Genomic DNA, 43052 nt, shown 5'->3' on the forward strand with positions numbered 1-43052 from the left:
GTGAGTCTCCGCCCAGCTGTCGGTGAGGTTCTTGTGATGTTCGCCTTCTTACACCGCTGAAAGGACTTGTTCATTGAAGATGGCCGCTTCGAATTTTATTTGCATGGGGCGTCTCTGATCAGTATGCCAACAATGTTTTAAAAATAGATGTTGATAGCCGGCGAGTTGATGGAGCGTATCTCTGCCGACCCCTATCACATTACCGGGAGCTTTTTGGTATTGCTTTGACCGTTCCTGCAATACCCGTATGTATTATAATCTGGATAATCTCATTAGATACGGCGCGGATCAAGATGGTATTTCAAAGCAAAAATGTTTGATGCGGCATTAAGACATATTATTGATCCACCCCTTAATGTCGTTGGAACAAAAATTGCCGCTTGCGGCATTTCCGCAAACAGCGTGACACTTGCAGGATTCGCCATAGGGCTCTGTGCTATCCCGTTGATTGCAGTGGAGAGTTATTGGCTGGCTTTGTTGCTAATTCTTCTGAACCGATTGTTCGATGGTCTGGACGGGGCCGTTGCTCGTCATTCTCTTTTGACGGATTTCGGGGGATATCTGGATATTGTCTGTGATTTTATCTTTTATGCGGCCGTCATTTTTGCCTTTGCTCTGGCAAGGCCGGAGAATGCGCTTGCCGCCGCATTTTTGATTTTCAGCTTTATCGGAACAGCGTCAACCTTCCTGACATATGCAATCATGGCTGAAAAGCACAAAGTCACCACCAGCATCCGGGGCCAAAAATCACTTTATTATCTTGGGGGATTGGCAGAAGGCGGAGAGACCTTGTTGACCATGGTGTTGATATGCGTCTTTCCCGGATATTTTTCCGTGATCGCCATCGTATTCGGCCTGATGTGCTGGATTACGACGGGAACGCGGGTCTATGCAGCCTGGATCGCGTTTCGTGAATTATCATAGGCGAACCGGTAGGTGTCAGGTTAACCTTTTCTGGCATTTTCCTGCCAGCTAACCAGATCGGAAAGTAAAGTTCTCTGTGCATCCGGACTGAGTTCCTGAAGCCAGTCAGAAAATCCCCTTTTTAAGTCCGCGGCTGTCAGGTCTTCATCATAGGCGTTGAAGAGCATCTCTTTATACTCCTCAATCGATGCGCACTCAAATTCATTGTCGTCGGGATTAAAGGTGTTGATTTTATTCTGGACTTCCTCCTTGGCCATGGCCGCAGCAAATGGGATCTCTTCTTCCAGATCATATCCCCCCCAGCCCAGCCACCAGGCGTCACTTCTGTCCTTGCCAAGTTCCCAGGCATACATCACTTCTGCGCTGATATCCCGCGCGGCCTTCTTCGCCGCTGCTTCAAGATTTTTGGCGCTGCCGGTTTCAGTCAGCCAGATGCGTCCTATTTTAAAATAGCCAACACCGCCATCATCCCAAGCCGTGATAAATTTTTCGATATTTTTGAGCAGCGACACTATTATGATCCTTTGCCGGTACGCGCTTGAGATTACATCTCTTCTTCGGGTTTTGAGCGAAGTTTGTCAAGCGCCCTTCGATCGGCTTTTGTCGGGCGGCCGCTTCCCGGGTCCCGTTGTGCAACTGGCCCTTTGCCCGGCTCAACAACTGGTTTTGATTTTTCGGGGGGCGCGAGATCTTCATAAAGCTTTTGCGCCTCTGGCGCCGGACCACGGCGTACCCCGATGTCCCGGATTTTGATGACACGAATGACCCGGTCTTGGGCAAATGTGAGGATGTCATCGGCTTTTACTGCTGTGCTGGCCTTGGGTTGAATGATACTGTTCAGGCGAAGTTTGCGTGACTGAACCATCTTCGCGGCGAGGCTCCGACTTTTAAAAAAGCGGGCATACCAGAGCCATTTATCGACACGAATGTTGGCGGAAGCCGGAAGGGCATCTTCGTTCATATGTTATTTTTTGCCCAGGGTCTTCAGAATTGCAAAGGGTGAATCGGGATCAATCTCTTTTACTTTGGGTGGCGCTTTGCGAGGTTGTTTCAGCGCATTAACGGGCTTAACACTTTCCTTGTCACGTTTCGGCTTGACGTCCTTATTATGCCGTGGATTTTTACTGCGGTTTTGTTTCTTGAAAGACTTCCGTTGGTAGGTAATCTCATCGCCTTCTCCCAATGCCTCATATCCTAGTTTGCTCAAAATAAGAGAAAACTGTTCTCGGGTCGTGCCGACTAACGACAACATTTCATGGGTCGGCTTGAAGGGAAGATTGCGCGGTAATTCCTTTTTCTTGGGGGGTACGGCAACAGCAGTTTCGGCGGGCTCCTGTTTTTCAACGGCATCCGGAACTGGTGCCTCCATTTCTCCGGCCTTTTCGGGCTCTGAAATGGCGCCTTCGGCGGGTTCCGAGACGGCACTTTCGATGACTGTATCTATGTTCTCGACGGTCGTGGGTTGATCAGTCGAGACCGAAATGGCGACCGGAACTTCACCTGTTTCAGCAACAGCCGGTTCTGCGGCTTTTGTCTCAGCTTCTTCCGGAGCGGACTTTGGTGGTTCCGCCGTCTCTATCAGGCCGCGCGATGCTCTGCGTAACAGGCCGGCAAGTCGGTCCAGCATATCAAGGCGAATGGCCAGTTTATCGAATACGGCATATCCCGCCGTCAGATAATAGGTCCAGGGCAAGTTTCCGGTGACTTCAAAGGACACACGTCCCGCTGGCGGTGGAGGGGGGATTTCCTCACGTTCATCATGGATTGCCCATAGAAGGCAGCGCAAGGCCGTTGGATCGGGTTTAAGCAGTATGGGCATGAAGACATGCTCGTATCCTACCCGCACACCACCAAATTTGAGGCGACCGTAATCTTTCTTATCGAGATTTCTGATCTGCTCATTCAATTCGAACCGCCGCATGGCCCCGAGTTTTTCGCTGACCTGAAAGGCGATACCGCGCGCAGGCCCTGTCAGGGGAAGCTCTTCCAGCTTTACCAGGGGTTTCAGCCGCTGCTCGATATGGGCAGAGACCCAGTCGTTCAAGCGCTTGACGACAATTTCATGCGCCGTTCCGTTTAATTGCTCGCTCGCCAGCAGTTGCAGCCGCGGTTTCAGCACGGTTTCGCCCTTGACGAGTGTTGCAACGACGGTGTCCTGCCAGATGATCTGGCCGTTACCATCAAGGGAAAAGGAATCGTCCGGCGCCGATGCAAGCCGTTGCGCGCGCAGGGCGATCTCGGAGGAGACCGCCTTGTTTCCGATATTGCGGAGGGTTCGCGCTTCCGTGCTGCTGACGTTGGTATCGGCGTTGAATTTCAGACCTTTCAAGGTCCCAAGAAAATGTCCCTCTACGTGAACATCTCCGGTATCGCTAATCAGTGCTTCCAATTGACTACGGTCTTTCAGTTTTCGCACCAGCATCGCTGTGCGTCGGTCTACAAATCTTTGCGTCAGGCACTCATGTAGAGCGTCTGACAGTTTATCTTCTATGTTACGCGCCGTTTCCTGCCAATATTTATAATCATCCATCCAGTCGGAAACATGGGAAATATACGTCCAAGTGCGCGTATGAGCAATACGTGTTGCAAGAGTGTCAATATCCCCGTCCGTTTTTTCCAGACTTTTCAGATGTTTGGCGATCCAGTCAGTCGGAATTTTCCCGTTCTTCTCCTGAAGAAAGAGAAAAATTTCCCGAAGCAGGCGAACGTGGACATCATGCATTGTTTTACGGAAATCCGGAACCTGACATACCTGCCATAATTGACGAACCTTTGCCGGGGTTTGTGAAGCCTTTCGGACTTCCTCATCCCGAATGAGGGCTTTATAGGCGTTATAGTCATCTGGGTCGCGCGGTGAAAGCATCCCGTCGATTGCGGGAAGTGTCTCCAATGATCTTAAAAGGTCTCGATTTGTCGTGAAAACCAGATCCTGGTTTCGCCACCTGATATTCCGCACGGCTTCAAAATTATGGCCTTCAATATTTGCGACCAGTTCATCGTCCAGCGGCTCGACATTTGCCGTGGTGCCGAAACTGCCGTTGTTCATATGCCGGCCCGCGCGTCCTGCAATCTGGGCAAATTCAGCAGGTTTCAGCCGTCTTGACAGGGCACCGTCATATTTCACTGTACCGGCAAAGGCGATATGATCGATATCCATGTTCAGGCCCATGCCGATCGCATCCGTGGCGATAAGGTAATCGACATCCCCCGACTGATAGAGTTCAACCTGGGCATTCCGGGTTCTGGGGGACAGGTTTCCCATAATAACGGCCGCGCCGCCCCGTTGTCGACGGACGAGTTCGGCGATGGCATATACATCGCTTGCCGAAAAGGCAACAATTGCCGTCCGCGGCCGCAGCCGGGAAATTTTCTTGGCCCCCCGGTAACTCAATGTGGAGAAACGGGGGCGGGATATAAAGGACGCATCGGGAATGAGCCGCTTGATCCAGTGGCGAATAGTTTCGGAGCCTAAAAACAGGGTCTCCTGTCGGCCGCGCGCGTACAGCAGGCGGTCCGTGAATATATGTCCGCGCTCCGGATCCTCTGCCAGTTGAATCTCGTCAACGGCAAGAAACTCGAAACCACGATCAAGGGGCATCGCCTCAACTGTGCAGATAAAATAGCAGGCTTGGGGCGGGATGATTTTTTCCTCGCCGGTCACCAGAGCGACGTTCGCCCCCCCCTTCACACCGACGACGCGGTCGTAAACCTCGCGCGCAAGTAATCGCAAGGGTAAGCCGATGATACCGTCTGAATGCGCCATCATCCTCTCAACGGCAAGATGGGTCTTGCCGGTGTTGGTCGGACCGAGAACAGCCGTCACCTGTCCTGTCTTGCCGTCATACGTGGTGTCAGAAATGAAGTATGGGCGCATTGCAACTCCAACCTACCACAGGAAGCAAGCAATTCCTGCGGGAGAATGCGAACTGTGGTGTCAATTTGTTCTTATTCCGTCAATAGTAACATATGTAGGGGGCAGGGTAAGGATTGTCCCGTTTTCTCATTGATGATTGTCGATGGTCTTGAAGATATACACTAGGCAAACGCTCGTTTGGTAATTTAAAATTGGTATGTTATATAGCGAAGCAATTGGGTTATATAAGAAGGCGCATCCTCGGAGAGTGACCGAATAGTGGGTCCGGAAATATTATTACCTCCGAAATGCCGTTAAAAATGAGGGATACCGATACAATGGTCGATTTTCCAAAACAAACATTGGAAGACTGGGAAAACCTGGCGAATAAGGAGTTGCGGGACCGCAAGACGGCGGATCTGAACTGGGAAACGCCCGAAGGCATTTCGGTTAAGCCGCTCTATACGGCCGCGGATCTGGAAGGCATGGAACTCGAAGGGGCTCTGCCCGGGGTGGCACCGTTCCAGCGCGGTGTCAGGGCGACCATGTATGCCAATCGTCCATGGACCATACGTCAGTATGCAGGTTTTTCCACGGCGGAAGATTCGAATGCCTTCTATCGCCGCAACCTCGCCGCGGGGCAGAAGGGCCTCTCCGTGGCTTTCGACCTGGCGACCCATCGCGGCTATGATTCGGATCACCCGCGCGTTGTCGGCGATGTCGGCAAGGCCGGGGTGGCGATTGACAGTGTTGAGGATATGAAAATCCTGTTCGATGGAATTCCACTGGACAAGATGTCGGTCTCGATGACGATGAATGGCGCGGTTCTGCCCATTCTCGCAAGTTATATTGTTGCGGCGGAGGAACAGGGCGTAAAGCCTGAGCAGCTATCCGGCACCATCCAGAATGATATCCTGAAAGAGTTCATGGTGCGCAACACCTATATCTATCCGCCGGAACCCAGCATGCGGATTATCGGCGATATCATTGAATATACCTCGACGAAAATGCCGCGTTACAATTCGATTTCCATCTCCGGCTATCATATGCAGGAAGCAGGAGCGACGCAGGTCCAGGAACTGGCGTTTACCCTTGCGGACGGATTGGAATATGCCCGGGCCGCATTGGCGAGCGGCCTTAAAATTGATGACTTTGCCCCGCGCCTCAGCTTTTTCTTCGCCATCGGCATGAATTTCTTCATGGAAATTGCGAAGTTACGCGCGGCCCGGATGCTCTGGGCAAAAATAATCAGCGAGTTCGAGCCGCAAAATCAAAGCTCCCTGATGTTGCGCACGCATTGCCAGACCTCGGGCGTTAGCCTCACCGAGCAGGACCCGTATAATAACGTTATTCGCACAGCCTATGAGGCGATGGCGGCGGTTTTGGGGGGCACGCAGAGCTTGCACACGAATGCGCTGGATGAGGCGATTGCGCTGCCGACGGATTTTTCCGCGCGCATCGCTCGCAATACACAGCTTATCCTCGCTGAGGAAACTGGAATCTCTCATGTGATTGACCCGTTGGGCGGCAGCTACTACGTCGAGAGCCTGACACATTCAATTGCGACGGAAGCCTGGAAACTGATTGAGGAAGTCGAGGAGCTGGGCGGCATGACCAAGGCCGTTGAAAGCGGGATGCCGAAACTGCGGATCGAAGAATCAGCCGCCCGTCGCCAGGCCCGTGTTGACCGCGGGCAGGATACGATTGTCGGCGTGAATAAATACCGGTCTGAAAAGGACGACAGCAATATTGAGGTTCTCGATGTTGATAACCCGGAAGTGTTACGGCAACAGATTGTCAAGCTTGAGAAAATACGGAGTACGCGGGACAAGGCCGCCTGTGAGGCCGCGCTTGAGGCCTTGACTAAGGGGGCTGAGGGTAAGGAAAACCTGTTGGAGCTTTGTGTCAATGCCGCCCGGGCGCGGGCCACGGTAGGTGAGATTTCCTATGCCATGGAAAAAGTGTTCACCCGTCATCGCGCGGAGATCCGGTCCATCAGCGGCGTGTATGGCGCCGCCTATGAGGGAGATGAGGGATTCATGCAGATACAGAAGGATATCGAGGAATTCGCCAAGGAAGAAGGCCGTCGTCCTCGCATGCTGGTCGTCAAGCTCGGTCAGGACGGGCATGATCGGGGTGCCAAGGTAATTGCAACGGCCTTTGCCGATATCGGGTTTGATGTTGATGTCGGACCGCTTTTCCAGACGCCGGCGGAAGCCGCACAGGACGCGATCGAAAGTGATGTTCATGTGATTGGCATTTCATCTCAGGCGGCGGGCCATAAGACGCTTGTGCCGCAGATCATTGATGAACTTGCCAAACAAGGCGCCAAAGATATTCTGGTGGTTTGCGGGGGTGTCATCCCAGCGCAGGACTATGACATGCTATATGACGCGGGCGTATCGGCTATTTATGGACCAGGAACAAACATCCCCGAGGCCGCCGCCGAAGTACTGTCGCTCATCCGCAAGAAACGGGCCGCTTGACCTGAACCACATCTGTCGCGGTATGATAAACTTGAGGATTGCCTCGACAGAAAGGTAAGGTATGAAAATCGTCTATAGTCCGGACCATGCACAGCATGACCCCAAAACCTATTTTAAATCGGGCGCGTTCCACGAACCGCAGGAAGTGCCCGGACGGGCGGAAGCACTGGTCAACGGCCTGAGGAGGGCCGGGCATGACATCGTCGGCCCGGATGATTTCGGGCCATCGCCTCGCGCGGCAATCCATACGCCGGGATATCTTCAATTTTTAGAAACTATCTACGGGCGCTGGCACGCGGCAGGGATGCAAAGTGAAGAGGTCCTCCCCAATATCCACCCCGGCCGACATATGTCATCGATGCCAACGGGTATCGTCGGTGAGGTTGGTCATTTCACAACGGATATGTCGGCCCCCGTCGGGCAGCATACATGGGCGGCGGCCGTTGCCTCAAGCAATGTGGCGGTGACGGCAACGGCGTATGTTCTTGACGACTTGGCATCGAACAGCGCTGCTTACGCGCTATGCCGTCCTCCCGGGCATCATGCCTTCAAGGATCAGGCCGGTGGATTCTGTTTTCTCAATAACATTGCGATTGCGGCGGAATACGCCCGGCGGACCGTCAACCGTGTCGCCATTCTGGATGTCGATGTTCACCATGGCAACGGGACGCAGGGTATTTTCTATGAACGCGCCGATGTTTTCACCGTGTCACTTCACTGCGACCCGAGTGATTTCTATCCCTTTTTCTCAGGATATGACCATGAGAGAGGATGTGGGCATGGCGACGGTTTCAATCTCAATTTACCTGTGCCTAAGGGCAGCCGGGATGCGACATATCTCGCGCGGCTCGATCAGGCGCTTGAGGCCCTGCGTGCCTATGCGCCGGATGTTCTATTCGTTGCGCTCGGCCTTGATGCCTTCGAAGGGGACCCGTTTGCCGGGCTCTCGGTTTCCACAATCGGTTTCGGTGAGATCGCGGCCAAAATCGCTAATTTGGGGATGCCCACGGTGCTGATCCAGGAGGGCGGCTATAATCAGAATGAACTTGGCGCTAATATCACAAGTTTCATTTCCGGATTTGAGGGAAAGGGTTAAATGACAGAAACAGATGTCCGTGGGCTCACTCAACTGGGGTCGGCAGTGGAGCAGCCAAAAAGTCCGGAGGAGGCCATTCTTGAGCGGGTTCCGAACGGACAGGCGGACGTCAACTATCTTGTCCGTTTCACCGCGCCGGAATTCACCTCTCTCTGCCCGATGACCGGCCAGCCTGATTTTGCCCATCTGGTGATCGATTATGTGCCGGATCAGTGGCTGGTTGAATCCAAGTCCCTAAAGCTTTTCCTGACGTCATTTCGCAATCATGGCGCCTTTCATGAAGATTGCACGGTCTCGATAGGCAAGCGAATTGTTGACCTGCTGGATCCCCGCTGGCTTCGTGTTGGGGGCTATTGGTACCCGCGCGGCGGAATGCCGATCGATGTGTTCTGGCAGACCGACGCGCCGCTTGCCGATGTCTGGCTTCCGGATCAGGGCGTCCCGTCCTATCGTGGACGCGGGTAGGAGGGTTTTAGAATCTGAAACTGTCCGGGAGCAGTTTTTCCGCCGTTGTCTCGATATCGCCCGTTTCTCCCGGGTAGTGAACAATTGTCGAGGGACTTGAAAATTCCGCGAGCACCTGCCGACAGGCCCCGCAGGGGGAGCAGGCGCCGGCGACGCCGATTTCATTATGGTTGGTCACAAAGACTTCGCGCAATTTCATGCCGGGGCCTTCGGAAACAATTGCCTGGGCAATTGCATTCCTTTCGGCGCAGGTTGTCAGGCCAAAGGAGATATTCTCGACATTGCATCCACTAAAGATATGTCCCGCTTCGGTCAGGACAGCGGCCCCCACCTTGAAACGGGAGTAGGGGGAATAGGCGTTTGCCATCGCCTTTACAGCCTCTGCTTTAAGATTGACTTTATCCATCTTGCCCTCGATTCATTTTTATTAGCGGAGCAGGAATCCGCCCGCGAGCGGATCTCCGTCCTCCCAGGTGAACTCGGCTGAACCCGTATAGTAGGCCTGTCCGCCGACCTCGACTGTTACGGCATTATAAGGCTCAACGCGAAGCTGAGTGATGATCTTTCCGGTGAATATTACCCCGGTCACGCTTTCAAACTGACAGGTCTCACCCGGGGCGGCTTGTTTGCGCGCAGCGGCAATAGCCATACGCGCCGTAACCCCCGAGCCTGTTGGGCTTCGGTCTATCTGCTCATCCGCAAACACGCAAATATTCGCACTCGGCCCGCCTTCATTGCCGAAGCGGCCATCGGTTAGAATTGTGCCGTAGAGAAATCCAAGCTCAGCTTCTTCTGGGTGGGTTACCTTTACCTGTTCCTTGACGGCCGCCGAAATGATGGTTGCGGCCGCGGCTAAGTCGCGGGTGGCGGAGCGCTTGACATCCAGGCCTAGGCTCGCCGCATCAAGGACGGCATAGAAGGCGCCGCCATAGCCGATATCGAGCTCAACCGGGCCATACGCGCGGGTTGTGACATACTGTCCGAGCTTGTAGGCAAAGGCAGGGACGCTCTCGAAGCGGACGGCGCCGGTGATGCCGTCATGGGTCTGCACCACTGCCTTCACCAAACCGCACGGGCATTGTATATTAACAGCCGTTTCCTCGGTTTCCTTGACGACGAGACCATAATCAAGCGCATAGCGACCGAGCGCGATGACCGCGTGCCCGCACATCGTGCTATAGCCTTCGTTATGCATGAAAATCACCGCAAGATCGGCGTCCGGATGATCGGCAGGAACCAGCAGGGCGCCATACATATCCTTGTGCCCGCGCGGTTCAAACATGAGGAAACGGCGGAAATGATCTGCATGGTCACGTAAAAACGCCCGCTTTTCCAGAAGCGTTCGTCCCTGCGGCACGGGCACGCCATCAACAATTATTCTGAGTGGCTCGCCTCCAGTATGCATTTCAACCGTACTGATAGTGCTGATCATACCTGTTTCCTTTCTGCCGTTAAGAATACGGGCTCGATGTAAATTGCGAAAGTCCTTTCATCATGCTTGACGAAACCCTCGTATTTTCCCATACCCAAGACATGACAATAATTTCGCATGAGACGCCGCAGAAGATTGTAGATCTTGCCAGCCGCCTTGAAAAAGGGGACCGCCGGGCGCTTGCGCAGGCGATCACGCTGGTCGAATCGGTTCGTGCCGATCATCGGCGCGATGCTCAATCCCTGCTGAGTATGATTTTACCCGAGACCGGAAAGTCGGTGCGGATAGGGGTTTCCGGAACTCCCGGTGTCGGCAAATCGACCTTTATCGAGGTCTTCGGCAAGCATTTGACCAAAAACGGGCATAAAGTTGCGGTTCTTACCGTTGACCCCTCCTCGAAACGGACAGGAGGATCCATTCTTGGAGACAAAACCAGAATGGAGGAACTGGTCAGGGATAAAAATGCCTTTATCCGTCCCTCTCCCTCCGGGGGCTCTCTGGGCGGGGTTGCGCGGCGCACGCGGGAGGCGATGTTGCTGTGCGAAGCCGCGGGCTTTGATGTCGTCCTGATCGAGACGGTGGGCGTCGGCCAGTCAGAGACCACTGTTGCTGAAATGGTGGATGTCTTCATGTTGTTGCTTGCCCCGGCTGGCGGTGATGAATTGCAGGGGATCAAGCGCGGTGTCATGGAACTCGCTGATCTGGTCATTATTAACAAGGCGGATGGCAACTTGAAGACAACCGCCAGACGGGCGGCGATGGAATACAAGGGTGCGATTGGCCTGATGCGGCCGAAAAGCAAGTATTGGACGCCGGAAGTTTTGATGATATCTGCCCTGCAAAAGCAGGGAATTGATACCTTGTGGGAGACGATCGGTCGGTTCCGGGAGGCACGCGGCAAGGAAGGGGAGCTTGAAACCCAGCGCCGCGAACAGGCTGTTGCCTGGATGTGGGCCGAGCTTAGCGATTCTCTGCTGTCCCGTCTCAAGGCACATCCCGCCGTTACCGAGCAGCTTCCTGTACTGGAATCGCAGGTGAAGGCTGGTGAGATCGATCCAACCGTGGCGGCAGAGCAGTTGTTAAATTCATTTTTAGGAAAATGATGCGTTCTCCGTCGTTTACATCGGAAAATTGGACAGTGATTAGGAATATGCTTGACGAATGTCATGCTGTTCCTTAAAAACCGGTTCCACGTCCGGCGTTCCACGCCGGCATTCTTTTTTATGGCTAAAGAGGTTTACGATGGCACGTCGTTGCGAATTGACAGGTAAAGGTGTTCTGACCGGCAATAATGTCAGCCACGCCAAAAACAGAAGCCGTCGCCGTTTTCTGCCGAACGTCCAGGAAGTCCGCCTGATGTCCGATGCCCTCGGGCGCTCCTTCAGCATGAAGGTTTCTGCTGCCGCTTTGCGGTCGGTTGAGCATAACGGGGGCCTTGATAAGTTCCTTTTGAAATCACAGGATTCGGATCTTTCGATCTCGGCCCGCCGGGTAAAAAGGGATATCCGGAAGGCGACTGTGGCGGCCTAGTCACTTTTCGTCTGCTGCATTTTGAGATTTTTAAAAACGGGTGAATTGTGATTCTCATCCGTTTTTTTATGAGGACATTGCTGTCGGTAATGTCAGGAGTTTTTTGGTAAGATCAGGTCGCCAAAATCCACCCAAAACAAACCTTATCTGCTGAAAGCCAGCCTTACCATTGTTGGGCCTTGTTGCGCCGGGTAGGCTTTTTCTCATCAAAAAGATCGGCCAGCTGCTCCATCATCACGCCGCCCAGTTGTTCCGCATCGATAATCGTGACGGCCTGCTGGTAATAGCGGGTAACGTCATGGCCGATGCCGATTGCAATAAGCTCGACGGACGATTTTGTTTCGATCCAGCGAATAACATCCCGTAAATGCCGATCGAGGTAGTTTCCGGGATTGACGGACAGGGTACTATCGTCAACGGGGGCGCCATCCGAGATAACCATCAGAATACGGCGCTGCTCAGGCCGGCCAAGCAGGCGATTGTGAGCCCAGAGCAGACCTTCTCCGTCGATATTTTCCTTGAGTAACCCTTCGCGAAGCATAAGTCCAAGGGACTGGCGCGCACGCCGGTAGGGAAAGTCCGCCGACTTATAGACGATGTGACGCAGGTCATTGAGACGGCCGGGGTTGGCCTCCTTCCCCTGCTCAAGCCATTTCTCCCGTGCCTGACCACCCTTCCAGGCGCGCGTGGTAAAGCCGAGTATCTCAACCTTGACCGAGCAGCGTTCCAGCGTACGGGCCAGAACATCCGCGCACATGGCGGCAACCGATATTGGACGTCCGCGCATGGAGCCTGAATTATCGATGAGAAGCGTGACAACCGTATCGCGAAAGTCCGTGTCCTGCTCGACCTTGAAGGATAAAGGCAGGAGGGGGTCAACCACAACTCGCGAGAGCCTTGCGGCATCGAGGATGCCTTCCTCCAGATCAAATTCCCAGGAACGATTTTGTTGCGCCAGCAATTTTCTCTGCAACCGGTTTGCGAGCTTGCTGATCAGGCTTTGCAGGTTTGTAAGCTGCTGGTCCAGCTGTTGCCGTAACCGCGCCAGTTCCGCCGGCTCGCATAAATCGGATGCCTGAATGACTTCGTCAAATTCAGTGGTAAAGGCCTTATATTGCGCCGTGTTGGGTGAATTCCGAAAATCATCCGGATAAACAGGCCGCCTGTCCCGCCCAGCTTCGTCGCCGGAACTGGCGGCATCCGTATCGGCGCTTTCTCCGCTTTCACTATCGGTACCGTCTTCTCCGGTCCCTTCCTGGGCGTCGGCATCTTCAGCCGCACTCGCTTCCTGCGCGTCATCATCCCCCTCGGAGCCGCTACTTTCCGCATCGGGCTCCTGGTCGCCCTCCTCGCCATCGCCGGCCTCATCATCATCGGAGAAATCGCCTTCGGCATCTTCGATCAGATCGAGGTCTTTAAGTAGTTTGCGGGCCGCGTGGGCAAAGTCCTTTTGACTGCCAAGGGCATTCAAGAGCTCCTTGAAATCATCACCACTTTTCTCTTCAATTTCGTTCCGCCACAGATCGACCATGTTGCGGGCGCTCTCCGGGACGGGGATATTCGCGAGCTTTTCTCGCGCCAGCAGTCCCAGAACTTCCGCAATCGGGGCATCGGATTTATCATAAATCCGGTCAAAGCCACTTTCCTTGCAATGATTATCGAGATGTCTGAACAGATTGTCCGAGACGCCTTTCATGCGGTTCGCACCGATCGCCTCCACCCGGGCCTGTTCAACCGCTTCGAATACTGCCTTAGCCTCACCGCCTTGGGGTGTCAGCCGAGCATGGAGGCCGTCGTCATGGTAGCGTTTCCGGAGCGCCAGACTGTCCGCAATACCACGAACTCGCTGGACATCCTCAAGAGGGAGGTCCTTCGCCGGGTTTGGCAGGCGTGCACGATTAGCGCTCAGGCCCGGCGCGTCGTTGCTATAGGAAACCTCCAGTTCCTTTTCGCGTGACATTGCCCGCATTGCCGCCGTAACGGCACGTTTAAACGGTTCCGCGAGGGATTCTTTATTGTTTGTCAGGGTCACGGGATCTAGCGGGAAACTATATTGGCCGCAGATTCGGGAAGCTCTTCACCAAAACTACGCTGGTAATATTCCGCAACGACAGGCCGTTCAATTTCATCGCACTTATTAAGGAAGGTGACCCGGAAGGCAAACCCGATATCGCCGAAAATTTCAGCATTTTCAGCCCATGTAATCACCGTCCGCGGGCTCATTACCGTTGAAATGTCACCGGCGATGAAGCCGGAGCGGCTTAGATCAGCACAGGCGACCATGGCTCGGATTGTCTTTCTGCCTTCTTCCGTATCGTAGCTTGGTGTTTTTGCCAGAACGATCTCGTTCTCCGTATCTTCCGACAGGTAATTCAGGGTCGTAACAATATTCCAGCGGTCCATTTGTCCCTGGTTAAGCTGCTGTGTGCCGTGGTACAGCCCGGTCGTGTCGCCAAGGCCTACGGTGTTGGTCGTCGAGAACATCCGGAATGCCGGGTGCGGGCGAATGACCCGGTTCTGGTCGAGCAGGGTAAGTTTGCCTTCAACCTCAAGAACCCGCTGAATTACAAACATAACATCAGGACGGCCAGCGTCATATTCGTCAAAAACAATTGCGGTTGGCGACTGAAGCGCCCAGGGAAGAATACCTTCACGAAATTCCGTGACCTGCTTCCCTTCGCGAAGAACGATAGCGTCCTTACCGACGAGATCAATTCTGGAGATATGACTGTCCAGATTGACGCGGACACAGGGCCAGTTCAAGCGGGCGGCGACCTGTTCGATATGGGTTGATTTTCCAGTTCCGTGATACCCTTGAATCATAACACGGCGATTAAAGGCGAAACCAGCCAGAATGGCCATAGTGGTGTCATGGTCAAAAACGTATGCAGGATCGAGATCGGGAACCCGTTCCGTGGCAACGCTAAATGCCGGCACTTCCATATCGCTGTCGATTTTAAAAACGTCCCGAACCGAGATTTTTATATCCGGGAGGTTTATTTTTATATCCGGTGCATTTCCGGCAAGTTCTAAGGACGTCATGAATAACTATTCCGTGTCACAATTTGTGGTTATTTTTTTATGGGCGAACTTACGAGTTAACGCAAGATCGCAAATGTGTATAGGCCTGATTGATATTTTTCAGTATTTCTTCAGTCTTTTTATCGCCGCCGCGAACATCTGGGTGATATTTTTTAGCAAGTTCCTTGTGGCGACGCTTGATATCCGTCAAGGAACTCCCCGGTTTTAAATTAAGGACCGCTAATGCGTCCCGCTCCTTCTTGTCGATTTTGGGCGCATGCGCCTGACTGTTAGGCCCTTTTTCACCTGTTCCCATCTCTTCGTGAAAATTGAAGGGGTCTTCATAGGTGAAATCCCGGTGGGCACGTGCTGTCCGTGACCCCATCTGCCAGGTTGGACGATGGCCGGTTATATCTTCATCCTTATAGCGCAGAACCTCCTCATCCGTCATGCCGTCAAAAAAATTCCAGGATTTATTGAATTCCCGAATATGCGCGAGACAAAACCACTGGTAATCGTCAGGACTTCCCCGTTCCAGTATCCGGATTTTAGGTGCGCGGAATTCTCCCAGTTCATGGCAATCAGCATGATTGCATTCACGACCGAGATTTTCCGGCGACGGTCCGCTTAAAGGTATTTCCTGATGCTTCGACATGGAATTATTATGGGCTGTGAGGTTCGCCATAGCAAGGTTCAGAGCCCAAATGAGCTATCTTTTATCGCACAAAGGGGGTAATTGAGAAACATCCAGAGACAGAAACAAGACCGTTGCCGCTCCCTGCGCTAACCGAATTTTTAAATTACCCTGTTCAAAACCTGTGAAAGAAGGGAAGATGGGGGCGTTGAACCCGGATCAATCGGAGACCAAATAACCTGACATGTCAGTTGCAGAAACCATCGAAGGCAAGCTTCGGAAAGTATTCGACCCCGTAAAATTGAAGGTCGTTGACGAATCACATTTGCATGCGGGACACGCCGGCGCGCGACCTCAGGGTGAGAGCCATTTTCGCGTTGAAATCGTCGCAGATAAGTTTCGGGGCCTTTCCCGTGTTGCCCGCCAGCGAGCCGTTTATGACGTTCTGGCAGATGAATTGGCGACGGACATTCATGCTCTTGCGCTCGACGTAAAAGGCACCGATTAACGCGCGGCGTCACTTTACAAAAAAACTGAAATTACTTTACAGTTGATATTGAACCTCATTTGCATGCGCCTATATGCTCTTATTAGGAGTTTATAAAAATAAACAGCAACTTTAAGTACATATCAGGAGAGCGCCATGGATATCCAGCTACCCCAAACCCTCGTCAATCGCAACATTTCCATCATTAATCCGGCGTCCGGGCAAAGCCATCGCACAAGTATCCGCCTTGAAGAAATAGAGTGGAAGGCCCTTAACCAGATATGCGCTGAGGAAAATATATCCGTGAATGAATTCTGTTGTCGAGTGGACCGCGACGGAAATCGCAAGGAACATTCCCGCACGTCGCGAATTAGATCTGCCATTCTCGATCATTTCAGAAGCCGGTGCCTGAGAAGCGATGGTTACAACGCCTGAACCAAAGTTACAGGACAAGGAGAAGGAGCGCGGGAAGTGTCAGGAACGATAACAGGGTAGAAATCAGGACCATTCCGGCGACTTGGGTGTGCGCCCGGTTATAGCGAAGGGAAAACAGGTAGTTAAACACCGCCACAGGCATACTGCATTCCAAAATGAGGACACCGCGGGCAACGCCGTCCAGATTAAAGAGATAAGCGAGGGCAAGTCCAACGGTAAATCCAATCGCTAGTCGTAATACCGCGAGCCCAGCGGCCAGCTTGATATGATTTATAGACAGGCTGGCCAGACTGACTCCCAGGGCGAGCAACATCAACGGAATGGTCAGGCTGCCAAGGAGGCCTGTGGTATTCATGATCCACCCTGGGACCGGAATCCCGGTTGCCTTTGTTATCAGTCCCAGAATAACCGCGTAAATAAGCGGTGTTTTCAATATCTGTGTTATGGAATTAATGCCGGAGGACAGCCAGATGCCGAAGGTAAACTGTAGGGTTGAAAATACGGTAAAAACGGCAATTGCCAGAGCCAACCCCGCATCTCCAAAGGCAAAAAGGCACAGCGGCAGCCCCATATTTCCAGTGTTTGGGAACATTAGGCTTGGTAGATAATTTCTGACATGCAGTCGCAAGAGCTTAAGGATCCCAAAGCCGATAAGACAGAAGGTGAATGCCGCAAGGGCCGCAATCATGGCGAACTCAAAAAAGGTCGCCAATTGCATTTCTAGGTTAATAAGCGTGGTAAAAATCAGCAGGGGGGCGCCGACGTTTGTGACCAGTCCGGTCACGGTTTCGGTATGGAACGCCCGTCCGGATTTCGCCCAGAAAAAGCCCAATCCTGCCGTTACCACGACAGGTCCAATAATATTCAGAAGGATCAGGTACATTGGGACAACAATTTACGACTCACTGTCATCAAGTGGATCGATTGCAGTTACTCGCAGTTCCGTTATCTGGTTGTGCTCTTTCTTCAAAATTTCAAATTTATAGCCGTGGAAAATGAAAACCTGGCCAATGTCCGGGATGATTTGGGCCTCATGAATGACAAGCCCGGCAATCGTGGCGGCTTCGTCATCGGGAAGCGACCAGTTTAACTGGCGGTTCAGATCCCGAAGAGTGACATCGCCCTTGGCGACAATACTGCCCTCTTTCAGCATTCTTACGTCACTGACCGCAAGATCATGTTCATCGGCAATGTCACCGACAATCTCCTCAAGAATGTCTTCCAGTGTCACCAGCCCCATAAGAGCGCCATATTCATCAACCACGAGCGCAAAATGGCTTTTGCGTTCAAGAAAGGCATTAAGTTGACTGCGGAGCGTCGTTGTTTCTGGCACGAACCAGGGTTTGAGCGCAATCGTCTCCACGTCCAACTTGTCGTAATCGCCGTTGAGAGGAATGAGAGCGCGCAAAAGGTCTTTTGCATGTATGATACCAACGATATTCTCCGGATTTTTCTTCCAGAGGGGCAATCGCGTATAGGGGCTGCTGAGAACCTGATCAATGACCTGTTGGACCGGCTTTGAACAATCAACCATTTCCACGTTTTTTCGGTGGATCATGATTTCAGACAAATCAACTTCATCCATGTCGAGAATGGAACCGAGCATGTATTTTTCATGCATAATAATGCCTGCATCCTCAGAATGGAGGTCGATCGCTCCCCTGAGTTCATCCTGTGCAGCGTCGGTCAGTGCCTCCATATCGCCATGATGTGGTTTAACGCCGAAAAGACTTAACGTCATATCCACGACGATATTGATGCCCAGAACAACCGGCGACAGTACAAAGATCGCAGGCCGCAGGATCGGTGCAACGAAGAGGGCGAGGGGAATAGTTCGGCGCAACGCAAAAGTTTTCGGCAAAACCTCAGCGAAAACGAGGACGAGAACTGTCATCACCAATGTCGCATAGGCGACTCCGATATCTCCAAAAACTGAGATAAACATGCTTGTTGCCAGCGCGGACGCCAGAATATTGACGAGGTTATTACCAAGAAGAATGGCGCTGATAAGCTTAGTATGATGGTCGCGAAGCAGATTGACGAGACCGGCCCGCTTGTCGCCGGATTGCTCCATTTGATGAAGCCGGGCGCGGCTGGCCCCGGTAAGAGCAGTTTCTGATCCTGAAAAAAACGCGGAGAGCAGCAGCAGAAAAAATATTGCCAATGACAACAGAATAAGTTGAACGTCCATCGCTTAAGTTTCTATCACTCCTTTCGAAATCCTCATCTCAGGCACTCGCCAGTTCGTCTGTAATCACCGACAGTATATCGGCTTCCGATACTGCTTGCGTGGCGAAGGCGGACCCAATCTCTTTCATCAGGATTAAGGTAAGGCGACCGCCGACAATTTTCTTGTCCTGCCGCATATGGGCAAGCAGAGTCTCCGCTTGCCAGTCAACTCCCGAGATCGACGGAACCTTGCAAGGGAGACCTACTTCTGCGAAATGCTGCCTGATCCGCAGAATGTCCTGTCGGCTTAACAGGTCCATCTGCACGGAAAGCTCGGCCGCCATGATCATCCCAAGGGCTACTGCCTCACCATGGATCATCCGGGAGCCATATCCGGTTTCCGCTTCCAGCGCATGACCAAACGTATGGCCAAGATTGAGCAGGGCCCGCACGCCGCCCTCCCGTTCATCCTCGGCCACGATATGCGCTTTTGTCCGTACACTTGTTTCAACAGCGGCAATTCGAGCCGCTATATCGCCGGAAATCACCTTTTTGCCATTCGCTTCGAGCCATTCAAAAAAGGCGAAATCTCCAAGCAGTCCATATTTAACAACCTCGGCATAGCCCGCAAGGATTTCCCTGTTTGGCAGGCTTTCTAGCAAGCCAACATCAGCAAGGACAAGGCGGGGCTGATAAAACGCGCCGATAAGATTTTTCCCTTGCGCGGCATTGATGCCGGTCTTGCCGCCAACGGAACTGTCGACCTGCGATAGCAGGGTTGTCGGGATCTGGATGAAATCAATGCCGCGGCGCAATGTGGAGGCAGCGAAGCCCGCTATGTCGCCGATGACGCCGCCTCCGAACGCGATAATTGCTTCATCTCGTTGAAGACGGGAGTCCAGCAGCTTGCTCATGAGATCACTGTATACGGACAAGCTTTTCGTGCTTTCCCCAGGCGCAAGGATAATTGGAAAATTATCGATGCCGGCAGCGTTAAGAGACTGTTGCAATGTGGTGAGATGGAGGGCAGCAACGGTCTCGTCGGTGATGATGGCAACCCGCGGTGTTCGAAGGACAGGCTTGATCAACCCTCCTGCGTTGGGGAGCAACCCGGCGCCAATCAGGATATTATAGGCACGATCTCCGAGCGAAACCGGTACATGTGAGTAAGCAGTATCAGAGATGGAGGGGGAAGATGTCATTTTTCGCCTGTGGTTTGTGGGTTTAGACCTTTAGAGAGGATAACGCGGCAATAATTTTTGCCACGACAATTTCATGCGGTCCTTCACCACTGTCGATGGTTATATCTGCCTTGGCATAAACCGGATAGCGTTCGTCCATCAACTTTTTCAATACTGCTTTTGGATTGCCGCCTTTCAGAAGCGGGCGATTGTTGCGTTTCATGCAGCGCTTGTAAAGTATATCCAGCTCCGCACGCAACCATATTGAGCAGCCTTTTTTTGCGATTAACGCCTGAGTTTTCGTATCCAGAAAAGCTCCTCCGCCCGTGGCGAGAACATGCCGCGGCTCTTTCAGAAGCCGCGCGATAACCTTTCTTTCACCCTCCCGGAATGCCGGTTCTCCATGAAGTTCGAAGAATTCTGGGATCGAGAGATTGGCGGCGGCCTCTATTTCCGCGTCGGCATCTTTAAACGGCAATCCGAGCTCCTGGGCGAGACGGCGGCCGACAGAACTTTTGCCCGCGCCCATCAATCCCACGAGGACAATGGGCTTGTCACCGGGGCGCTTTACCAACGCTGCCTTTGTTGCCTTCGGCGCAGCACGAACATCATTTTTCGTATTCATCTTTCCACTTTTCACTGTCTTGGCTTCTTCGCATTGGCGAATAGTTTTGCAAGGTTGTTGATGTGTTTCGACGAACCGTGCTAATCAATAAAGCCAAATTTGTACCATAATCGCAGTTTACTGCTTTAAATAGCAACAGTTTTACCAACGACCCCCATGTTTTGGCGGTCAAACTTTGGATATAGTGATTTAAATAATGTCAAAGTTCTCTCTTTTCCTGCTTTTTCTAGTTGCCGCCGTCCTGATTGGTGGAGGCATTTTCCTGGCTTCCTGGGACATTCCCGCGCCCACGGCCAAAGTTGAGAAAGTTATCCCGAATGACCAGTTCCCGAAATAATACTCGACGGTTGCTTTCGGGTATATTGCTTGGCTTCGTTACATTGGCAAGTTCGACCGTTGCGGCACAAAATAAGCCACGCAGTCTTGTTCCCTTATTAGGTGAACCCGAGCAATCCCGCCCCGCGAACACAAGTGAATCATCCCCGGAGCCCGCTCCTGCCGCGCAAAAACAAAAACAGGTCATTGAAGGATCCCGCATAGAAGGATCTGTTGTCGTACAGAAGCTTGGCGGACTTGATGCGGCATCCGTAGGAATTCTTGACGCATCAACCGGTGATCTCGGGTCCAGTATGTGGCAGGGAACATCTTCGTCGCGTGTTGCGACCCTGATACAACATTTGCCCGTCTCATCGTCATCACCGGAAATGCAGAAGCTGCTGCGGAGGCTTTTATTGACAGCCGCCGCTATTCCACGTGGTTCTGAAGAGCCGACGGAGTTAATGCAATTACGACTGAATAAATTACGGGACGCAGGTCTCGTTGTGGAGGCATCGCAACTTGTTCAGAGAGTGCCGGCGTCAAAAATGTCGTCGGGCCTTGAGCGGACGGCGGTTGACCTTCTACTGTTAGAGGGAAAGAACGAACAGGCTTGTAAAAAGATAGAGGGAATGACTGAGAATACGCCCGACTTTTTTTGGGAGAAGGCTTCCGTCTTTTGTAATGTTTTATCCGGGAATATGAGCCGCGCTGAACTTGGAGTCAGCCTTCTGAATGAGGATGAAGGAACCGACAGCCTATTCTTTGGCTTGTTTGATAGGCTTGTGGGCGGAAATTCCAAATTGCAAGAAACGGATCAAGTTATATCGCCGCTTCATTTTGCCATGATGAAGGAAGCCGGATTAAGTTTGAGTTATGAGCAGGCGGAGAAAGCGGGATTTGATCTGCTGTGGGCGTTGGCAAAGCAAGAAATAGCCGAAAAAAATGATCGTTTGCGAGCCGCCTATGTCTCGCTTGCCGTGGGAAGCATGCCAGCCGGACTTGTCCGCCAGCTCATAATTGCCGGAGCCCTGGCAAACGATGATGATGATGCAGCGATCGATTTAGGGCATATGGCGGGATTTTTTCGTCAGGCCGCTTCTGAAAAGGATCCGATGGAAAAGGCCCGCCTAATAGGGGAACTTTGGGCGGCGGGTGAACAGGACGGCACCTATTTCGCGGCGGCAGGGCTTTCTTTGCCGTTGCTGAAGCAAATATCGGCGGTAAGTCTGGACGGTGATTTTGAACTCGATGCCCTCAGGGTTTTACTGGCGGCGGGAGATTCTGCGGAGGCGTCTCTCTGGGAGCGAAGCATTCGGCGGTCAGCGCTTCGGGGGACGGCGCGGGAACGAGATGTTGCCGGTAAAAAAATCGCGCGGGCGGATGCCTATATGCTGATTTCCGGGACGCCCGGAATTGCCCGCTGGACCCCCTCGGCATTCGATCCCTCGGCCTTTGTTAAAGGGCCGGAACTTGAACAAGGGGCGAATGTGGGCATGTTACTCAGTATTCTGGAAATATTCGGCGAGAAAGTTCCCGATGAACTCTGGTCGGCGGCATTTGGCCTCGGTCAGGTGCCGCAATCGGATTTCTCAAATAAGGTGATCGAGAAAAACCTTGAAATCTCCGCCAACAATGGCCGTGTCGGGGAAACGGTGGCGCTTTCCCTTGCCCTGCTCGGCGAAGGGGGGCCGGCGATGCTGTCTGTCAACAGCTTGTCCGCGGTTCTCACGTCGCTCCAGAAGATTGGCTTGACGGATGAGGCGCGCCATCTAGCGCTGGAAGCCGCCATATTGCGAGACCTGTAAGATGCCGGGGCATCTGCTGGAAGGTTTTCTGGAAATGCTGGTGATGGAAAGAGGGGCAGCGGTCAACACGATCTCGGCCTATCGCCGGGATCTGGAGGATTTCACAGGGTTTCTGGAGCGGCGCAGTAGAGGTTTAAAAACGGCAAATCCCGCTGATATTCGGGCCTACCTAAAATTTCTTGACGACATTGGACTTAAAAATACAACTCAGGCACGACGGCTAAGTGCCGTTCGGCAGCTATTTTCCTATTTACTGGGAGATGAAATCCGGACCGATGATCCGTCCCTTAATATAGACAGTCCCCGTGCGGGCCGCCGGCTTCCGAAATATTTAAGCGAGGAAGAAGTCGACAAACTTCTCGCGACGGCGGAGGGAGAAACGGCCGATAAAAAGCGTCTCTTCTCTTTGTTGCATCTCCTCTACGCCACAGGGCTGCGGGTATCTGAACTTATTTCATTGCCGCATCCGGTTCTGCGGGATCAGGACCGATTCCTGATTGTTCGCGGTAAGGGCGACAAGGAACGGCTCGTGCCAGTGAACATGGCGTCGAAGAAGGCGCTCGAAAAATATCTCGAAGTTCGGAATACCTATTGTACGGACGACAAACACTCAAAATGGCTTTACCCCTCCCGCGGCGGACAAGGTTACCTGACACGTCAGCGGTTCGGTCAAATGTTGAAGGCTCTGGCTGTCGAGGCCAATATCGATGCTTCAAAAGTCTCTCCCCATGTCCTCCGCCATGCCTTTGCCAGTCATCTTCTCGCCCGGGGCGCGGATTTGCGAAGCCTTCAGAAAATGCTAGGGCATGCGGATATTTCAACGACCCAGATTTACACGCATGTGTTGCAGCAACGACTTATGGATATCGTTTCAACCCATCATCCGCTTGCAAACGCAAAATTATTGAGTTGAAAACTTGACTCTGTGACGCGGGTGCAGCAATTTCCTTTCACAAAATTTTATGAACGAAAAGAAAAAAAGGTGGTCCCCCAATGAGTTTTACCGTCCCGGAGCCCTGCACATCGCGTTTAAACCGCTGTGAACTCGCCGTTCCCGGCTCCAGTCCGCATATGTTTGAAAAGGCGGCAAAGTCTGACGCAGATGTTATCTTTCTTGACCTTGAAGATGCGGTCGCCCCCAATGACAAGGCGCAGGCGCGCAAGAATATCATTGGGGCGCTGAATGACGTTGACTGGGGGGACAAGGTGATTTCCGTCCGGATAAACGGACTGGATACGCCCTATATGTATCGCGATGTTATTGATGTTTTAGAGCAGGGCGGTGAACGCCTCGATCTTATCATGATCCCGAAAGTTGGAACGGCGGCTGATGTTTATGCCCTTGATATGCTGGCAACCCAGGTTGAGACGGCGATAGGCAGGAAAAAGAAGATCGGCTTTGAACTGATCATCGAGACGGCCCTTGGGATGCAGAATATTCATGAGATCGCTGGCGCCAGCAAAAGGAACGAAAGCCTCCATTTCGGTGTCGCAGATTACGCGGCTTCGACAAAGGCGCGGACAACTTCGATTGGGGGGCCTAACCCGCTCTACGGCGTTCTGACCGATCCCGCGAAAGATGGCTCGCGTGATTTTCACTGGGGTGACATGTGGCATTATGCCATCGCCCGAATGGTTGTGGCGGCACGAGCGAACGGCCTGCGGGCCATTGACGGCCCGTTTGGCGATTTCTCCGACAACGATGGATATGTTGCCCATGGAAACAGGGCGGCGATCCTCGGTTGCGAGGGAAAATGGGCCATTCATCCCAAGCAAATTCCTCTTTCCAACGATATTTTTACGCCGGCGAAGGAAGAAGTTGCAAAAGCCCGGCGTATTCTTGAAGCTATGGAGAAGGCGCAGGCCGAGGGTGCCGGTGCGGTGGCGCTGGATGGACGTCTGATCGATATCGCCTCAATCAAACAGGCGGAGGCGTTAGTCATTCAAGCCGAAATAATCGAGGCACGGAACTAACCCTTGCGTATAAATTATGGAATTGGCGGAACGGTTCATTGACGTAACCGTTCCGCCAATTTATTAATTGGCCTGCGGATACCAGTGGAGCATGGACAATATATGAACAATTTTCTTGAGTTTGAAAAGCCGGTTGCTGATCTTGAAGGCAAGATCCGGGAACTCGAAGGGTTGGAAAATGCCACTGATATCGAAATTAACGAAGATATTGCCAAGCTCCGTCAGAAGGCTCTCCATCAGTTAGAGCAAACCTACGCAAAGCTTACTCCCTGGCAGAAAACGCAAGTGGCCCGCCACGTTGACCGGCCCAAGCTAAACGAAATTACCACCCAGCTCATTGAAGACTATACACCGCTCGCCGGAGACAGGGCCTTTTCCGACGATCAGGCGATCATTGGCGGGTTGGGACGCTTTCGCGGCCAGAGCGTTATGGTGATTGGAACTGAAAAGGGCAAGGACACGGAAAGCCGCCTGCGCCATAATTTTGGGATGGCGCGGCCGGAAGGATATCGAAAAGCCCAGAGGTTGATGAAAATGGCCGATCATTTCGGCTTGCCGATCCTCACCTTTATTGATACGTCAGGTGCCTATCCCGGCATCGGCGCGGAGGAGCGCGGTCAGGCGGAAGCCATTGCCCGTTCAATCGAGGTCTGCCTCGACGTCCGAGTGCCCTTGATTGCATCGATTGTCGGTGAAGGTGGATCGGGCGGTGCCGTTGCCCTCGCGAGTGCGAATACGGTCCTGATGTTCGCGAATGCGGTGTATTCTGTGATTTCCCCGGAGGGCTGTGCCGCAATCCTCTGGAAAACCCGCGACAAGGCTCAGGAAGCAGCAACGGCGATGAAAATTACGGCACAGGATCTCCTGGCCCTGAAGGTTATCGACCGGATTGTTGATGAGCCGATCGGGGGTGCCCAGCGGGATATTCCGGCGGCGATTAACGCGCTGGGGGACGCCGTTGAAGAAGAGCTGGCCAAGCTCATGAAGAAGGAACCCGGCGAACTGCGCGAGGATCGCCGGCGTAAATTCCTTGCAATCGGCCGACTTGAGGGTAATTAGGACGCGGCATGCTTCTCCTTATTCGCCGCGAAATGCTTTTCCCAGATTCTTGACACTTTCCTGATGCGCTGACCAATGCCGACCACCAATCATGCCGCCATCGACGACGATGTCCGCGGCGTTGACGAACGTGGAGTCATCCGAAGCGAGAAACAATGCCGCCTTCGCAATATCCTCTGGCAGACCCGCACGGCGAATAGGTTGTGCCTGAGACAGCAATTGCCCGGCGACTTCGGCAGTATCTTCGGCCGCCTGTCCCTTGAGGCCGAGGGCTTTGCCGAATATACCCGTGGCAATGGCACCCGGTGAAATCGAGTTTACCCGGACATTGCACTCGCCAAGCTCCATCGCGGCACTGCGGGTCAATTGCAGAACGGCGGCTTTCGCACTGCTATAGACCATCGACGTTGAATATCCGGCAAGATGCCCTGCAATACTCCCGTTATTGATGATGCTTCCATATCCCTGCTTTTTCATAATCGGAGCCACGTATTTTATCCCAAGAAGAACACCGCCAAAAAGAAGAGCAAACGCTTCCATTGCTTTTGGATAGTCAATTGTCTCAATACTGCCAACCGGAGCAGGACCTCCGGCGTTGTTGAACAGGCAGTCAATTCGCCCATATTTGTCGGCAACCCCGAGGATCAAGGCCTGCATGTCGGCCTCGACCGAGACATCGGATCGCACAAAATGTACGGCATCGCCAAGTCTGGCGGCAATGGCATTTCCTTCGGCTTCCCGTCGTCCTGAGAATATGACCGTCGCCCCTTCTTTTGCAAAAACTTCGACAGTACGCAAGCCAATCCCGCTTGTACCGCCGGTTATGATGGTTATCTTGCTCTCTAATCGTCCCATTTTTAATCTTCTTTATGTTAAGTTTTCTCCCTCTTTCACTATATCCATATCGGCCGGTCAGGGAATAGATATTTGCAAGCCGAATCCACACTTGCGGATTAGCTTTCCTAATTAAAAATTTTGGTTAAACTAGGCAAAAGAAAGTTTGGGGGAGTTAACGTCGCGTGCTTTATCATGGTATTATCGTTGCCGCATATATATTGTCAGCTATCGTTATAGCGGTTCAGGCACCGGTGTATGTTGACGGGTTAAATCCGGTTACCGGATATTGGGCCGCGGGTGTATTTTTTTTGGTATGTGCCCTCTTTCATGACTTTATTATGCGACATGTCGAACGATCACGGTTTCAGCGGGATGTCTGGAAGTTGCAAAGTGACCTCGCCGATGCCGAAAGTGGATTGGATCGGTTTGGGACGATACTCGGTCGTCTCGCGGGTAAAGACGGCAACATGGATAGCTTTGCCGCGGAAATGCAGATCCTACGCAAGCTGCTGAAACAGCTTTCCGTCGAGGAGACAGACGAAGTTGATGTCACCGCAAAAGCCGAGGAGGCAGAGGAAGTTATCCTTTCCGCAGAGGATGAGATCTCGGAGAAAGCGAGACCCGACATCGGCGAAGCGCCTGGCGACAACGCAACGGGCAAACCAACTGATGATGAAATCCTGGAAATCGTGCGCTCTGGACTGCAGGAAAACAAGGTCGATCTGTATTTGCAGCCTGTCGTTCGCCTGCCCCAGCGCCGCACCCTTTTTTATGAAGCCTTTTCGCGCATTCGTGGGCCAAAGGGTGAAGTGATTACCCCTGGTCAGTATCTGGAAGTAGCTGAACGTACCGGCCTTATCGGGACAATTGACAATCTTCTGCTCATTCGATGTGTGCAACTGATCCGACGGGTTCGCCAGCGTAACAGCGATATCGGGTTTTTCGTCAATGTCTCGTCGCGGACTTTACGGGATACAGCTTTTTTCAAGCAATTTGTTGAGTTTCTGGATCAGAATAAGGATTTAAAGGGAAGCCTTATTCTGGAATTCGCCCAGGAGGAGATCGATGCTGCGACGGACACCGTGCGAAAAGGGTTGGGCACTCTTGCTAAAATGGGATTTTCATTTTCGATGGATCATGTTCACAGGCTGAATCTAGATTTTCATGAGGTCGGAAAGAATAATTTCCGCTACCTGAAAGTGGCTGCCGCCGATCTATTGCCGGGGGGAGCCGGTTTGCCAATGGATATTCATCCTGATGATCTTCGCGAAGCTCTCCTGCGCGAGAATATTGAGCTTATCGCAAGCATGGTGGAAGATGAAGACACGGTTATCGGACTTCTGGATGTGGAAGTCGGTTTTGGGCAGGGGTATCTTTTTGGCGTGCCGAGACCCCCGCAGTCGGTAAATTAACACCTAGCGAACCGGCGTCACAATTTTCCCTGTCTTGTAAAATATGGAATACTAATGACATTCAAAATTATCCCCGGGCTTGCCGATATCGCCCGCCATTATGACGGCTTCATACTGGATCTGTGGGGTGTTGTGCATAACGGTCATGCGCCGTATCCTGGCGCATTGGAGAGTATGGCAAAACTTCGCGAAAACGGTGCGCCGCTCATCCTGTTATCGAACGCGCCGAGAACGCATAATTATGTCGTCGATTTCCTGACACAGATGGGCATCGAACGAACTTGTTATGACCATATACTGACCTCCGGCGATTTGACGCGCGAGGCTCTGGAAAATCGGCAGTATGCTCTTTTGCAGGGAGCGGGGACAAGATTTTACCAAATTGGTGCGGTACGTGATAAAGGCCTGGAGAAAGATCTCGATTATGCCCGGGTATCCTCAATCGACGAAGCTGGCTTCATCATTTGCACGGGTCTGGTGAATGACGAAGTTGAAACGCCTGAAGATTATCGGACACTCTTGCAAGAGGCATTAAGACGTAATCTTCCCATGCTCTGTGCCAATCCGGACCTCACCGTCATGCGGGGCACCAACACGATTTATTGCGCCGGGTCGATTGCGGCACTTTATGAGCAGCTCGGCGGCCGGGTGCTGCTGTTCGGCAAACCCTATCCTGAAGCATATCAAGGATCGATGGGGAAACTCGGAATTATGGATCCGTCAAGAATCCTGGCTGTCGGTGACAGTATGCGCACTGACATCAAGGGAGCAGTGGCGGCGGGTCTGGACAGCGTTTTAATTGGGGGCGGCATTCATGCGGAAGAATGGGGGCTGACTGACGGGGCCGCTCCGGCCAACAGTCAGGTTGAGCAAATCATCAAGCTGTATGGCGTCACGCCGACTTATGTCATGGGCCATATGTGTTGGTAATATTTTCTGTTCTGGGCGATCAATCGAACAACGCGTCTATTTCTTCCTGAGCGGACAGTTGTTCGGACTTCGGGGTTTCAGGCGCGGGGGACGTTTTGCTCTTGGGCGCTATAGTTGCGCTTTCATCGAAAATGGTGTCAATAAATTGCTGGTTAATTCCTTCTCCGGCGAGGGCCGGCCCGTTCAGTAACTGGGCTTCCTCATCGGTTTCCTGATCGGATATTTCAGCTGATCCGGTTTGGTCTGATTTATGTCCCCAGGCCTTCGTCAGCCGGGCCAAATGCTGTTCAATATACTCAAGTGTGGCAACTACCTTGCTTATCCGCTGACCGGTAATGTCCTGGAATGAACAGGCTTCGAATATCTGAAGGCAGGCATCATTGACGACATCCGGTTCTGTCACCTTGGCGGACATAATGCTTTCGGTCGCGGTCATAATCTGGTTCGTGGCATTTTCGGTTGCCTCGACAATTGCATCAAGCTCTTTTCCCACGCGGGGCAGCTTGTCTTGCTTCAGATCATTGGGGCGCATTTCAGCAATTTCACTTCTAGCCGCCGTAATGAAGTTTGCCAGGTCCCGGCAATCCTGATGGAGATCAGAAATTTCTTGTCGAAGGCGAGCTGTTTCAGTCAACTCAGCCACTAGAATTCGCCCAGAACGGACGTAATCTTGGTTTTCAGCGTGGCGGCATTAAATGGTTTTACAATGTAGTTATTGACCCCTGCTTTTTTTGCCGCGATAACATTTTCTGTCTTGGATTCGGCTGTAATCATGATGAACGGGGTTGTTTTCAGGGTTTCGTCCGCACGAACCTCTTTCAACAGCTGATATCCCGTCATCGGTTCCATATTCCAGTCGGAAATTATCAACCCATAATTTTTTGTGCGCATTTTCGCTAGTGCGGCAGAGCCGTCTGCGGCTTCATCGACAACATTAAATCCAAGTTGTTTCAATAGGTTGCGGATAATACGCAACATTGTTTTATAATCATCAACAATAAGAATCGACATATTCATATCGACAGCCATGGAATCGCCCTTTTGCTTATACCTTTAAAGAACAAGGCTCAAATAAATTTCATGTAATACAATACCTCGTGTCGGGTAGGGTATGTCACGGAAGCTGAAAAAATAGTTAAAATTGCACCAAGCATCGCGGAAACTGTTTCCCGTTGGGCAATGTTATTTTATGTGAATAGGCAAGACGCTTGCGGCCGCGATAAAATTTCTTCTATATTGCCTCGCTTCCAACGGCGGAAAAGAGTAGGAATTGAATGTCTGATTACGACGATTTACATGGGTATTATCTTGAAGATTTGACCGTCGGTATGACGGAAGTCTATGCCAAGACAATTACAGAAGCAGATATTGTCATGTTTGCGGGAATATCCGGCGATACAAACCCTGTTCATCTTAACGCTGAATTTGCGGAAAAAACAATATTCAAGGAACGTATTGCGCATGGCATGCTGTCTGCGGCGCTTCTGTCGACAATTTTTGGGACCAAGCTGCCGGGACCCGGGGCGATTTATGTAAATCAGAGTCTCAGTTTCAAGGCGCCGGTCTGTATTGGGGATACCGTCATCGCCCGCGCGACTTTGCGGGAAATAAACGGAAAACGGGTCGGATTTGATTGCGTCTGTACCATAGGCGACACCGTTATACTGGAAGGGGACGCTACTTTAATGGTATCAAGGCGTATTCAAGAAAAGAAAATTTGATATACGGGAATATCTGTACCATGCGTATTTTGCGTGACTATCGTAAAGTCCCCGAAGAATGTCAGGGGCTGGTTCTTGCAATCGGTAATTTTGATGGTGTCCATCGCGGACATCAGGCAGTTATCGCCGAGGCACAGAAGCAGGCGGACAAACTAGGGGTGCCGTCAGGTGTCCTGACCTTTGAGCCTCATTCCCGGGAGTTTTTTGCGCCCGATGCTCCACCTTTTCGGTTATCCACTCTGGAAACGAAAGCTGCGCATTTGAAATGGCTGGGTGTCGACGTGATGGTCGCCCTTAAATTCGACCTCGCCTTTTCGCAAAAATCCGCTGAAGAATTCGTAAAGGATGTTTTAGTGGACGGATATAAGACCATTCACGTGGTCGTCGGGTATGATTTTATTTTTGGTCACAAGCGGCAGGGAACAACGGTCGTTCTTGCTGCGCTTGCGAAAAAATTCGGATTTGGCCTGACGGTGGTGGAACCGGTGGGAGAGGAGACGACGATCTTTTCCTCGACTGCCATACGCGAATGCCTGAAACAGGGTGATCCGTCAAAAGCCGCAGCCCTGCTCGGCCATTGGTGGGAGGTGGAAGGCACGGTCGTTGACGGTGACAGGCGCGGCCGTACAGTTGGCTTTCCAACGGCAAATATTCCTCTTGTCGGCTATCATCATCCAAAACTAGGGGTCTATGCGGTCCGGGTCGGCCTGCAAAATGGGACGCATGTCGACTGGATCAATGGTGTCGCAAATTTTGGCAAGCGCCCCACTTTTGATAAAAAAGATGTGCTGCTGGAAGTTCATATTCTGGACTGGTCGGGAGATTTATACGGGCAGACGTCGAGAGTCGCGTTCGTTGACTTTATCCGGCCTGAAATGAAATTTGCAGGGATTGATGAGCTTACGGTGCAGATTGCCCTGGATGTAAAGGCCGCGCGAACAATTTTGGCGGAGCCGGACAACCGGCAAACCAAATATGCGGACAAGAAGACCCTTTCTTAACATTGTCCATTTTTTGCCTTTGATTTCTCGACAGCGGATAACGGAGTTGGTAAAAGACTTGCCATGATAGAGTTTTTGGCAGTTCACAAGGGTGAAAGCGCCAGCCACGGCGTTTATGAACGAATTACAATCCCGGTCTTCTTCGGATAAGGCCGGGTAAAGAAGGTTCATGCCTGATGACCAGGATGAAAGCCAGAGAATTTCGGCGTTTTTCGCCGCATGTTTACCAAGATATTTTGACACTGTTAGGATCAGTTTGCCGCCATGAGCACTGACTATAAATCGACGCTTTTTTTACCTCGTACTGACTTCCCAATGAAGGGCGGGCTTCCGGCCAAGGAACCCGGGTTGCTCGATCGCTGGGAGAAAATGGATTTGTTTGAACGCCAGAGGGCGCAATCAAAGGACGCCGAGAAATTCATTCTCCATGATGGGCCACCCTATGCCAATGGCAATTTGCATATTGGCCACGCCATGAACAAGATTTTGAAGGATGTCATCAATCGCTCGCAGCAGATGATGGGGAAGAATGCCCATTATGTGCCGGGCTGGGACTGTCATGGCTTGCCGATTGAATGGAAAATTGAAGAAAAATACAGGAAAGCTGGAAAAGACAAGGACGACGTGCCGGTCGCGGAATTTCGCAAGGAATGCCGGGATTTTGCAACTTATTGGGTTGATATCCAAAAGCAGGAGTTCAAGCGTCTTGGCGTGATTGGCGATTGGGAACGGCCCTATTTGACCATGAGCTATGACGCGGAAGCACAGATTGTGCGTGAGCTACTCAAATTCCTCATGAACGGTGGGCTCTATCGTGGATCGAAGCCGGTCATGTGGTCACCGGTTGAGAAGACAGCGCTGGCTGAGGCTGAACTTGAATATCACGATCATACGTCAACGACGATCCATGTTCGCTTTCCGGTAAGATCCGGCCCGGAAGAATTCAAGGGAGCATCCATCGTCATCTGGACGACGACACCCTGGACCATGCCGGGCAACCGCGCCATCGCCTATGGCGAGGACATGGATTATGTCGGCGTGACAGTTACCGGAGTAGAGGACGGATCGCTCGCCGTTGTGGGCGAGAAGCTGTTTGTTGCCGCAGATCTTCTGGATGCTGTCAAAAAGGAAACCGGCATTTCTGGTGCCGACATCTTTTGGGAGGGCAAGGGAGCGGCCTTCAAAGGTGTTATCTGCGATCATCCCTTTAAGGGTCAGGGCTATGATTTTGATGTCCCTGTTGTTGACGGCGACCACGTCACCATGGATGCCGGTACCGGCTTCGTTCATACGGCACCGGGGCATGGTCAGGAAGACTATGAAGTCGGATTGGTTCATGGGCTGGAAATACCGCAGACGGTGGGTGAAGACGGCACCTTCTATGATCATGTGCCAATGTTTGCCGGACAGCATGTCTATAAGTGCAATGAGAATGTTGCTGATGAACTGGAAAAGGCCGGGGCGCTTCTTAAACGTGGGAAACTGGTTCATTCATATCCGCATTCGTGGCGATCAAAGGCACCATTGATTTTCCGGAATACCAGTCAGTGGTTCATCTCCATGAAAACCAATGACTTGCGCGATAAGGCCCTGAAAGCGATTGACGAGACCAAATGGTTTCCGGCATCAGGGCGCAATCGTATGCATGCTATGATATCGGGCCGGCCCGACTGGGTCTTGTCCCGGCAGCGTGCCTGGGGTGTCCCGATAACTGTTTTCACCCATAAAGAAACGGGTGAGCTACTCCGTGACGAGACAATAAACGCTCGCATTCTGGATATCATGGAAGATGAGGGGGCGGATGCCTGGTTTGAATCCCCGTCCTCACGATTCCTTGGCAATGACTATGATGCCAATGACTATGAAATGGCGAGAGACATTCTGGATGTCTGGTTCGATTCCGGCTGTACTCATGCCTTTACGCTCGAGGCGAGACCGGAGCTGCGATGGCCCGCATCGCTTTATCTGGAAGGCACTGATCAGCATCGGGGCTGGTTCCATTCATCCTTGCTGGAATCCTGTGGGACCCGTGGCCGTGCGCCCTATGATGCCGTCTTGACCCATGGCTTTGTCATGGACGGGAAGGGTCGCAAGATGTCGAAGTCTCTCGGCAATGTCATTGCGCCGCAGAAAATCATAGACGTGAACGGCGCCGATATATTGCGGCTTTGGGTTGTCGCCTCTGATTATTCCGAGGATATGCGTATTGGCGACGAGATCGTTAAGGGGCAAGTCGACAGTTATCGTCGGCTTCGCAATACCTTGCGCTTCATCCTCGGCAACCTCGATGGCTGGGAGGAGGAGGAGCGGCTTGAAGTTGCAGAGATGCCGGAACTTGAGAAATGGGTCTTGCATCGCTTGTCGGAACTTGATCTGCTAATTCGTCGGAATTGCACTGTTTATGAATTCAGCCGTGTTTTTTCGGCTATTCATAATTTCTGTACACTGGAACTGTCTGCCTTTTACTTTGATATCCGCAAAGACGTCCTTTATTGCGATGGCAAAAATGATATACGCCGCCGTGCCGCGCGCACAGTCCTTGACCATCTCTTCAACTGCCTGACAGCTTGGCTGGCACCCATGCTTGTCTTCACGGCGGAAGAAACCTGGCTGACCCGGTTTCCGGGCGATGAAAGTAGTGTGCATCTGCGCCAGTTCCCTGAAATCCCGGCTGAATGGGAGAACGGCGCGCTTATAGACCGCTGGTTCAGTGTGCGAGCTTTCCGCCGTGTGGTAACCGGCGCGCTCGAGATCGAACGGCGCGAAAAGCGGATTGGATCGAGTTTGCAGGCGACGCCAACCGTATATGTGACGGAGGCATATAAAGCTGTTCTCGACGGGCTAAATCTAGCGGATATCTGCATCACGTCCGGGGTGACAATTTCGACCGAAGCGGCGCCGGAGGGCGCGTTCAGACTTGAAGAGGTCGCTGGAGTTGCCGTTGTGTCAGCGCTTGCGGATGGTCAGAAATGTGAACGTTGCTGGAAGGTTCTGGACGAAGTGGGAACCAATGAAAATCACGCCGATCTTTGTGTTCGCTGTGCCGATGTTGTCGATAGCTTGTCGCTTCAGGAAGAGGCGTAACATTTATGTTCCGCATTGGGATAATCGTCGCGATCGCCGTATTGGCAATTGACCAGATCAGCAAGATCTACCTGATAGATGTGATGGCCGCGCATCCGCTTGGCATCGAAGTTACATCCTTTTTCAATCTGGTCATGGTCTGGAACCGCGGTGTCAGCTTTGGCATGTTTGCCGGGGATAATATGCGGTGGATTTTGGTAGGAGTTTCCAGTGTAATTTCCATCGTGATCATCGTCTGGCTTGGAAAGGCGACAAATAAGGTCCTTGCCATTGGTCTCGGGTTTGTTCTTGGCGGCGCAGTGGGAAATATAATCGATCGCGTTCGCCTTGGCGCAGTCGCGGATTTTTTCGATTTTGATCTCATCTTCATGCGCTGGCCGGCGTTTAATGTCGCGGATATGGCAATTATCGTTGGCGTCGCGTTTATTGTACTTGAAAACTTGTTTCAGGACCGGAAATCCGATAAAATAGCGCGAAGAAAGGGGCATTAAATGCAAAGAGTGAGCTCTGTTATAGGCTTTATCCTGTTGGCCGCTATAACCCTGACCGGGTGTGATAGTACGAAACAAGCACTTGGAATCGGGACAAAAAAAGCCCCCGATGAGTTCACGGTGATTACCAAGGCCCCGTTGATTATTCCTCCTGATTTTTCCTTGAGGCCGCCGGCTCCGGGGCAAAAGGGGCCTCAGGACGCACTCGCCGAGAACAGCGCGAGAACGGCTCTTCTGGGTGCACAGGCAGCTCCTGCGCCGGTCACCAAGGATGAAGTGGCAGAGGCCGGAATATCGGCTGGCGAGTTGGCATTGCTGCGACAGGCGGGTGCCGAAAATGTCAATCCGGATATACGGCAGATTGTTAATACGGAAACAGCAATGCTGGCCGAAGACGACGAATCGTTTTTAGAGCGGGTTATGTTCTGGCAGGACCAGCCGCCCTACGGAACTGTGGTCAATCCGGCAAAAGAGAAAAAGCGTCTTCAGGAAAATGCCGCCCTTGGGGACACCCCGGGAGAAGGCGGAGACACGCCGATTATTGAGCGAAAAAAGCGGGCGTTACTTGAAGGACTATTTAATTAATTTCCTTGCCATTGATGCAAACGTCAGCTTTCTAACCAAGACTTTCGTGGGGCATATCCGACCGCATCACGAAACTATGTGATAATTCCCTTGTAAATATTATTTCAATGTCTTTATTCATAGAGACGGAATAGCGCGACCGGAGAATTTTTATGGGTCATTGGCGACAGACTTTTCTTTTCCTTTTTCTTGTAGCGACAGGGGCATGTGCGGGGCCGATAGCGGCCATTTCAGCCGACAAAATTCCAACGCTGTTCGATCCCAAGATAACGACGCTCGACAACGGCCTCGAAGTCGTGGTCCTTGAGGATCACCGGGCGCCGGTCGTGACCCAGATGGTTTGGTACAAGATCGGTGCGGCCGACGAGCCTCCGCTTAAATCTGGTATTGCGCATTTCCTTGAACATTTGATGTTCAAGGGAACGGATAAGCTGAAGCCGGGGGAATTTTCCTCAATTGTTGCTAAAAACGGCGGACAGGAGAACGCCTTCACGTCGCAGGATTACACGGCATATTATCAAAATGTCAGTGTCGACAAGCTTCCACTATTCATGGAGATGGAGGCCGACCGGATGGCTAATCTAGTTTTGACCGATGAGACGGTTGGGCCGGAGCTGCAAGTCGTGCTTGAGGAAAGATCGATGCGCACAGACAATAATCCCTCTGCCCTTTTTGCCGAACAGTTTAATGCGGCCCAATTTCTCGCCCACCCATACGGTACGCCGGTAATTGGCTGGCATCATGAAATTGAGCAGTTGACGACCCAGGATGCTGTCGACTGGTATAAAACTTATTATGCCCCGAATAATGCCATTTTAATTGTTGCCGGCGACGTTAAGGCCGAAGAGGTCTTCGACATGGCGCGAAAATATTATGGACCGATCAAGGCCGTTGATATTCCCAAACGGGAGCGGGTACAGGAACCGCCTCAACTCGCCAAGCGCACCGTTGAGATGAGCGACAAACGTGTACGCCAACCGTCGTGGCAACAAAGCTATCTCGCCCCGTCAACGCGCAGCAAGGACCAGAAAAACATAAGGGCACTGGAAGTCCTTAGCGAAATTCTCGGTGGCGGCGTGACCAGTCGTCTTTACGGCGGACTTGTCGTCGATAAGAAAATCGCCTCCGACGCCGGAGCCTACTACCAGTCGGGCTCTTATGATAAATCGACCTTTGTTGTCTATGCAAGTCCGACTGCCAATTATGACCTTGACCAGGTTGAAGCGGCGGTACAGGAAATTGTTGCTGACATCGTTGCAAACGGGGTGACGGAGACAGAGTTGGCCCGTGCGAAAAGGCAAATGCTGGCCGATGCGATCTATGCGCGCGACAGCATTCGGGGGGCCGCAAATATATTTGGCGCCGCCCTTGCGAGTGGAGAGGCACTTGAGCAAATTGTCGACTGGCCAAAACACATTTCCGAAGTATCGGCCGAGGATGTCCAGTCCGCGGCACAACGCCTGTTTGATGAGCGGAGATCGGTTGTCGGCCGGCTGCTGCCAGAAAATGTGAGAAGTTAGGAAATGCATATACAAAGACCTCGCTCCCTAATGGCCATTTTCGTCGGCCTGCTTTTAATCGGGTTATTCAGCGTGCCGGTACGGGCGGCTGACATACAGGAAGTCGTCAGCCCCGGTGGCATTAAAGCCTGGCTGGTTGAAGAACATTCGATCCCTATCGTGAGCATGAATGTCGTCTGGCGCGGTGGATCCAGCCTTGATCCTGCGGACAAGGCTGGCTTGGCTCATCTTGCCGCCTCGACCATGGATGAGGGCGCCGGTGAGCTCGACAGCAAGGCCTTTCAGGGACGGCTTTCCGACCTTGCAATCGAGCTTAGTTTCGACGTTGGTAAGGATAATTTCTCGGGCAGCCTTAAAACGCTCAGTGAAAATACCGATGAAGCCTTCCGCCTGCTTGGCCTGGCGCTCAGCGCGCCCCGATTTGACGAGGAGCCGGTAGAGCGCATCAGGGCGCAAATCCTGACGTCGCTGAATAGACAACTCTCGGACCCGAGGAGTCTTGCGGGGGAGGCATGGTTCCGTTTGGCGTTTGGGGATCATCCCTATAGCCAGCCAACGGACGGGACACTCAAAACGATGGCAGCAGTCACCCGCCAAGATCTTGCAGATTTTGCTAAAACCGCGCTTGGCAAGGATAACATGATTATCGGCGTGGTCGGCGATATCGATGCAAAAAAGCTGGCCGCCTTACTGGATAGTACTTTCGGGGCGCTCCCGGCGACGGCAACTGCACGCCCCATTCCAGACGTGAAACCCCTGGCGGAAGCGGCGATCGAAATTATCCCGCAGGATATCCCTCAAAGTCTGGTCACTTTCGGGGGGCAAGGCGTGAAACGGGATGACCCGGATTATTACGCGGCATATGTGTTGAATTACATTCTGGGTGGCGGCAGTTTTGAATCGCGCCTGACTGATGAAGTTCGGGAAAAAAGGGGTCTGGTGTATTCCATCTACACCTATCTTTACCCACTGGACGCCTCGGGCCTGCAGCTGGGTGGGTTCGGGACAGGGAATGCGTCGGTGAAAAAAGCATTATCACTTGTTGAGCAGGAAATAGCGGGGATTCGAGAAAATGGGGTTACAGCTGATGAGCTTTCCAATGCCAAGACTTATCTAAATGGCTCCTTCCCCTTGAGCCTGTCCTCAAACGCAAGCATTGCAGGCATTCTGGTCGCCATGCAAGTGAGCGATCTCCCGATTAAGTACCTGGACCAGCGGGCCTCTCTTATCAATGCCGTAACTCAGGCAGATGTCAAACGGGTTGCTCGGAAAATACTTGATCCCGAAAAGCTGATTGTGGTCGTTGTCGGCAAGCCAGTTGGACTTGACCCCATGGGGGCAGGTGTCAAAAAGCAATAGGTTAGGGACCGTTATTTTGTTACTGTCGGGACCGATAATCCTGCAGGACAGATAATGACGTTAAGACGCCTTCCAGAAAATATTGTCAACCAGATCGCCGCCGGTGAAGTCGTGGAACGACCGGCTTCGGCAGTTAAGGAACTGGTCGAAAACGCCATAGATGCCGGTGCAACAAAAATCGATGTTGTGATGCGGAACGGCGGCCGGTCGCTGATCACCGTAACCGACAATGGGGCGGGAATGACGGCCGATGAACTTATGCTGTCGTTCGAGCGCCACGCGACATCAAAGCTCCCGGATGATGACCTGGTTTTTATCCAGAACCTGGGGTTCCGGGGTGAGGCCATCCCTTCCATAGCCTCTGTCAGCAGGATGACGATCACCACTCGGCCTGAAAAGGCGAAAAATGCCTGGTCCCGAACCGTCGAAGGGGGCCGCCACGGCCCGGTTGAGCCCGTTGGGGGAACGGAAGGGACGCGAGTCGAAGTCCGGGACATTTTCTTTGCCACACCGGCACGTCTTAAATTCCTGAAAACAGAGCGAGCGGAATTCGGGGCGGCCCTCGATGCGCTTCGACGGCTCGCCATGGCCTATCCGTCAATCGCCTTCACAATTGCTGACGACAGCCGGGTTGCGCTTCGTGTGAATGCGGCGCAAGGCGATTTGTTTGAAGCCTGGCTTGACCGCTTGAGCGCGATCATGGGGCGTGATTTTGCTAATAATGCGATCAAAATCGATGCTGAACGGGACGGTATAAGGCTCGCGGGCTACGCCGGGGTTCCAACGTTCAATCGCGGTAATGCGGCCATGCAATTCATGTTCGTCAACGGCCGCCCGGTTCGCGACAAGCTCTTTACGGGAGCTGTACGCGGGGCCTATATGGATCTGCTGGCCCGCAACCGGCATCCGTTGCTGGCGCTGTTTCTTGAACTGCCGCCGGATCAGGTGGATGTCAATGTTCATCCGGCAAAGGCGGAAGTACGCTTTCGGGATTCCGGCGGTGTTCGCGGTCTTATCGTTGGCGCACTTCGTCACGCCCTGGCCGAACATGGACACCGTGCTTCCTCCACGATATCCGGGCAGGCCCTCGGCGCGTTTCGCAATGAAACGATGTCCCCTCTTCCCCTGCAATCACGGGCAGGAGGGTCCGGCGGATGGGGCCGATGGAATGAAATGCCGGCGGCTATTTCCCCGGGTCTTGCCGAAGAAAACAGCGCCTATCAGGCTCCCCTTGCCAGCGACTCACCGCCGATGGCGCGGGCGGCTGACAGCAGTATGGGAAAGTCATCTTCGGGGCCACAACTGGAACAATACCCGCTCGGTGCAGCCCGTAGCCAGCTGCATGAAACCTATATTGTCGCGCAGACGACAAACGGCCTGATCCTCGTTGACCAGCATGCGGCCCATGAACGTTTGGTCATGGAACGCATGAAGAAGCAACTGGCGGAAAAACGGGTTGCCCGGCAAATGCTGCTTTTGCCTGAGGTGGTCGAACTGGAAGAAGTCGCGGCCGGTAGGCTTGCTGAGCGGGCGGAAGAACTTGCTGAAATGGGGCTGGTGCTGGAGCCCTTCGGTATTGGCGCCGTGGTCGTGCGCGAAACCCCGGCCATGCTCGGGGATTGCAATATAAAAGGCCTTGTTCAGGATCTCGCTGACGACCTTGGAGAATTGGACACGGCCCTCGCCCTGAAAGACCGGCTGGACGATGTTTGTGCGACCATGGCCTGCCACGGATCTGTGAGGGCCGGGAGACGTCTTTCAATTGACGAAATGAATGCGTTGCTTCGGGAAATGGAAATTACCCCGCACAGCGGACAATGTAACCACGGACGCCCAACTTATGTTGAACTGCAATTAAGTGATATTGAAAAGCTGTTCGGGCGCCGTTAAATCTCGCATTTAAACATATATAAGGCTGCTAGCATGAGTTCTGCGCCGAAGCAGGAATTTGATGTCATTATTATCGGGGCCGGAGCCGCGGGGATGATGTGTGCCCTTGAGGCGGGAAAACGCGGTCGGCAAGTTTTGCTTCTAGAAAAAGCGAAAAAGACCGGTCAAAAGATCCTGATTTCTGGTGGGGGCCGTTGCAATTTTACGAATATCTTTGCTCGACCCGAGAGTTTTCTCTCGAACAACCCCCATTTTTGTAAGTCGGCTCTCACTCGATATACGCAAACGGATTTTATCTCTCTGGTTGAGAAACAGGGAATTGCCTATCACGAGAAGAAGCTGGGTCAACTTTTCTGTGACGGCAGTGCCGCCGCCATCGTTGACTTGCTGGAGGCGGAATGCGCGGAGGCGAATGTCAGTATCTGGCGGGATGCGGGCGCGAAGGCCATCCGCCAATGCGACGACTGTTTTGCGGTCTCGGTGAACGACCGGAGTATTTCGGCGTCCTCTGTCGTGATCGCAACGGGCGGGCTTTCTATTCCGAAGCTTGGGGCGAATGATTTTGCCTATCGGATAGCGAAAACCTTTGGCCTTCAACTTGTGACGCCAAAACCGGGCCTGGTGCCGCTGACGTTCGATCCCAAGGATAAGATGCGTTTTTCCGAGCTGACGGGGATTTCTGCGGATGTAATGATCCATTGCAGGAAAACCAGCTTCCGGGAAAATCTGTTGTTTACCCATCGCGGATTAAGCGGCCCGGCGATTTTGCAGATTTCCTCCTTCTGGCAGACAGGAGAGCCGATTTACATTGATTTCCTGCCGGACGTCAATTGTGAGACCTTGCTGAAAGACAAGCGGCGCGATCAGCCCAAATCCAATGTCGCCAAAATCCTGGGAGAGCATTTAGCCAGCCGTTTGGTTGTTAAGCTGCTTGCGGAATTTCCTTCATTGCCCGAACTCGGTAATTGTTCAGATAAACTCATTCAAAAGCTTGCAGCAGCCATCAACCGGGTGAAACTTCTTCCCAACGGGACCGAAGGGTTTGCCAAGGCGGAAGTCACGGTGGGCGGGGTTAGCACGGACGAGCTTAATTCAAAAACCATGGAGATAAAGTCTGTTCCGGGCCTATATTTTATTGGTGAGGCTGTTGACGTCACCGGGTTTCTCGGCGGATATAACTTCCAGTGGGCCTGGTCCTCCGGTTATGTGGCGGGGCAATATGCCTGATAGTTTCAATGAACAGGACTGGCTTTCCCTCGCGCCGGAACTCACAATCGGCGGGGACGTGAAAGTCGAAGACATTGCGCTTTCCAATTTCGAGCTCAAAACCATCGCCGAGACTTTCTGGGCGGAGGGATATATGCAGTTTCCTCGCATTTTCCAGGAGTCCAGCATAAAACCAGTACGTGAGGCGATGCAGACGCTTCACGATCAGGCGATTCCGCCGGTTTATATCTATGTCTATGATCAGCCGTGGCAGCTATTTGCTCGGCTGAGCTGTCTTTTGCATTATTTTCTCGGCAATAATTTTGCAGTTTTGCCCAATCTGTGGGCTTGGCATCTTGCAAAAGAGGGAGATTCCGGATGGTCGATGCATCGCGACTGTGATGCGCAAACAGTTTTTGACGTGAACGGTGACAAACTTCTTATGAGTCTCTCCCTATGGCTGCCGCTTACCGATGCGACTGAGAATAATGGATGCATGTCCGTCCGCCTCCGTAATGGTGAGGCGGCGCGGGCGCTTCCGGTTAAGGCGGGCTCCCTCCTTGGATGGGCACAGGATTTATATCATTGGGGCGGCGCCTATACGGATCAGGCAGAAAATCCCCGCCTCAGCCTGTCACTTGAATTTCAGAACACAGCGTTTCACCCTCTCGCTGAACCGTTACTGACCTTCTCGCAACTGCCTTCATTTTCCGAGCGGCACGCGCTTATCGCGGAACAGTTTGGAAAATATCGTCACATTGAGTCCGGTATAGGGAAGGGGGCCTAGCGTAGTTTGAAAAACAGGAGCCGCGCCGCGCCATAGGTGCGCTCTTTCAGAAGGTCAAGCGTATCAGGCGCGGTAAAGGCTTCTTTTGCTGCAAGTTCCACTACCATAACTGCCGCTGGTTTTAACCAGTTTCCCGCAAGGAGCCCCTTGATACAGGGTGTAACAAGCCCTCCCTGATAAGGGGGGTCGAGCAATATTAGGTCATAAGGCTCACCAGCGATGCCCGGTTTTGCACCATCCCTGTTGAGCATATCGGCGGCGCCTGTTGCACTGATATTCTGGACATTTTCCTTTATCAGTTTGAGGCTTTGTGGATGGTTATCGATAAATGTTACATGCTTGGCCTCTCTTGACAGGGCTTCAAGCCCAAGCGCGCCGGTTCCGGCAAAAACATCAAGGACCCGGGCATTGTGGGGAAGGGCGCCGAATTCGCTCCGCATCCCGCCATCATGAGCTAGAATATTGAACAAGGCTTCGCGGGTCCGATCCGATGTCGGGCGGATACGTTTGTCTACAGGCAGGAGTAGCTTTTTGCCCCGAAACTTTCCACCGACAATTCGCATTATCGCGACCGCTTGGGCGCCGTCCGGGCTTTCAGGATTTGCCGTTTATGCGTGCCGGTTGCGGTGGACGTCGGGCCATCCGGTTTCGTTATCGTTTTACGCTTGCCCCGTGGCGGTCGCGCAGGTCGCTGGCCCGGTTTTGGTGGTTCCGGTTCGTCATCAAACCTGGCAA

40 protein-coding genes are annotated in these 43052 nt (G+C 52.6%); 24 read left to right on the plus strand and 16 right to left on the minus strand.

What is annotated here, in order from left to right; translation table 11 throughout:
• Positions 1-402: 402 nt before the first annotated feature.
• A complete protein-coding gene (locus ACESNI_RS02115) occupies positions 403-924 on the plus strand; it encodes a CDP-alcohol phosphatidyltransferase family protein (RefSeq protein WP_373084541.1) in 522 nt (173 codons plus the stop codon).
• Positions 925-944: 20 nt separating this feature from the next.
• On the opposite strand, the gene ACESNI_RS02120 is transcribed toward ACESNI_RS02115, so the two are convergent.
• Genes ACESNI_RS02120 through ACESNI_RS02130 form a run of 3 tightly spaced genes read right to left on the minus strand, consistent with a single transcriptional unit; the run spans position 945 to position 4798 of the window.
• Positions 945-1436 carry a hypothetical protein gene (locus ACESNI_RS02120; RefSeq protein WP_373084543.1) on the minus strand — a complete coding sequence of 164 codons (492 nt, stop codon included), beginning with the start codon at positions 1434-1436 and terminating at the stop codon, positions 945-947.
• 32 nt (positions 1437-1468) lie between these two features.
• Positions 1469-1885 carry an RNA-binding S4 domain-containing protein gene (locus ACESNI_RS02125; protein WP_373084545.1) on the minus strand — a complete coding sequence of 139 codons (417 nt, stop codon included), beginning with the start codon at positions 1883-1885 and terminating at the stop codon, positions 1469-1471.
• A gap of 3 nt (positions 1886-1888) precedes the next feature.
• The gene (locus ACESNI_RS02130) at positions 1889-4798 is read right to left on the minus strand and encodes a helicase-related protein (protein WP_373084547.1); all 2910 of its coding nucleotides are present in this window, start codon (positions 4796-4798) and stop codon (positions 1889-1891) included.
• A 317-nt stretch (positions 4799-5115) separates the two neighbouring features.
• Between ACESNI_RS02130 and scpA the strand changes: the two genes are divergently transcribed.
• From scpA to queF, 3 genes are all read left to right on the plus strand, one after another.
• Positions 5116-7263 carry a methylmalonyl-CoA mutase gene (gene scpA / locus ACESNI_RS02135; RefSeq protein ID WP_373084549.1) on the plus strand — a complete coding sequence of 716 codons (2148 nt, stop codon included), beginning with the start codon at positions 5116-5118 and terminating at the stop codon, positions 7261-7263.
• A gap of 61 nt (positions 7264-7324) precedes the next feature.
• Positions 7325-8359, plus strand: a complete 1035-nt coding sequence (locus ACESNI_RS02140) for a histone deacetylase family protein (protein WP_373084551.1) — start codon at positions 7325-7327, stop codon at positions 8357-8359.
• The gene (queF, locus tag ACESNI_RS02145) at positions 8360-8824 is read left to right on the plus strand and encodes a preQ(1) synthase (RefSeq protein ID WP_373084553.1); all 465 of its coding nucleotides are present in this window, start codon (positions 8360-8362) and stop codon (positions 8822-8824) included.
• A 7-nt stretch (positions 8825-8831) separates the two neighbouring features.
• Here queF and ACESNI_RS02150 read toward each other — a convergent pair whose 3' ends face one another.
• Together ACESNI_RS02150 and ACESNI_RS02155 are read right to left on the minus strand one after the other, a co-directional pair.
• Positions 8832-9230 carry a cytidine deaminase gene (locus ACESNI_RS02150; RefSeq protein ID WP_373084555.1) on the minus strand — a complete coding sequence of 133 codons (399 nt, stop codon included), beginning with the start codon at positions 9228-9230 and terminating at the stop codon, positions 8832-8834.
• Between the two features lie 21 nt (positions 9231-9251).
• Positions 9252-10256: a proline racemase family protein gene (locus ACESNI_RS02155; RefSeq protein ID WP_373084557.1), complete on the minus strand. Its 1005-nt coding sequence runs from the start codon at positions 10254-10256 to the stop codon at positions 9252-9254.
• A gap of 101 nt (positions 10257-10357) precedes the next feature.
• On the opposite strand from ACESNI_RS02155, the gene meaB reads away from it, so the two are divergent.
• Both meaB and rpmB read left to right on the plus strand, forming a co-directional pair.
• Complete coding sequence (gene meaB, locus ACESNI_RS02160) at positions 10358-11359, plus strand: methylmalonyl Co-A mutase-associated GTPase MeaB (RefSeq protein ID WP_373084620.1); 1002 nt, start codon at positions 10358-10360, stop codon at positions 11357-11359.
• A gap of 139 nt (positions 11360-11498) precedes the next feature.
• Positions 11499-11786: a 50S ribosomal protein L28 gene (gene rpmB, locus ACESNI_RS02165; protein ID WP_373084559.1), complete on the plus strand. Its 288-nt coding sequence runs from the start codon at positions 11499-11501 to the stop codon at positions 11784-11786.
• Positions 11787-11949: 163 nt separating this feature from the next.
• Here the strand turns inward: rpmB and cobT are convergent, their stop codons facing one another.
• The 3 genes from cobT to ACESNI_RS02180 are packed head-to-tail and all read right to left on the minus strand — an operon-like array spanning position 11950 to position 15492.
• Positions 11950-13818: a cobaltochelatase subunit CobT gene (cobT, locus tag ACESNI_RS02170; RefSeq protein WP_373084561.1), complete on the minus strand. Its 1869-nt coding sequence runs from the start codon at positions 13816-13818 to the stop codon at positions 11950-11952.
• Between the two features lie 5 nt (positions 13819-13823).
• Positions 13824-14828, minus strand: coding sequence for a cobaltochelatase subunit CobS (gene cobS / locus ACESNI_RS02175; protein ID WP_373084563.1), 1005 nt, complete (start codon positions 14826-14828; stop codon positions 13824-13826).
• 49 nt (positions 14829-14877) lie between these two features.
• Positions 14878-15492, minus strand: coding sequence for a J domain-containing protein (locus ACESNI_RS02180; protein ID WP_373084566.1), 615 nt, complete (start codon positions 15490-15492; stop codon positions 14878-14880).
• A gap of 193 nt (positions 15493-15685) precedes the next feature.
• On the opposite strand from ACESNI_RS02180, the gene ACESNI_RS02185 reads away from it, so the two are divergent.
• Positions 15686-15949 carry a BolA family protein gene (locus ACESNI_RS02185; protein WP_373084568.1) on the plus strand — a complete coding sequence of 88 codons (264 nt, stop codon included), beginning with the start codon at positions 15686-15688 and terminating at the stop codon, positions 15947-15949.
• Positions 15950-16084: 135 nt separating this feature from the next.
• Positions 16085-16363 carry a ribbon-helix-helix domain-containing protein gene (locus ACESNI_RS02190; protein ID WP_373084570.1) on the plus strand — a complete coding sequence of 93 codons (279 nt, stop codon included), beginning with the start codon at positions 16085-16087 and terminating at the stop codon, positions 16361-16363.
• A 7-nt stretch (positions 16364-16370) separates the two neighbouring features.
• On the opposite strand, the gene ACESNI_RS02195 is transcribed toward ACESNI_RS02190, so the two are convergent.
• The 4 genes from ACESNI_RS02195 to ACESNI_RS02210 are packed head-to-tail and all read right to left on the minus strand — an operon-like array spanning position 16371 to position 20338.
• The gene (locus ACESNI_RS02195) at positions 16371-17210 is read right to left on the minus strand and encodes an AEC family transporter (protein WP_373084572.1); all 840 of its coding nucleotides are present in this window, start codon (positions 17208-17210) and stop codon (positions 16371-16373) included.
• 48 nt (positions 17211-17258) lie between these two features.
• Positions 17259-18554 (minus strand): HlyC/CorC family transporter, encoded by a 1296-nt coding sequence (locus tag ACESNI_RS02200; protein WP_373084574.1) that lies wholly within the window; start codon positions 18552-18554, stop codon positions 17259-17261.
• 37 nt (positions 18555-18591) lie between these two features.
• Positions 18592-19734, minus strand: a complete 1143-nt coding sequence (gene aroB, locus ACESNI_RS02205) for a 3-dehydroquinate synthase (RefSeq protein ID WP_373084576.1) — start codon at positions 19732-19734, stop codon at positions 18592-18594.
• Positions 19735-19756: 22 nt separating this feature from the next.
• Positions 19757-20338 carry a shikimate kinase gene (locus ACESNI_RS02210; RefSeq protein ID WP_373084578.1) on the minus strand — a complete coding sequence of 194 codons (582 nt, stop codon included), beginning with the start codon at positions 20336-20338 and terminating at the stop codon, positions 19757-19759.
• 317 nt (positions 20339-20655) lie between these two features.
• Between ACESNI_RS02210 and ACESNI_RS02215 the strand changes: the two genes are divergently transcribed.
• The 4 genes from ACESNI_RS02215 to ACESNI_RS02230 all read left to right on the plus strand — a co-directional run bounded on the left by ACESNI_RS02215 (position 20656) and on the right by ACESNI_RS02230 (position 25494).
• Positions 20656-22461 carry a hypothetical protein gene (locus ACESNI_RS02215; RefSeq protein ID WP_373084580.1) on the plus strand — a complete coding sequence of 602 codons (1806 nt, stop codon included), beginning with the start codon at positions 20656-20658 and terminating at the stop codon, positions 22459-22461.
• A gap of 1 nt (position 22462) precedes the next feature.
• Positions 22463-23374 (plus strand): site-specific tyrosine recombinase XerD, encoded by a 912-nt coding sequence (gene xerD / locus ACESNI_RS02220; protein ID WP_373084582.1) that lies wholly within the window; start codon positions 22463-22465, stop codon positions 23372-23374.
• 80 nt (positions 23375-23454) lie between these two features.
• On the plus strand, positions 23455-24435 hold the full coding sequence (locus tag ACESNI_RS02225) for a CoA ester lyase (protein WP_373084584.1): 981 nt from the start codon (positions 23455-23457) through the stop codon (positions 24433-24435).
• A 102-nt stretch (positions 24436-24537) separates the two neighbouring features.
• Entirely contained in the window at positions 24538-25494 is a 957-nt protein-coding gene (locus ACESNI_RS02230) for an acetyl-CoA carboxylase carboxyltransferase subunit alpha (RefSeq protein ID WP_373084586.1), read from the plus strand.
• 18 nt (positions 25495-25512) lie between these two features.
• Here the strand turns inward: ACESNI_RS02230 and ACESNI_RS02235 are convergent, their stop codons facing one another.
• Complete coding sequence (locus tag ACESNI_RS02235) at positions 25513-26349, minus strand: SDR family NAD(P)-dependent oxidoreductase (protein WP_373084588.1); 837 nt, start codon at positions 26347-26349, stop codon at positions 25513-25515.
• Positions 26350-26669: 320 nt separating this feature from the next.
• Between ACESNI_RS02235 and ACESNI_RS02240 the strand changes: the two genes are divergently transcribed.
• Positions 26670-27743: an EAL domain-containing protein gene (locus tag ACESNI_RS02240; protein ID WP_373084590.1), complete on the plus strand. Its 1074-nt coding sequence runs from the start codon at positions 26670-26672 to the stop codon at positions 27741-27743.
• Between the two features lie 54 nt (positions 27744-27797).
• Positions 27798-28673 (plus strand): TIGR01459 family HAD-type hydrolase, encoded by an 876-nt coding sequence (locus ACESNI_RS02245; protein ID WP_373084592.1) that lies wholly within the window; start codon positions 27798-27800, stop codon positions 28671-28673.
• Between the two features lie 19 nt (positions 28674-28692).
• Here ACESNI_RS02245 and ACESNI_RS02250 read toward each other — a convergent pair whose 3' ends face one another.
• Complete coding sequence (locus ACESNI_RS02250) at positions 28693-29316, minus strand: protein phosphatase CheZ (protein ID WP_373084594.1); 624 nt, start codon at positions 29314-29316, stop codon at positions 28693-28695.
• Complete coding sequence (locus ACESNI_RS02255; protein WP_373084596.1) at positions 29316-29702, minus strand: response regulator; 387 nt, start codon at positions 29700-29702, stop codon at positions 29316-29318. The genes ACESNI_RS02250 and ACESNI_RS02255 overlap by 1 nt, the downstream gene beginning before the upstream one ends.
• 245 nt (positions 29703-29947) lie before the next feature.
• Between ACESNI_RS02255 and ACESNI_RS02260 the strand changes: the two genes are divergently transcribed.
• The 10 genes from ACESNI_RS02260 (at position 29948) to ACESNI_RS02305 (ending at position 42317) form a co-directional block, all read left to right on the plus strand.
• Positions 29948-30394, plus strand: coding sequence for a MaoC family dehydratase (locus ACESNI_RS02260; RefSeq protein ID WP_373084598.1), 447 nt, complete (start codon positions 29948-29950; stop codon positions 30392-30394).
• A gap of 20 nt (positions 30395-30414) precedes the next feature.
• On the plus strand, positions 30415-31395 hold the full coding sequence (locus ACESNI_RS02265) for a bifunctional riboflavin kinase/FAD synthetase (RefSeq protein WP_373084600.1): 981 nt from the start codon (positions 30415-30417) through the stop codon (positions 31393-31395).
• A 264-nt stretch (positions 31396-31659) separates the two neighbouring features.
• The gene (gene ileS, locus ACESNI_RS02270; RefSeq protein WP_373084603.1) at positions 31660-34479 is read left to right on the plus strand and encodes an isoleucine--tRNA ligase; all 2820 of its coding nucleotides are present in this window, start codon (positions 31660-31662) and stop codon (positions 34477-34479) included.
• 5 nt (positions 34480-34484) lie between these two features.
• Positions 34485-34970: a signal peptidase II gene (gene lspA, locus ACESNI_RS02275; protein ID WP_373084606.1), complete on the plus strand. Its 486-nt coding sequence runs from the start codon at positions 34485-34487 to the stop codon at positions 34968-34970.
• Complete coding sequence (locus ACESNI_RS02280) at positions 34971-35555, plus strand: DUF3035 domain-containing protein (protein WP_373084608.1); 585 nt, start codon at positions 34971-34973, stop codon at positions 35553-35555. It abuts the gene before it with no gap.
• 152 nt (positions 35556-35707) lie between these two features.
• Complete coding sequence (locus tag ACESNI_RS02285; RefSeq protein WP_373084610.1) at positions 35708-37075, plus strand: M16 family metallopeptidase; 1368 nt, start codon at positions 35708-35710, stop codon at positions 37073-37075.
• 3 nt (positions 37076-37078) lie between these two features.
• A complete protein-coding gene (locus ACESNI_RS02290) occupies positions 37079-38434 on the plus strand; it encodes a M16 family metallopeptidase (RefSeq protein ID WP_373084612.1) in 1356 nt (451 codons plus the stop codon).
• A 54-nt stretch (positions 38435-38488) separates the two neighbouring features.
• A complete protein-coding gene (gene mutL / locus ACESNI_RS02295) occupies positions 38489-40324 on the plus strand; it encodes a DNA mismatch repair endonuclease MutL (protein WP_373084614.1) in 1836 nt (611 codons plus the stop codon).
• Between the two features lie 33 nt (positions 40325-40357).
• Positions 40358-41551, plus strand: coding sequence for an NAD(P)/FAD-dependent oxidoreductase (locus ACESNI_RS02300; RefSeq protein WP_373084616.1), 1194 nt, complete (start codon positions 40358-40360; stop codon positions 41549-41551).
• The gene (locus ACESNI_RS02305; RefSeq protein WP_373084618.1) at positions 41544-42317 is read left to right on the plus strand and encodes a hypothetical protein; all 774 of its coding nucleotides are present in this window, start codon (positions 41544-41546) and stop codon (positions 42315-42317) included. The genes ACESNI_RS02300 and ACESNI_RS02305 overlap by 8 nt, the downstream gene beginning before the upstream one ends.
• On the opposite strand, the gene rsmD is transcribed toward ACESNI_RS02305, so the two are convergent.
• Entirely contained in the window at positions 42314-42883 is a 570-nt protein-coding gene (gene rsmD / locus ACESNI_RS02310; RefSeq protein WP_373084623.1) for a 16S rRNA (guanine(966)-N(2))-methyltransferase RsmD, read from the minus strand. The two genes, ACESNI_RS02305 and rsmD, sit on opposite strands and share 4 nt — an antisense overlap.
• Positions 42884-43052 lie beyond the last annotated feature (169 nt).

The sequence above is a fragment of the Sneathiella sp. genome (genome assembly GCF_041689005.1).
Classification (GTDB): domain Bacteria; phylum Pseudomonadota; class Alphaproteobacteria; order Sneathiellales; family Sneathiellaceae; genus Sneathiella.

Bases quoted from the DNA above. Each gene is read 5' to 3' on its own strand.
- ACESNI_RS02125 (WP_373084545.1), bottom strand. From the start codon at position 1,885: ATGAACGAAGATGCCCTTCCGGCTTCCGCCAACATTCGTGTCGATAAA.
- ACESNI_RS02130 (WP_373084547.1), bottom strand. From the start codon at position 4,798: ATGCGCCCATACTTCATTTCTGACACCACGTATGACGGCAAGACAGGA.
- scpA (WP_373084549.1), top strand. From the start codon at position 5,116: ATGGTCGATTTTCCAAAACAAACATTGGAAGACTGGGAAAACCTGGCG.
- ACESNI_RS02140 (WP_373084551.1), top strand. From the start codon at position 7,325: ATGAAAATCGTCTATAGTCCGGACCATGCACAGCATGACCCCAAAACC.
- queF (WP_373084553.1), top strand. From the start codon at position 8,360: ATGACAGAAACAGATGTCCGTGGGCTCACTCAACTGGGGTCGGCAGTG.
- ACESNI_RS02150 (WP_373084555.1), bottom strand. From the start codon at position 9,230: ATGGATAAAGTCAATCTTAAAGCAGAGGCTGTAAAGGCGATGGCAAAC.
- ACESNI_RS02155 (WP_373084557.1), bottom strand. From the start codon at position 10,256: ATGATCAGCACTATCAGTACGGTTGAAATGCATACTGGAGGCGAGCCA.
- meaB (WP_373084620.1), top strand. From the start codon at position 10,358: ATGACAATAATTTCGCATGAGACGCCGCAGAAGATTGTAGATCTTGCC.
- rpmB (WP_373084559.1), top strand. From the start codon at position 11,499: ATGGCACGTCGTTGCGAATTGACAGGTAAAGGTGTTCTGACCGGCAAT.
- cobS (WP_373084563.1), bottom strand. From the start codon at position 14,828: ATGACGTCCTTAGAACTTGCCGGAAATGCACCGGATATAAAAATAAAC.
- ACESNI_RS02180 (WP_373084566.1), bottom strand. From the start codon at position 15,492: ATGGCGAACCTCACAGCCCATAATAATTCCATGTCGAAGCATCAGGAA.
- ACESNI_RS02185 (WP_373084568.1), top strand. From the start codon at position 15,686: ATGTCAGTTGCAGAAACCATCGAAGGCAAGCTTCGGAAAGTATTCGAC.
- ACESNI_RS02190 (WP_373084570.1), top strand. From the start codon at position 16,085: ATGGATATCCAGCTACCCCAAACCCTCGTCAATCGCAACATTTCCATC.
- ACESNI_RS02200 (WP_373084574.1), bottom strand. From the start codon at position 18,554: ATGGACGTTCAACTTATTCTGTTGTCATTGGCAATATTTTTTCTGCTG.
- aroB (WP_373084576.1), bottom strand. From the start codon at position 19,734: ATGACATCTTCCCCCTCCATCTCTGATACTGCTTACTCACATGTACCG.
- ACESNI_RS02210 (WP_373084578.1), bottom strand. From the start codon at position 20,338: ATGAATACGAAAAATGATGTTCGTGCTGCGCCGAAGGCAACAAAGGCA.
- ACESNI_RS02215 (WP_373084580.1), top strand. From the start codon at position 20,656: ATGACCAGTTCCCGAAATAATACTCGACGGTTGCTTTCGGGTATATTG.
- xerD (WP_373084582.1), top strand. From the start codon at position 22,463: ATGCCGGGGCATCTGCTGGAAGGTTTTCTGGAAATGCTGGTGATGGAA.
- ACESNI_RS02225 (WP_373084584.1), top strand. From the start codon at position 23,455: ATGAGTTTTACCGTCCCGGAGCCCTGCACATCGCGTTTAAACCGCTGT.
- ACESNI_RS02230 (WP_373084586.1), top strand. From the start codon at position 24,538: ATGAACAATTTTCTTGAGTTTGAAAAGCCGGTTGCTGATCTTGAAGGC.
- ACESNI_RS02235 (WP_373084588.1), bottom strand. From the start codon at position 26,349: ATGGGACGATTAGAGAGCAAGATAACCATCATAACCGGCGGTACAAGC.
- ACESNI_RS02240 (WP_373084590.1), top strand. From the start codon at position 26,670: ATGCGACATGTCGAACGATCACGGTTTCAGCGGGATGTCTGGAAGTTG.
- ACESNI_RS02245 (WP_373084592.1), top strand. From the start codon at position 27,798: ATGACATTCAAAATTATCCCCGGGCTTGCCGATATCGCCCGCCATTAT.
- ACESNI_RS02255 (WP_373084596.1), bottom strand. From the start codon at position 29,702: ATGGCTGTCGATATGAATATGTCGATTCTTATTGTTGATGATTATAAA.
- ACESNI_RS02260 (WP_373084598.1), top strand. From the start codon at position 29,948: ATGTCTGATTACGACGATTTACATGGGTATTATCTTGAAGATTTGACC.
- ACESNI_RS02265 (WP_373084600.1), top strand. From the start codon at position 30,415: ATGCGTATTTTGCGTGACTATCGTAAAGTCCCCGAAGAATGTCAGGGG.
- ileS (WP_373084603.1), top strand. From the start codon at position 31,660: ATGAGCACTGACTATAAATCGACGCTTTTTTTACCTCGTACTGACTTC.
- lspA (WP_373084606.1), top strand. From the start codon at position 34,485: ATGTTCCGCATTGGGATAATCGTCGCGATCGCCGTATTGGCAATTGAC.
- ACESNI_RS02280 (WP_373084608.1), top strand. From the start codon at position 34,971: ATGCAAAGAGTGAGCTCTGTTATAGGCTTTATCCTGTTGGCCGCTATA.
- ACESNI_RS02285 (WP_373084610.1), top strand. From the start codon at position 35,708: ATGGGTCATTGGCGACAGACTTTTCTTTTCCTTTTTCTTGTAGCGACA.
- ACESNI_RS02290 (WP_373084612.1), top strand. From the start codon at position 37,079: ATGCATATACAAAGACCTCGCTCCCTAATGGCCATTTTCGTCGGCCTG.
- mutL (WP_373084614.1), top strand. From the start codon at position 38,489: ATGACGTTAAGACGCCTTCCAGAAAATATTGTCAACCAGATCGCCGCC.
- ACESNI_RS02300 (WP_373084616.1), top strand. From the start codon at position 40,358: ATGAGTTCTGCGCCGAAGCAGGAATTTGATGTCATTATTATCGGGGCC.
- ACESNI_RS02305 (WP_373084618.1), top strand. From the start codon at position 41,544: ATGCCTGATAGTTTCAATGAACAGGACTGGCTTTCCCTCGCGCCGGAA.